This window comes from Microbacterium sp. 18062 (assembly GCF_902706225.1).
Classification (GTDB): domain Bacteria; phylum Actinomycetota; class Actinomycetes; order Actinomycetales; family Microbacteriaceae; genus Microbacterium.
Genome location: NZ_CACSKB010000018.1, coordinates 1 through 56,704 on the forward strand (window position 1 = coordinate 1; position 56,704 = coordinate 56,704).

The following is a 56,704-nucleotide window of genomic DNA, read 5'->3' on the forward strand; positions in this document are numbered from 1 at the left end:
GATCGGGGGCGGCGGCGGGGTCCGGCGCATCCCTCGAGGCCGCCATCCGCGCGGCATGCCCCGCCGACGGCACCGGATACCTGTGGGCCGCGGCCGAGAGCTCCGCACTGCTGCCGGTACGCCGGTTCGCGACGCGCGAGCGCGGCCTTCCGAAGTCGCACGTCAACATCACCGGCTACTGGCACGCGGAGCCGGATGACGCCGACGCGGCGGATCCGGCCGCAGGCCGCGATGGTGTGGCGGCGTCGACCGCGGCGGCAGCATCCGGCGCAGGAAGATCCGACGCAGCCGCGACGGCATCGACGGCATCGGAGGCGAGTGTGGCCGTCGCGGCGAGCGGTACTTCGGCCGCCGACGCGAACCCGCCGGCGCGGACCTCGCTCTCGGCGCCCGGCACGACCCGGACGGATACCGCCGTCCGCCCGCCGGCGTCGCCGCTGGCATGGTTCGTGGTGCGTGCGGCGCTGCGGATCGGGCTCGTCGACGCGCTGGCAGACGCGCCCGGTCGCCCGCTCGCGACGGTCGCCGGCGAGCTCGGGATCGCCTCCGATCGGCTCGCGCTTCTGCTGCCCGCGCTTCGCGGCAGCGGTGTGGTCGCAGGCGCCCCCGACGCACTCGAGCTCGCTCCGTTCGGTGACGAGCTGATCGACGACGAGCACGTGCGCGAGCAGTTCGACGGACACCACGCCGACGAGCTGCTCGCCCTCGAGGCGCTCGCGCCTGCGCTGCGTGGCGAAGGCGCGTCCGCGTGGGAGCTGCGCCACGGCGCGACCCTCGCCGAGCACGCCGCCGACGCCGATGTGGCCGCCGAGCTCGTCGAGCACGCGGAGGTGCTGAGCTATCTGCTGAGCGGACTCGTGACCGACCCCGGCTGGGAGCGGGTCGCGCGCTGCGCGCTCACCGGGCCGGGCGCCGCCGCCGTGCTCGACGCGCTCGTCGAGCACGGGCTCACGGCCGCTTTCGAGGTCGTGGCCGACACGGTGCTCCTCGAGGCGCTGCGCGAGAGCACTCTGCATCCGGGGGCGACGTCGTGGGCGACGGAGGCGTCCGGGCGCGCCGACCTCGCGGTCGCGGCCATGGCGCTCGATCACCGGACCGACGCGGAGGCGATGGCGCTGCTCACCCGGCTCCGCCGAGACGCGCGCCGGCTCGTCGTGATCGAGTCGTCGCGTCCCGACACGCTGAGCCCGGATGCGGCGGAGCACGCGCTCCACGCCTTCGCCACCACGGGTGCGCCCATGCGCGATGCGGACGAGCTCGGGCGGCTCGCCGCATCCGCCGGCTGGGCCGTCGACCGGGTGGTGCCGCTCGGCTGGGGTGTCGAGGCGGTCTGGCTGCGCTGAGCCTCGCGGCGAACCCTACGGAGCATACTCGCTCCGCTAATGGCGCCAGTTTCCTGCAATGGCTACCAAGATGCCGGGCGCCACCGCAGGATGATGGCGCCACCGGGGAGAACAGACGTCATCGCGCCGGAACATTCGCGCCGCCAGCATCTGCGATGCCCGATGCGAAAGCGAGGAGCGAAGCGACGAGACGAAGGGCCGCGACCGGGCTGTCGCCATCCCGCAGAACGCGCCGCAGGGGCGCTGAGCCTGACCCCAGGACGGATACGGCAGCCCGCGTGTCAGCGGTAGTAGCCCTCCAGCGGGGCGGCGGCGGCAGCGTGCAGCGCCGGGCCGTCGTAGACCACGGCGGCCGCGTCGGCGTTGATGTATCCGGGCGGCTTGAGGAGGGCGAGCTGCGCAGTCGAGAGCGCGAAGCTCACGCGCCCGATCTCCGCGCGGGCGATGGCGTTCGCGCACATCGGGCACGGCTCGCAGCTCGTGTGGAGGGTCAGCCCGCGGCGCGTCTGAAGGCTCAAGGCGCGCGCCGCCCACCGCGCGAGCTTCAGCTCGGGGTGGGCAGTGATGTCACCGGAGGTCACCACGGTGTTGCGCGCTCGGCGCAACACGACGCCGCCCGCGTCGACGAGGAGCGATCCGAACGGCGGGTCCCCCGCGCGCCGCGCCCGCGCAGCCAGCGCGATCGCCTGCAGCAGATACCGCTCGTCCGGCGAGGGCGCCGAGTCCCCCGCCGGTTCGTCGTGCCCCTGATCAGCGGCCCCGCGGGTCGCGCCGAGCCGCTCGCTCACGCGAGATCGCGCCGACGGGCGTGCACAACTCATGACGGACTCCACCCACAGCTGTCTCGCTCTGCAGAGATCCGCGGGTCGCGACAGCTCGATGCGTATGTCATGAGTTGTGCACGGCGGTCCCCGCCGACCGGCGCTCGCTCCCGGAGATCCCCGCTCACAGGAAGAGCGTCCCGTCCGCCACCATGAGGCCGGAGCCGCTCACCCGCACGTCGTCTCCGGCGACGGTGACGCGGATCCGGCTGGGCCGGCCCAGCGCGAAGCCCTGCTCGATGATCGCCGTGGCACCATCCGGAACGTGTCCGTGCGCGACCAGCAGTGCCGCGAGCGGGCCCGCGGCCGTGCCGGTGGCGGGGTCCTCGGAGATGCCCATGATCGGATTGACGAAACGCGCGTAGGCGACCGCATCCGGCGCCGCGGGATCGAGCGCATACAGGTAGCAGCCCTCGCCGCCCGCCTGTTCGAGGATGGCGGTCAGCTGCGCTGCATCGGGAGCCACGGCGTCGACCGCCTCCCGATCGACCAGCGGCACCAGGAGGTGCCCGGCTCCCGTCGACACCACCTGAGGCGCGAGGTCGGTGCGGAGAGCGCGCACGTCGAGGCCGAGGGCAGCCGCCAGACGGCGGCGATCCGCGACCTCCGCGCCGTACACGGGCGTGGACTGCGTCATCGACACGACCGCTCCCCCGTCCGCGCCTCGCCGCACGTCCACCGCAAGGAGGTCGTCACCGATCTGCTGCACGAAGCCCGTCGGCGGCGCGACGTCGCCGAGCCGGTTCTCGACGAGCCACAGCCAGGCCCCCAGCGCATTGTGTCCCGCGCCGAACACCTCGGAGCCGTTCGGCGTGAACGAGCGCAGTCGCACGGTCGCGGCTGCATCCGTCGGCGAGAGCACGAAGGTCGTCTCGGACTGGTTGAACTCTCGGGCGATCGCGCGCATCGTCTCGACGTCGAGCGCATCGGCGTCCTCGACCAGCGCGAGCGGGTTGCCGTGGAGCGGCGCGTCGGCGAACACGTCGACGAAATGGAACCGCACGGGGGTGGGCATCTCGGATGCATCCTCTCGGAACGGGTACGACCGCTCTCGGGGTGGGACCGGCGGTCGTCGGGCATGGAGCGGTCGTTGTCGGGCGCGCATCGGATTCCACCGCGCACGGCCGCTCGGATCGCGGATGCCGACACTCACGACGCTACGCAACGGCGCTGTCGAAGCGAAGCACGCTTCGACGCCATCCGAGGCCCGTGACCGCAGATCTTGCGGCATGCTCGTTGCATGACAGGTCCGCGCCACGCCTTCGCGATCGACGCCACGGATCGCCGCATCGTCGAGGCGATCCAGACGGACGGGCGGATGTCGCTCACCGCCCTCGCCTCCGCCGTGCACCTCGGCATCTCCGCGACGAGGGTGCGCCTGCAGGCGCTGGAGCAGCGGGGTGTCGTGTCGGGATACACCGCTCGGGTGGACGCGTCGGCCCTCGGGTACCCGCTGCGCGCGATCGCGCGCCTGAGCGTCGACGGATTCCAGGATGCGCGGGTGTTCGCCATCCTTGACGAGGAGCCCCGGATCGTGCGCTGCTCGCGCATCACGGGCGAGATCTGCTTCGTGTTCGAGATCGTCGCCGCCGACATGGCCGACCTCGAGCGGATCACCCTGCGCCTGGCCGAGCTCGGCACGATGACGACCGACCTCGTCTACGAGCTCCTCGTCGAGCGGGCGGTCCCGACGCGATAGTCGGTGCGACGGGCGCGATGGCCCAGCGCAGCGTGATGGCGCCTCGAACCTGGGGCGGCTATCGCTACTTCACCCGCCATCACAGGAAACAGGCGCCATCGCGCAGAGCAGACCGCATCCCCGGCCCGGACGCAGCGGTGCCCCGGAGACCGAGATCTCCGGGGCACCGTCGAGCGGGCGGCTTACTTGAACGCGTCCTTGACGTTCTCGCCGGCCTTCTTGAGGCTGGCTCGGGTCTGCTCGCCCTTGCCTTCGGCCTCGAGGCGCTCGTCGCCGGTGGCCTTGCCGGTGGCCTCCTTGGCCTTGCCGGAGACGTCTTCAGCGGTGTTCTTGATCTTGTCGTCGAGTCCCATGTCGGGCTCCCTTCTCAGTCGATCAACGGGGTCGTGACCCCCAGCGGTTCCTCCACGCTACGTCGCTTCGGCCGCACGCCGAGGGGGCTGGCGTTCTGCGCCGGATGGGTCTACGTCCGCGCCCGCGACGGTCGGTGTGTCCCCCCTGCAATGAGGCAAGGGGGTCCGATCGCGGGCGGGCCGACGCGATCGCGCTGTCCTTCGCAGGTTTCCTGCCGAAACCGCGCCGGGATAAAGCGAAGATCCGCGGATGCGGGCAGCATGGCGGAGTGCTCATCGACCTCAGCCACACCGTCCGCGCCGGCCTCGTCACGTACCCGGGGCTGCCCGCCCCGACGATCACGCCGCACCTGACACGCGAGGACTCCCGCCGCGTCTACGCACCAGGCACCGAGTTCGCGATGGACGTGATCACGATGATCGGCAACACCGGCACCTACCTCGACTCGCCGTTCCACCGCTACGGCGACGGCGGCGACCTCGCGAGCCTCGAACTCGCGACGCTCGTGGATCTTCCGACCGTCACGGTGCACCTGCGCGACCACGGCCCGAGGGCGATCGACGCCGCCGACCTGCCGACCGACGTCCCGGCCGGCCACGCGGTGCTGCTCGACACCGGCTGGGACCGCCGCTTCGGCACCGCGGCCTACGGACAGGGCGCACCGTTCCTCACCGAGGCCGGCGCCCGCGCGCTGATCGACCACGGCGTCGCGCTCGTCGGCATCGACTCGGTGAACATCGACGACACGAGCCCGGATGCGGCAGGCGCCCGCCCCGCGCACTCGCTGCTGCTGGGCGCGGGAATCCACGTCGTCGAGCACCTCACGGGCCTCGATGCGGTGCCCGCCCGCGGCGCGACCTTCACGGCCGTCCCTCCCAAGGTCGAGGGCTTCGGCACCTTCCCCGTGCGCGCGTTCGCCCACGTGCCCGACGCTCCGACCTGAGCTCGACGCGGCAGGCCTGAGCCCGGCACTCAGGCCTGAGTCCGGCACGCAGGCCTGAGTCCGGCACGCAGCGCCGACCTACGCCACTCGCAACACCGCCACCGCACGCGCCTTCGCACCCGCACGCCGGTCCTCGTCCGACGTGCGCCGGGCGGCAGCGCCCCCGCCTTCGCCCGAGGGGCCCGAGCCGGTCGGGGCGGCCGCCGTACGTTCGCCCGGGCCGCTCGACGAGGCGCCGACCGTGTCCGTGCCCGCGGGCCGCAGCCCCTCCACCGCCGTGAGGCGGACGACCACCGAGGTGCCGACCCCGACGGCGCTGTCGATGCTGACCGATCCGGACTGCTGCTCGAGCAACGCCTTGGCGCTGGCCAGGCCGATGCCCGTTCCACCGTCGTCGGGGTCCGAGAGCCGGCCGCGCTCGAGCGGATCGAAGATCGACCCCAGGTCTTCGGAGGCGATGCCCCGCCCGTGGTCGGTGATCGTGACGAGCGCGCCGTCGCCGTCGGCGTCGACCGAGATGTCGATGGCGTCAGCGCTGTACTTCGCCGCGTTGTCGATCAGGTTGGCGATCGCGCGGCGCAGCGAGACGGGCTCGGCCCACACGCTCAGGCTCGACGCCCCGTGGTATCGCAATCGCCCGTACGCGTCGCCCGGCAGCACGATCTCCGCGGCCTCCCGCACGACGTCGACGACGTCGACGACGGATGCGGACGCCGCCGGTGTGCTCGCGGCCAACCGGTTGGAGAGCCCCTCCATCATGGTCGACAGATGTTCGGTCACGGTCACGAGCCGCTCGAGCGCGTGGCCGGTGCCGAGCGTCGGGTCGAGGAGCAGGTCGACGTACCCGCGCAGCGCGGTGATCGGCGAGAGGAAGTCGTGAGCGAACGAGCGCAGGAACGCGAGCTCGCTGTCCTCCCGGCGCTTGGCCACGCTGAGGTCGGTGACGATCTTGACGTATCCGTCGATCTCGCCCTCATCGTCGTGCAGCGCGGTGATGATGACATGCGCCCAGAACTGCTCGCCGCTCGCGCGGACGCGCCATCCGGTGTCCTCGACGGATCCCCGGGCGGCGGCGATCGCAAGCAGCGCCGCGGGGAGCCCCCGTGTGCGTTCCTCGTCACGGTAGAACCGGGTGAACGACGTGCCGAGGACCTCTTCGGCGGAGTAGCCCTTCAGGCGCTCGGCGCCGGGGTTCCAGCGCGTGATGTTCCCGTCGACGTCGAGATGCACGATCGCGACGGCCGTGATCTGGCTCGTCCAGTCCGCATCCGCCGACCGGTCCCGGGGAGCAGGATCCGGGCTCGGATGCGGCGGAAGCGCCGCCATCCGACGCTTCGACACCGCGTCATCCGTCATGTTCTTCCCCCTCGGATCGGTTCCGTGCCCCTCGGCGACGGCCGAAGCGTGCCGATGTGCGCTCGTCGGCCGCGCCGACCCGTCCCCGCATGCGTCTGTCCAGGAGCAGCACCGCCGCGGACACGCATCGTCCGCGGCGCTCCGCGCCCAGGTCGTACACGTACCAGAATGCCCTGTGTTCCCATGAATGAGAAACCGCGTTCCCGCCGAGACGAGACCGCGTTCCCCGAAGGCGAGGCCGTGGAATGCCGACGAGACGCCTGCCGCGGGGGTCAACCGCCCGCGGCAGGCGCCCCGCGCGCGCCCGGAGCGCTCATCCCGCTGCCACCTCGACGGTGAAGCGCGTCGTGCCGCTGGTCGGACGGTCGATCATCACGTGGCCGTCGTGCGCCGCCACGACGTCACGCACCATGGTGAGACCGATGCCGAAGCCTTGGATCGCGTTCTCGTGCGCGTACGACGCGCGGTAGAAGCTGTCGAAGATGTGGCGCTGGTCGGCTCCGCCGATCTCGGGACCGACGTTCGTGACGCTCACCCGGCAGACGTGCGCGTCACCGCTCTGCCCGATGGTGATCGCCGAGTGCGCGTGGCCGAACTTGATCGCGTTGGTGAGCAGCTCGCGGATGGCCTGCCGCATCCGCCACGGGTCGACGTGCGCGTGCAGGGGCGTCGTGCCGACGCGCTCGATCGTCATGCCGCGTGCATCCGCCCGCTCGCGCACGTCGGCGATCGCACCGTCGACGAGGGTCGTCACATCGACGTGCTGCGGCGCGAGAGGCACCGAGCTGCGGGATGCCGCGCGCAGCTCCCGGATGCGGTCCATCAGCGCGTCGACGTTCCGCAGCACGATGGCGAGGTAGTCGTGACCGGTGCGATCCGCTGCGTCGAGACGTTCGGCGATGAGGTCGAGGTATCCGATGATGTTCGTCAGGGGTGTGCGCAGCTCATGCGACACGGTCTTCAGGAACTGCTCGCGCACCGAGAGGGCGACGGCGAGCTCGGTGACGTCGTGGGCGACGATCACCGTGCCGAGCCGCTCGCCCGTCTCGCGATGCACGCGCCGCGCGGAGGTGTTGAGGGCCAGCTGCCGGTCGGGCGGCCCCGCCCACTCGAGGCGCTCGGCGATGTTCTCCCCCCGCAGCGCCCGCGGGATGGCCTGCTCCTCGGGCGGCACCCGCGTGACGCGGTCGGCCGCGTAGATCTCGGCGCCTGTGTGCAGCGTCTCGTCGAGCGGGATGCCGACGGCGACCGACAGCTCGGTGGCGCGTCTGTTGGCGACGACCAGCCGGCCGTCGGGGTCGAAGAACATGACCGCGGCCTGCACCGTGTTGAGGATCGTGCCGGCGAGGATCTCGTTGTCGACCGCCCGGCGAAGGGCCGCCGACTCGGAGGCGTGGGCGACCAGCAGGCGCGACCGGCTGCGCCGCAGGTGGCCGGCGGCGACGCTCACCACGAGCGCCACGCCGATGATCAGCGTCGGCAGCATGATGATGTTGATCCACTCGGCGGCGGTCGAGGGCACTCGGCCCTGGTAGACGAAGGTGAACGAGGTGATGAACCCGGCGCCGGCGACGGCGGCGAGGATGGCCGGGCGGGGGAAGCCGTACGCGATCCAGAGGACGGGAAAGATCGAGAGCATGCCGACAGAGGGCATGACCGAGGTCAGCTCGGCCCGGAGGAAGGCGACGGCGACGATGTCGGCGATCGAGATGACGATCATCCACGTCGGGCGGAGGCTCTCCCACGGCACCAGGAGCGCGGCGAGGGAGGCGAGCACGGTGAGCGCGACGCCGACGATCACGATCGGGGCCGTCAGAGACGCGGGATGCCCGACCGCGACCATCGCCGTCACGAACAGCACGCCGAGCAGGAACGGGAGCTGCGCACGCAGGAACACGCATACGCGGGAGGCGCGGGTCGCCTCCAACTCGAACAGTGGCACTCCCTGAGTGTTCCCTACTTCTGACCCTCCTTCGTACGGCGGCGTATCGCAGGATGAGAGTTCCTTCGTCATCGTCGTCGTGACGCTCATCCGTGGGCGGTCCCACAAGGTGAAATCACGGGTGAACGAGCGCCCGCCGCCGAGGTGGCTCGTTCCGGCGCCCGCATGCTGGGATCGTGCATCCGAGCACGATGTTCACCGACATCCTCCTCGACCGGCCGCGCCTGCTCGAGGCCGCGGCCGGTGCACGAGTATGCGTGCTCCGGGCCGAGGCGGGGGCGGGGAAGACGATGCTCGCAACCCAGCTGGTGCGGTCCGTCCCGGATGCATCCGACCCCACGACGATCTGGATCGCGATCGACCCGGCCTGCACGACGAGCGCGTCCTTCTGGCATCGGGCGGTGACGAGCGCGGCGGCGGTGCTGCACGAGCGGCGCAGCGTCCTGCTGTCGTATCTGACGGGCGACGTGGCGCTGGCCGACCTGCCGGCGCTCATCGTCACCAAGTCGCAGCGGAGCGGCGGCCGCTTCCGGGTGGTCATCGACGACATGCATCTGCTGGACGAGGAGACGCAGGAGCAGATCTCCTGGGTGCTCGAGCGCTGCCCCATGATCTCGGCGGTGATCACCACCCGCGCGCCGATCCGCCTCGAGCGGGCGGATGTCGCAGCGCGGCTGTGCACCCGAACACTCGGGGCGGAGCACCTGCCCTTCGACGCCGACGAGCTCGCCGCTGTCGCCCGGCTCGTGTGTCCTGCGCGCACGTTGTCGCCGACGGAGTCCGCGGCGATCCTCGAGTACACCCGGGGCAACCCGCTCGCCTCGCGCATCGCCCTGGCCGCGACCGCGCGGCTCGCGCCCGCATCGGATGCGACGGCCGTTCGCACCGCACTGCAGCACACCGTTCGCAACGGCCGCGCGATGGATCCGCTGTTCCCCACGTTCGCCGACGAGTCCGAGCGCGCGGCCGCGATCAGGCTCGCGATCGTGCCCGAGGTCGACGACGCGCTGGCGCGGGCCCTCACCGGGCGCTCCGATGCGACGGACCTGCTGCATCGGTTCCAGCTCGAGGGCATCGGACGGATGCGGCTCCGCGAGCGCGCGGTGTTCGCGTTCCATCCGATCGTCGCCGAGCTGCTCGCGACGGAGGCGCACCAGGCGCTGCCCCCCGAGGAGCTGCAGCGACTGCGCCGGACCGCCGTGACGCAGCTCCGAGCCTGGGGCGACCCGGTCGAGGTGATGCGCCTGATGCTCGCCGCCCAGGACGATGCCGACCTCTGGCCGTTCTTCGCCCGGCACTTCTCCGAGCTGTCCGCGACTCGGCTGACCGAGGTCGCCGCGCTCTTCGACGGTCTCGAGCCGCCGATCGAGCAGCGCGACGGCACGCTCGCGCTCATCCATGCGATCGCCGAGTGGGAGCACGGTTACGGTCCGTCGTTGCGCAGCGGCCAGCTCGCCGCGCTGGCGGCGGGCGATCTGCTCTCCCGCCCGATGCCTTCCCGGCCCGGAGATCGTCTTCTGCACCATCTGGCGCTCATGGCGCTGCGTCGCACGAGCGGTCAGGCCGGCGCCGCAGCGCAGCACGCGCGCCGGCTCCTCGCCACCGCCGGCTCCATGCCCACATCCGAGCGCCGGAGCCTCGGCACCGCGTTCGAGGTGGGCGTCGTGCAGGCCCTGGTCGTCGAGGCGACCCTCGCTCACGACGATGCGGTGCTCGAAGGCACACGCCTCATCCACGACGACCCGCACGAGCGCCGGCGCCATCACCTCCTGTCGCTGACGGCGATGGCGCTCGCGCGACAGGGCGACATGCCGGCGACGCGCACAGCGATCGCGCGGCTCGAAGACGTCGAGCACCCCGAATGGCTGCTCTCGATCCGTGCAGCGGGAGTCCGGGCCGCGACCATCGTCGACCTCGTCGAGCGGGCTCGCCCCGATGAGGCGACGTCGTACTACCAGGCGACCCGGCACGCCGACACCGCCGAGTTCTGGCCCGTGGTGCTGTGGGCACGCGCTCTGGCACTGCTCGCCGGGGCGGACCCCGGCACGGCGTTCGACGAGATCACGCACGAGATCGACGCGTGGGCCGCCGCGCCCACGGGTCCGGCGCTGCGCGGCGACCTCGCGGCCGTCCAGGCCGATCTCGCCATCGCGGCCGGCGAGCTCGCAACGGCGGCGCGGCTGCTCGATCGTGCCCCGCAGACCACCGCGGTGGCGCTCAGCGGGGCACGGGTGGCCCTCGCCCGGCAGCAGCCGGACGCGGCATCCGATCTGGTGCGTGCGATCGCGACGACGGGCGGCCTCACCCCGCGCCGCAATGCCGAACGGCTGCTGATATCGGCCGTGGCCGGGCACCGCCTCGGCCGTCAGGGCGCGGCGGCCGTCGCGCGGCGTGCGGCCCGCATCCTGCGCGCGCACGAGCTCCGGACACCGCTGCTGTTCGTCTCCGCAGAGGAGCGGCCGGTGCTGCTGCCCGCCCTGAACGCCGAGGCGCTCCTCCCCAGCGCGACAGATCCCTTCCCCGTGCCGGTGTCCCGATCGATCCTCACCCCCCGCGAGATGACCGTCTGGCGCGCGCTCTGCGGCGACGAGTCTCTCGATCAGATCGCGGCGAAGCTGTTCGTCTCGGTGAACACCGTCAAGTCGCAGACGACCTCGATCTACCGCAAGCTCGGCGCGTCGACGCGCGCGGAGGCGGTCTCGGCGGGGCACGACCTCGGCCTCGACGAGCACGGGGCGGCGCCGATCTGACTCCCGGCCTCGGTTCTCGCGCGACACCCCGTGACTCCCGCAACCGGCCCGTAACAACGCCTGTGGCAGGATGAATGCCGATACCCCCTGAACTGAGAGGCATCATGGAGCTCAGCGATTACATCCGGGTTCTGCGGAAGAACTGGCTCATCATCGTCGTCGTGACGCTTGTTGGGCTTGGTGCCGCAGCCGGATACTCCCTCACGCGAACGCCTCTCTACGAGTCGCAGTCGACGGTCGCCGTGTCGACCCAGAGTGCGAACTCCATCCAGGAGCTGCAGCAGGGCAACACGTTCACCCAGGCGCGCGTCACGACGTATGTGAATCTCGTGACGAAGCCGATCGTCGTGAACCCCGTCATCGACGAGCTCGGCCTCGACATCACGGCCGGCCAGCTCGCGAGCAGCATCTCCGCGTCGAACACGTTGAACACGACGCTCATCACGATCGCGGTGCAGAACGCCGACCCGGTGCTCTCCGCCGACATCGCCAACGCGCTCGCGGCGAGCCTCACCGAGGCCGTCGAGACGATCGAGACGACGGATCCGGCGGCCGGAAGCCCGGTCAAGCTGACCCGCGCCGAGGACGCCCTGCCGACGAACGTGCCGGTGAGCCCCAACGTTCCGCTCAACCTCGCGCTCGGCGCGCTCGTCGGCCTCGCGCTCGGCATCGGCGTGGCGGTGCTGCGCACCGTGCTCGACACGAAGGTGCGCAACGCCCGCGACATCATGAACCTCACCGAGCGCCCGATCATCGGCGCCATCCCCTTCGACCCGAAGGCCGAGGAGCGCCCGCTCATCCTGCACGCCGACCCGTACAACCCGCGGTCAGAGGCCTTCCGTTCGCTGCGCACGAACCTGCAGTTCATCGAGATGGACGGCGGCCACACGTTCGTCGTGACCTCCAGCATCCCGAGCGAGGGCAAGTCGACCACGACCGCGAACCTCGCGATCGCATTGGCGGATGCGGGGCAGCGCGTCGCGCTCATCGACACCGACCTGCGCAAGCCCAAGCTCGCCGAGTACCTCGGCATCGAGGGCGGCGCAGGCCTCACCGACGTGCTGATCGGCCGCGCGAAGGTCGGCGACGTCATGCTCCCGTGGGGCAAGCGGCCGCTGTTCGTGCTGCCTGCGGGCAAGATCCCGCCGAACCCGAGCGAGCTGCTCGGGTCGAAGCAGATGTCCCAGCTGCTCGAGGCCATCAGCCGCGACTTCGACGTCGTGCTGCTGGATGCTCCCCCGCTCCTGCCGGTGACCGATGCCGCCGTCCTCGCCCGGTCGACGAGCGGCGCGCTCGTCGTCGTCGCCACCGGTCGCACGACCACGAGCCAGTTCCAGGGTGCGCTGACCACCCTCGAGACGGTCGGCGGAAAGGTGGCCGGTGTGATCCTCTCGATGGTCCCCACCCGCGGCGCCGACGCGTATGGCTATGGCTACGGCTACGGCTACGGGGGATACGGTGTCTACAGCGCCGCGTCTGCGGATGCCGTGGTTCCCGCTCAGCGCAAGCGGCGCGGGAAGGCGTCCGCCGCCGAGGAGCCCGACCGGCAGAACCCCGTCCCGAACGCCACCTGATCACGAGGAACCCCCACGGCGATGGCACGACGACCTCGCACCACGACCAACGCCCCCGGACGGATCCTGTCGGGGGTGCTCGTCGCCGTGCTGGCGATCGGTGTCATCCTTCTCGCCTACCTCGCGTTCCAGCACACCCGTAACGGTGAGGTCGAGGGCACGGCGCGCCCGGCGCCGACCTTCACGCACGGCGCCACCGCCACACCCGCCCCGACGCCCGCTCCCCCGGAGCCGACGACGGCGCCCGTCGTCGCACCGGGTCCCGCCGAGCGGCTGCTGGTCACCGGCTCGGGGGCGATCTGGCGGGCCACCGCGGGCTCCTGCGGCGAGGTCGAGCCGGTGCTCGAGCGGTCGACGGACGGCGGACAGACCTGGGCCGACGTCACCCCCCGCTACCTCGGCATCGGCCAGATCCTGGCCCTCGAGCCGCTGCAGTCCTCGGAGGCGCAGCTGGTCGCGCTCGTGGGCGGCGGCTGCGAGCTGCAGGCGCTTCGCACCTTCACGCAGGGAAGCTTCTGGGAGTCCTACCCCGACGCGCTCTCTGCGGCGACCTACCTCGACCCCACCGACCCGGGCGTGCTCGTGACGCCGAACGCCCGGATCGATGCCCCCTGCGCGACGGCATGGGGCGTGCGGACGGGCGGCGGCACGACGGCGCTGATCTGCGACGGCACGGCCTACCAGCTCACGGACGGCGCCTGGCTGCCGGTCGCGGACGACGCCCTGGCCGTGACCGCATCCGCCGCCGGGGTCGCGTCCGTGTCGACGGCGGCCGACTGCGCAGGGCTCGCCGTGACGACGACTGCGAGCGTGTGCGCCGCCGAGGCCTCACCCGAGGGCCCGGCCGCGATCGCCGCGTCGGACGGGAGCACGGTGATCTGGTCGGCCGACACCTGGGTCGTCGTCCCGACGCCCTGAGCATCAGCTCCGTTCCGACCGCAGTGGTCGTCCCGCTCGCGTCATCCGCGTCGGGGTGGCGGGCTTCCCGCCCGCGACGCGGCCCGGGCTCGGGCCGGACGCGCCGCGGCCCGCCCCGGCGCCGACTCGCGTCGAGCGAGAGGGGCGAGCGAGGGCGGGCCGCGATCCGTGCGCGCGCCGGGAGCGTCAGCTGCGGAGGGCGCGCTGCGGGTCGGCGGGCGCCCCGCTGCTCTGCACGTCGATCCTGCGGGGCTTCGCGCGCTCGCTGATCGGGATGATCACGCTGAGCACGCCGTTGTCGTAGGTGGCCGAGATGCCCGCGGTGTCGACGCCCTCGCCGATGCTGAACTGCCGCAAGAAGCTGCCGGCCGGACGCTCGCGCGTGAGCCACTTCGCGCCCTCCGCTCCGCCGGGCGTGCGCTGCGCGCGGATGGTGAGCAGCTGTCCGTCGACATCGACGTCGACCGAGCCGGGATCGATGCCGGGAAGATCGGCGCTGAGGACGTAGCGATCGGCGTCACGGTAGAGGTCGACGGGCATCACCCGCAGGCTCTCGCGCGACGGGAGCAGGCTCTGTGCCAGACGGTCCAGCTCCGTGAAAGGGTCAAAAGTCATAGGCATGATGAACAGATCTCCTTCCGAATCGAGAGTTGAGCCCCTGCGGCTCAACTACAGACAATTTAGCACTCGGCGGCATCGAGTGCTAACGGCTCTTTCCTGAAAATTTCCTTAGATCCGACCGAGTCCGGAGCGCAGACGCGATCGGGCGCAGAGCGGGAGCGGCGCCTGGCAGTGCGCTCGGAGAATGCCGGGCACGCCTCCTCCGGATGCTCAGCGATATATCGTTGAGCATCGTTCAGATGCAATGAGCGCAATCAGGAGGACACCATGAGTGGATCATTCCCGTCCGGTGGATTCGGCGGCTTCGGCCCGAACCTGAGCACCGACAGCCTCTGGCAGGGGCTCGACCAGCTGCGCACCGCCTTCGAGAAGCGCGTCACCCCGCGCATGGGCCGCGGCGACGTGCGGGCCGCGGTGCTCGCCCTGCTCGCCGAGCGCCCGATGCACGGCTACCAGATCATCCGCGAGATCGAGGAGCGCAGCGGCGGCAGCTGGAAGCCGAGCGCCGGCTCGGTCTATCCCACGCTGCAGCTGCTCGCCGACGAGGGCCTCATCAGTGCCGAGGAGTCGAACGGCCGCAAGACCTACGCCCTCACCGAGGCGGGCCGCGACGAGGCCGCTGAGAGGACGGCTCCGTGGGAGTCCGCCGAGACGCGCGACCGCCCCGGCTTCACGGCGCTGCCGAAGGCGGGCGTCGAGCTCGCGCAGGCGGCCACGCAGGTTCAGCGCACCGGCACGCCCGAGCAGGTCGACCAGGCGGTCGCCGTGCTCGACGAGGCCCGCCGACGCCTCTACGCGATCCTCGCGCAGGACTGACCGAGTGTCGGCGGAACGTCCCGAACCCCGAGATCCGCGGCGACGCACGAACCCGGCCCGGCCCGGCGCGGTGCCCGGCCCCCGAGCCGTGCAGGACGGCACACGGGCGCGGTATCGCCGCATCCTGAGGTTCGCCGGACGACACCTGGCGATCACGTGGTGGTTCGAGCTGTTGCTGCCGCGCATCGGGCTCGACCGGGTCGCGGCACGCGGCCGCGCCCGGCGGATGCAGCGCTTCGCGCAGCGGTTCCATGTGCTCGCGGTCGAGCTCGGCGGCCTGATGATCAAGGTGGGCCAGTTCATGTCGTCGCGGCTCGACGTGCTGCCGCCCGAGATCACGCGTGAGCTGGAGGGCCTGCAGGACGAGGTGCCCGCGGTGCCGTTCGCGGGGATCCGCGCACTCGCCGAGGCCGAGCTCGGCGTGCCCCTCGATCGCGCGTTCGCGTGGGTCGACGAGACACCGGTGGCCGCCGCATCCCTCGGCCAGGCCCATCGCGCCCGGCTCGCGCCGTTCGACGCGGAGGACACCGGCCTGGATGCGGTCGTGATCAAGGTGCAGCGGCCGGGCATCGATGCGATCGTCGACGTGGACCTCGCGGCGCTCCGCAAGGTCGCCGGCTGGCTCAGCCGGGTGCGGATCGTCTCCGAGCGGGTCGACATGCCCGCACTCGTCGAGGAGTTCGCGCTGACGAGCCTGGAGGAGATCGACTACCTGCACGAGGCGGCGAGCTCGGAGCGGTTTGCGGCGGACTTCGCGGGCGACGACCGCGTGGCGGTGCCCGAGGTCGTCTGGGAGCGCACCACCCGGCGGGTGCTCACCCTCGCCGACGTGACGGCGATCAAGATCACGGATGCGGCGGCGCTGCGGACGGCGGGCATCGACCCGGCCGCGGTCGCCCCCGTGTTCGCCGCGGTGATGTTCGACCAGCTGTTCACGAACGGGTTCTTCCACGCGGATCCGCATCCGGGCAACATCTTCGTGACCCCCGACGCGAGCGAACGCGGCTGGCGGCTGACGTTCATCGACTTCGGGATGATGGGCGAGGTGCCGGCCGGCATCCGTCGCGGGCTGCGGAAGCTCCTGATCGCGGCGGCGGCGCGCGACGGGAAGGGGCTCGTCGATGCGATCCGCGATGTGGGCGTGCTGCTCCCGTCGGCGGACACGGCCGAGCTCGAGCACGCGATGACTCAGCTGTTCGCCCGCTTCGGCGGCATGGGGCTCGCCGAGCTGCGCGACGTCGATCCGCGCGAGTTCCGCGACTTCGGGGTGGAGTTCGGCGACACGGTGCGCTCGCTGCCGTTCCAGCTGCCGGAAAACTTCCTGCTGATCGTGCGCGCCATGTCGCTCGTGTCGGGCGTGTGCAGCGCGCTCGATCCGGGCTTCAACCTGTGGGACTCGGTCGAGCCGTACGCGGCGCAGCTCGTGCGCGACGAGCGCGGCAACGTCGTGCAGGACGTCGCGCGGCAGGCGCTGTCGGTCGCCGGGATCGCGTGGCGGCTGCCGCAGCGGGTGGATGCGGTGCTCTCCCGCGTCGAGGACGGCACCGTGGCGGTGGGCTCCCCGCGCCTCGAGCGTCGTGTGGAACGGCTCGAGCGCGCGGCGCGCCGGGTGATCTCGGCGGTGCTTTTCGCGGGACTGCTGATCGCGGGGGCCGTGCTGCGGGCCGACGACGCGGTGTTCGGCACCGTGCTCATGGCGGTGTCGGCGCTGCCCGGGCTGCACGCGGTGTTCGCCGGCGGGCCGCGCAACTCCTCGTGAGGACGAGGAGTTGCCCCGATGCGACCGAGAAGCACCCCGCCGAACGAGTTGCGCTCCCCAGGACCCGTTCCGGGCGCCGCGCATCGAGCGCCGCCCCTGGACGGCGCATCGAGCGCCATCCCCGGCTGAGGAAACCCGTCTCGGCCCCGGAGCGAGGCGCACGCATCCCGAGACGAGGGCAATCGGCGGAGACGAGGACTTTCGCCGCGCAAACCTCCTCGTCCCGGCCGAACCCCCTCATCTCGGCCGACGGTCCGTGCTTCGCCGTGCCTTCGGCCCGCGGCTCCCCGGCCTCACTCCGTCGCGCGCGAGACAGGCAGCTCGAGCGTAAAGACCGTCCTCTCCTCCGGCGAGCGCTCGACGTGCACGCGCCCGGCATGCGCGTCGGCGACCTGCTTGACGAGCGTCAGTCCGATGCCGAAGCCCTGGATCGCGTTCTCCCGTGCGTACGCGGTGCGGTAGAAGCGGTCGAAGATGTGCCGCAGCTCACCGCGGGTGATGACGGGTCCGGCGTTGGACACGCTGATTGCGCACCGGTCGTCCGTGCGACGCCGGGCGACGGTCACGGCGGAGTGCGGGTCGGCGAACTTGATCGCGTTGGTGAGCAGCTCTCTCACGGCCTGCCGCACCATCGAGGGGTCGATGTCAGCCCACAACGACGACGGGCCTGCGTGCTCGAGGGTGATGCCGCGTCGCGCCGCCCTTTCACGCAGCTCGCCCAGCACCTCGTCCGTCAGCTCGACGAGGTCGGTGCGCCGGGGAGTGGGCGAGGCGGGCACGCTCGCCGCGGCGGAGAGCTCGCGGATCCGATCCATCAGGGCGTCGGCGTTGCGAAGGACCGTCGTCGCGTAGCCGTGCCCCGTGGCATCCGTCTCGGGGAGGCGTTCGTCGATGAGGTCGAGGTAGCCCATGATGTTGGTCATGGGCGTGCGGAGCTCGTGCGACACGGTGCGCAGGAACTGCTCGCGCACGTCCACCGCGACCATCAGCTCGGTGACGTCGTGAGCGACGACGACCGTGCCGATCCGCTCGCCGCCCTCCCGATGCACCCGGCGGGCGGATGAGCTGATGGCGCGTTGCAGGTCGGGCGGACCGACCCATTCGACCTGGTCGTCGACGTTCTCGCCGCGCAGCGCCCGCGGGATGATCTGCTCCTCGGCGGGGATGGCGGTGACGCGGTCTGCGGCCAGCACGTCCACGCCGAAGTACGGGGGCTGATCGAGGCGGATGCCCATGGCCGCCGACATCTCGCCGGCCAGCCGGTTGGCGACCACGAGCCGGCCGGACGCGTCGTAGAAGACCACGGCCGCGCGCACGGTGTTGAGGATGGTGCCGGCGAGGATCTCGTTGTCGAGAGCACGGCGCAGCGCCGCCGACTCGGCCTCGTGCGCGCGGACCAGATGGCGGCGGTTGCGTCTGAGCTGCTCCGCGGCGATGTTCACGACGATCGCGACGCAGATGATGAGGGTCGGCAGAGTGACGACGTTCACCCACTCGATCGGAGAGGACGGCATCGTGCCGTGGTACGCGAAGGTGAACGACGTGATGAAGCCGGAACCCACGACGGCGACGAGGATGGCGGAGCGGTGGAAGCCGTACGCGAGCCAGAGGATGGGAAAGATCGCGAGCATGCTCGCGGACGGGATGACCGCCAGCAGTTCGGCGCGGATGAAGGCGACCGCGACGATGTCGGCGATCGCGACGGTGAGCATCCAGGAGGAGGCGAGCCGTTCCCAGGGGACGACGAGCGCGGCGACGGAGGCGAGAACGGCGACGCCGAACCCGAGGAGCAGGATCGGCGCCCCGAAGGACGCCGGGCTCCCCACGGCGACGAACGCGACGACGAAGGCGACGCTCACGAGGAACGGGAGCTGCGCACGGACGAACACGCGCACCCGCGCGCCGCGGGTGGCCTCTGTCTCGAAAAGCAACGGCACGATGCCGAGTTTCCCCGATCCGCGAGCTATTTTGGACACCTGCCGTGGGGAGGATGTTTGTGCTAAGCGCGCGGGTGCGCGCTTCCTGCGGCGGTGGGGCGGGCGGCGCGGAGCCGGAAGGGACTCCGGGATGGTGACCGGCCGAGGTACTCCCGGTGCGGAGCGCCGCCCGCGCGCCCTCAGCGCCGCCCGGCGGCGAGGAAGGTGAGGCCGACGACGATCTGCGAGACGGTCGACGAGACGAGCGCAACGGTGACGGTCGCGAGGTCATCGGACACCGCAGCGACCAGACCGCTGCCGACGGCGACGACGGTGAGCGCGAGCAGCGCCCAGCGGGCGGCGCCCGTCGCGATGCCCGCCCGGACAACGGAGACGGACGCGGTGAGCAGCAGGGCGAACTGTGCGATGCCGAGAACGCCCGAGATCAGTGAGGCGCCCGAGTTGTCGCCGATCGGCGGCAGCGCGTAGGTCAGGACGAAGTAGAGGGTCTGATTCGTCAGGAACACCGCCCCGAAGGCGAGCAGCGCGAACCGGCCGACGACGCGGTCCCCGGCGATGCCGAGCTCGCGCCCGTCACCGACGGCGAGCGGGATCATCGCGACGGCGAGCACGACGATGCTCCCGAGGAAGAACATCGCGAAGGCGGAGAAGATCCCCGGGATGAGCTCGTCGCTCAGCGGAACCTCGAGCACGGTGGCGATGAGCAGCAGCGCGCCGCCGAGGAGGATCCCGGCGCCTCCCCATCGTGCCCAGACCGGCTGGTGGGTGTGCTGCGGCGCGCGGGACGGTGCCGAGAGGGGAACAGCGGTGTGGGTCATGAGGATGCCCTGTCTGAGTGGATCGGGGATGTCGGCACTGAACGGATGTCAGCGCTGAGCCAGGCGAGGCGACGGTGCTGGGCTGGGCTGGGCGACGGCACTGACCGAGGGCGACGGCACCGAGCCGGCCGGGGCGACGCTCGCGGGGCGACGGTTCCCACAGCCCCGCGCACGGAGAACCCGGCCTGCCCGCCGACCCCCAGATGAGCGGACAGGCCGGAGCAGAACGCCGCGACGACGATGCGTCCTGGCGGGAACGGGTGGACGACGGCGTCCGCGGCGAGGGTCGCACCGCGACGACGGCGTCGCTCGCGAAAGCGCCCGGACATCGCGCTCATCTCATTCACATGAGAACGATACCATTAACTAGATTAAGCATCTATTCAATTAGTTCGGCGCCCCTGCGGCGGCGTCATCCTGAGGCGGCGGCGTCATCGTGCGATGGCGCCTTCATCCCGCAAAGGCGCACGAAGCTTCTGCAGCCATCACAGGAAACTGGCGCCAGACGAGCGTGGCTGCGCCCGCAGCGGCCGAGGCACGCAACGCCCGCAGGGCGGGCACCCCGCCTCGGCTCAATCCCGCAGGGCGGCACCCCGCTCGGCCGAGGCGCGCAGGGCACCGCCCCACCGGTCGATCCACGGGTCGAGCGACTCGGGCTCGGCATAGGTGCGGTCGGACAGGTACAGCCCCTGCACCGGGACGACCGCGCCGAGCTCGACGAGCACCGGCTTCAGGAACACGTCGGGAGCGAGCGCGTGGGCGGGGCCCGCGCCGAGCATGAGCGGGATGGCGGTGACGCCGGCGAGCCCGGTGCCCGTCTCGAACTGGTCGAGGAAGAGCTTCAGCACCCCCGTGTAGGTCGCTTTGAAGGTGGGCGAGGCGACGACGATCAGGTCGCTCGCACGCGCCCGCTCGACGGCGGCCTTGACGCCCTCGTCGCCCCATCCGAGCAGCCCCGCTCCGAGGGTGATCACGTCGATCTCGGCCACCTCGGCAGGGTCGTCGACGAAACGCGACGCCACGATCCGTGCGGCTTCGAGAGTGCGCGAGCCCGGCTTCGGGTTGCCCGCGATGGCGGTCACGGTCAGTGCCATGTGCTGTCCTTCCGGTGGGATGCTGCATCCCACTCTGGAGCAGAGCACGCGGCCGAGTCCATGCCCGCGACGAGTACGGTAACAATCCTCCGCCGGCCGAGGGCGCGGAACGGTCGCACAGGCGAGGAGGGCACCGCGCCGTGTCTCTGGCGGATCCCGTCGCCCGGACCTCACCGCCGAGATGTCGCCCGCGCCGCTCTCACGACGCGAGGATGGCGTGCCACCTCCGCCAGATCGCTGTCAGGGGCGAGTGATGGGCTTGCGTGCCGAGCCAGCGAGCGAGCGAACCGGGGGCGTCGAGCTCCAGCACTGAGGATGAGCTCGGCGGCCTGAATCCGGCGGCGATGATCGAGTCGTGCACACGATGGTGACCGAGCACCCCGGCCACCGGCTCCGCGCCGTCGGCTTCCAGACGCTCGACCGAGATCGGCCGCCCTCCGATCCTGACGTCGGAGAACGATTCGACTCTTCCACCGCGCTCCGCGGAACGACCGAGGATGAGAGTGTCCCGCAGCAGCACGCGCGCACCGGTGCCGCCCCGCACGATGGTGGACCGTGCCACCGAGGCCCCTCCGCTCACGACGAAGGGCAGCGCGTCCCAGCACAGCGTGGAGCGCTCCCCCGCGGTGATCTCGCTGTGCCACGACGAGCGAAGGCCCGAGGCGGGATAGGCCACGGTCCCGCCTATGTCGACCAACTCGAGGTGGCAGTCGTCATCGATCCCGATCTTCACACGTACCTCGTCGCCGCCGAGCAGGAGGGCTCTGGCGGCGACGAGACCCATCCGCGCCCAGCCCTCGCCACGTGCGAGCACCATCGGCTTCAGGACCCCCGGGGACGAGCGCACCCGGACGCGACCGGGCGCCGCTTCGACGGCGATCGTGACGGTGCTCAAATCCGGTCAGCCCGCCCGCGGTGGAACGTGCGGAACCGAAGAACCGATGTGCTCGGCTCCGGGGACATGGAAGTGCTCATGCTCATGCTCATGCTCATGCTCATGGCCGTGCTCATGGCCGTGCTCATGGCCGTCTCCGGAGGCGTGGAAGTGGGGAGCCATCGGCCCCGGATCGATGGGGATGTGCTCTCCCCGCGCATGAGCGCGACGCATCCGCCGCACCCAGCCGGAGAGGCGGTCGACGGAATCCTGGTCATGGCGGGACAGCGCGAGCACCTCGGAGCCGCCGCGAGCGGCTTCGGCGTCGTGCACCATCTGCTCGACGTCGACGCCGACGTAAGCTGCCAGGTCGGTCTTGTTCACGACCAGAAGATCGGCGCGGCCGATTCCTGGTCCGCCCTTGCGCGCCACGTCGCCGCCCCCCGCCACGTCGAGCACGAAGATCTGGGCATCGATGAGGGCGGGCGAGAATGTGGCGGTGAGATTGTCTCCACCCGATTCCACCAGCACGACGTCCAAGGGGGCGAAATCGCGCTCGAGGTCTTCGACTGCCAGGAGGTTCACGGTGATGTCGTCGCGGATCGCGGTGTGAGGGCACGCTCCCGTCTCGACAGCGCGGATGCGCTCGGGGTCGAGCACTCCGGCCGACCTCAGAAAGCGGGCGTCTTCGTCGGTGTAGATGTCGTTCGTGATCACGCCCAAGCGCATCTGCGCGGAAAGCTCGCGGCAGATCAGCGCGATGATCGAGCTCTTCCCGGTGCCGACCGGACCCGCCACCCCCAGACGTAGTGCGCGCGCACGCGGTGGGACGTCGTCTTCAACCATTGAACAGCCTCTCTCTCGTTCGGGAGTGGGTCTCGGACCACTCGTCCATCTGGGGCGTAGCGGGCGCCGGGATCAGCGCGGGATCGGTGCAGACGTCGAGCTCGCCGATGCGGCTCTCCGCCGCGGCACAGGCATCGAGCACCCAGCGCGCCGAGCGCGCCGGGTCGGCCGGCTCCAGTTTCAGCATCGCCGCGGCCATCGCCTGCGCTTCGTCGTAGAACACCAGGCGCGCCGTGTCGGCGAAGCTCAGCCCCGCTATGGTGGCCACGACCCCCAGCACCACCGGGCGGCAGAGGGGTCTCTCGTCGGAGGTGCGCGCCCTGCAGGCGGCGATGGCGGCATGATCGGGGAAGAGAGATCCCGCCAGCCGCAGCAGACCGCGACCGAGCGATCTCGAGATCGCTCGGCTCGACGGGCTGGGAGTGCGCGCACACCACTGCGCGTCGACACTCCGGATCCTGTCGCCGGTGCCGGACGCTCCGGCCGGTCCGGGTCCCGCGCCACCGCCCGCGTGAGCGACAGCCGCCGCCGCGATCGCCGTCCCCGCGTCCACGAGCCCGACTGTCAGCAGCCGGGTCGTGATCAGAGCCGGCACCTCGCGGATGCCGAGACCGGCGTGCAGCGCGGGTTCGAGTCCCGCGGAGTACGCGTGTCCACCCGCCGGGAGCCGGGCGTCTGCGAGCAGCAGTGCGAGCGTGAGCGGGTGCGTATCGACCGGGGTGCGGGGCATCGGGGCTCAGAACATCGTGTAGAGCTGGGCGAGGGGAAGCCGGGCGGCGGGCGCCGGCACCACGACCTCACCGTCGATCGAGATCTCGAAGGTGTCGGGCCGGATGTCGATCGCCGGCAGTGCGGAGTTGTTCCGCATCTGCTCTTTGCCGACGTCGCGTGTGGGTCGCACGGCCTCCACGCGGCGCTCGAGTCCAAACCGATCGCGGATCCCGTCGTCGATCGCGGCCGGCGACACGAAGGAGACCGAGAGATCGGCACCGATCACGTCGCCGAAGGCCGGACGCATCATCACCGGCTGCGGGGTGGGGATCGAGGCGTTGGCGTCTCCGAGCGCCGCCCACGCGATCATGCCGCCCTTGATGACGACCGCGGGGCGGACCCCGAAGAACTTGGGCTCCCAGAGCACCAGGTCGGCGAGCTTGCCGGGTTCGATCGAGCCGACCTCGTGGTCGATCCCATGAGCGACAGCGGGATTGATGGTGTACTTCGCCACGTAGCGGCGGGCCCTCTCATTGTCGGCGGGCGATGTCTCGCCGAGCGATCCCCGACGGGCCTTCATCACATGGGCCACCTGCCAGGTTCGCGTGATCACCTCGCCGATCCGACCCATCGCCTGAGCGTCGGAGGAGGTGATCGAGAGAGCACCGAGGTCGTGCAGGATGTCCTCGGCCGCGATGGTCGTGCCCCGGATGCGCGACTCCGCGAACGCCAGATCCTCCGGATTCGACGGATTGAGGTGGTGGCACACCATCAGCATGTCGAGGTGCTCGGCGACGGTGTTGACGGTGTGGGGCAGGGTGGGGTTCGTCGAGCCCGGGATGATGTGGGGCAGTGCGGCGATGGTGAGGATGTCGGGCGCGTGGCCACCGCCGGCACCCTCGACGTGGAACGCGTGGATGCTCCGCCCACCGATCGCCGCGATCGTCGACTCGACGTAGCCCGCCTCGTTGAGGGAGTCGGAGTGCAGCGCCACCTGCAGACCGAACTCGTCGGCTGCGCGAAGCGACGCGTCGATCGCCGCGGGGCTCGCTCCCCAGTCCTCGTGCACTTTGTAGCCGGCGGCTCCGGCGAGCGCCTGTTCGCGCAGGCCCTCGGCCGACACGGTGTTGCCCTTTCCGAGCAGGAGGATGTTTATCGGCAGCCGGTCGAGGGATCGGTGCATCGATTGCAGGTGCCAGGCGCCGGGAGTGACCGTCGTGGCTTTCGATCCCTCGGATGGCCCCGTCCCGCCGCCGACGATCGTGGTGATCCCGGTGGCGAGCGCCTCGTGGATCTGCGATGGCGAGAGCAGATGAACGTGCGAGTCCATCGCGCCTGCGGTAAGGATGCGCCCCTCCCCCGAGATGACGTCGGTGGACGGCCCGATCTGCAGGCTCTCGTGCACGCCGTCGGCGATATCCCGGTTTCCGGAACGACCGAGCGCGACGATCCGCCCGTCACGGATGCCGACATCGGCTTTGACGATGCCCCACCAGTCGAGCACGATCGCGTTCGTGATGACGGTGTCGAGCGCTCCGCCGGCTCGGCTCAGCGCACTCTGCCCCATCGACTCGCGGATCGACTTGCCCCCGCCGAAGACCATCTCGTCTCCGCCGACGGTGCGGTCCTGCTCGATCTCGATCCAGAGGTCCGTATCGGCGAGCCTCACCTGGTCCCCCGTCGTCGGGCCGTAGAGCGAGGCGTACGTCCGTCGATCGATCTCAACCATCGAGGTCCCCTCCCCGCATCTTTCCGAGCCGGAGCCCGGGCACCCGCCGGTGTCCGCGGAGAGTCACGCAGTCGAGCCGGCGCGAGACCCCTGGCTCGAAGCGCTGCGACGTTCCGGAGGGGATGTCGAGGCGGAACCCGTGGGCGGCGCTGCGATCGAACTCGAGGGCAGCGTTCGCATCGGGCAGATGAAGGTGCGAGCCGATCTGGATGGGGCGGTCGCCGGTGTTGACGATGACCAGCGTCATGCGCTCGGCGGCGGTGCGGTCGGCGTTGAGCTCGATGGCGCCCGGCGTCACCCGCAGGGCGCCGGGGCCGTCGTGATCGAGTGTGCTCATCGTGCGCTCCGGCTCAGGCGATCGGGTCGTGGATGGTGACGAGCTTGCGGCCATCGGGAAAGGTGGCCTCGATCTGCACGTCGTGGATCATCTCGGCGACGCCCTCCATGACGTCGCTGCGCCCCAACACCTCGCGCCCCGTCACCATCAGCCGGTCGACCGCGACTCCCGCGCGCGCCTGCTCGATCACCCAGGTCGACAACAGGGCGATCGTCTCGGGCTGATTGAGCAGGATGCCCCGGGAGCGCCGCTCGCGGGCGACCATCCCGGCCACGGCGAGCAGGAGCTTCTCGGTCTCGGACGGGGTGAAGTGCATCAGGACTCCTCTCGGGCGATGGTCATCGCGCGGTCTCCGTACGAGAGCCGATCCGGCGAGACCGTCTGCTGAGGAGACCGGCGAGGTATATGGCGGCGGCGGATCCCGCGATGACGAAGCCGAAGACGCCGAGATCGAGGGAGGCGAGGGGCGCCAGCACGGGTTCTATGCCCGGCACCTGTTCCACGGCCACGGAGGCCAGCCCCACCGCCGCGACGAGAAGGGCCGACAGCACCGACATCGACAGCAGGGCGGTGTCGAACCGACGGCGCGACCGATCCTCGATTCCCCACGCGTAGATGCGGCTCATCCCGATGCCGTTGAGCCCGTCGCAGAGCGCCATCCCCGCCGTGAACAGCAGGGGGAACACCAGCGCGGCATACCAGGGCAGGGCGACGACGGCACCGCCGGCCAGCACGATCAAGGCGATCGTCGACGCCGTGTCGAAGCCGAGCCCGAACAGAAGCCCCACGACGTACATCTTCCACGGGCGGTCGAGCCGGATGCCCCGGCGGATCAGCGCGCGGCTCACCGGTCCCCCGGCGCTTTGCTCGCCCTCCGGCTGCGAGCGCGAGCGCACGAGGCTGCGGATGTTCAGGCCGGCGACGGCGATGAGGAAGGCGCTCGAGACCAGAGGCCCCCAGATGCCGGCGAACATGGCGAGTGGCGAGAAGTCCGACTGCAGCTGCGGTGCCAGCAGGCCGACGCCGACCACCAGCACGGTCACGGCGCCCACGACGATCGTCGAATGGCCGAGGGCGAACCACAGCCCGGCGGTGCCGGCCGGACGCTTCTCGGCCAGGAGCGTGCGGGTGGTGTTGTCGATCGCCGCGACGTGGTCGGCGTCGAAGGCGTGTCTGGCCCCCAGCGCGAAAGCGGTGAGGGCCAGACCGACGCCGAAGGTGCTCGTGCCGGCGGGGAGGTCGACCGGCAGCACGAGGGCGACGAAGCCACCCCACGCGATCAGCACGAGCGCGGCGACGGTGACGACCACCCGTCTCGTGTCAGAGGCCAACGATCATCCCTCCGTCGACGCGGAGTCTGCTGCCTGTGACGTAGGAGGCCTCGTCGCTGCAGAGGAAGCCCACCGCGGCCCCGAACTCCTCCGGCTCGCCGTAGCGGCCGAGCGGGATGTCGCGCAGCGAAGCGGTGCGGATCCGTTCGGCCGTCGTTCCGGTGCGTTCGGCACGTCCTGCGTCGAGCTGCCGCACCCGATCGGTGTCGATCCGGCCGGGAAGCACGCTGTTGACGGTGATACCGTCGGCGGCCACCTCGGCGGCGAGGGTCTTGAGATAGGCGGAGAGCGCCGATCTCCCGATGTTCGAGGTGGCAAGGCCTGCGATCGGCTGCTCGACGCCGCTGGATCCGATGGCGACGATACGGCCCCAGCCGTCGTCGAGCATTCCCGGGAGCACGGCTTCGACCACCGAGACCGGCGAGAGCAGAAGCGACTCGAGACTGTCGAGGAGCTCGCTCCGGCCGAGCTGCGCCGCGAGTGCCGGCCGGGGACCGCCGGAGTTCAGCACCACGGCGTCGACCGGCGTCCCGGCTCGGAGCTCGCCGCAGAAGACCGAGACGTCCGTGGGGGAGGTGAGGTCGACGCGGTGCACCGCGTGACCTTCGCCGGGGAGGAGCGCCGAGGCCTGCGCGGCCCGCTCCTGCGAGCTCGAGACGATTCTCACCCGGAAGCCGCGTGCGGCCAGGGAGAGAGCGGAGGCCAGGCCGAGGCCGGCCGATGCCCCGAGGACCAGTGCGGTGCGCCGTCCGGTCATGCGGAGGCCTCCAGCAGGCGGATCATGTCGCGGATTTCGTCGATCACCAGAGGATCGGCCGCGGGAGCGGGCGCCCGGACGGTGGAGTGGGCGATGATCCCGCGCTCGGCGAGGATCTGCTTGCGGATGCTGACGCCGCCGACGCCGAGCTGAGCCTCGTAGCGGATGATCGGCAGCCAGTGGTAAAAGCGCTCGCGCGCCGCGTCCCGATCGCCGGCGCGATGGAGCGCGACGACCTGCGCGAGCACGTCGGGATAGGCGAATCCGGTCATCACGCCCACCGCCCCCCGCTCGAGCTCCTCGAAGAGGTAGAGCCCGCCCAGTCCGCCGAAGCACAGCGCGCCCGGCTCCTCGGCGAGGATGTCGGAGACCTTCTTGGGACTCGGCACCTGCTCGACCTTGATGCTCAGAACGTTCTCGTGGCGCGAGAGCGCGGCGAGCGTGGCGGCCTGCATGACCACGCCCGTGGTGACCGGCTCGTCCTGCAGCACGAGCGGCACCGGGCTCTGGTCGGCGACGGCGGTGTAGTACTCGAGCTGCATCATGGGGGTCTGCGCGGCACGCGGTGGGGCCACCATGGCCGCGTCTGCACCGAGCCCGGCGGCGCGACGGATGCGTGCGAGAGCGAGGATCACCGAGTCTCCGGTGCATCCCGGGATGACCGAGGCGCGACCGGACGCGGCGGCGACGACGCGATCGACCACCTTGTCACGCTCTGCATCGGTGAGCTTGCTCGCCTCGCCCATGATCCCGAGAGGGATGACGCCCGACACCCCCGCCTCGACCGCCCAGGTCGCGGTGCGCTCGAGGCTGACGGTGTCGAGGGCACCGTCAGCCTCGAAAGGGGTGACCATGATGTTCACGGCGCCGGAAGTCGCAAGGGTCATCGTGTGCTGCCTCGTCGGGTTGTGTGCTGAATTGAATAGCGCTCACTGTAGTGCATAACGCAGTGTGTGACGCGGTACAGCGGACCCGCTCCTGTCGTCGAGTAGATTTGTCGCAGCAGCACACGCGCGACCGACCGCGGTCGACGACGGGGAGGATGGTCGGGTGACCAAGACAGGCTCGGCGAGATGGAATCTCGTCTACGACAATCTGCGGGAACGGATCCTCACGCTCGATCTGACCCCCGGGACGCGGCTGACCGAGTCGCTGCTCGCGAAGGAGTTCGACCTCAGCCCCACACCGGTGCGCGACGCTCTCGGACGGTTGTGCCAGGACGGCCTGGTGGAGGTCGCATCGGGCCGCGGCTACACCGTGGCGCCGCTCAGCGTCGCCGACATCGCCGACATCTGCGATCTGCGCTTCGTGATCGAGAGCGGGGCCATCCGCCTGGCCTGCGAGCGGGCGACGCCCGAAGGCCTCGAGCGTCTCCGCGAGCTCTCGGCCCTCACCGGCGATTCCGAGGCGTCTCCGCTCGAGCTGATCGCACGCAACCAGGACTTCCACGTGGCGATCGCGGCCCTCACCGGCCGCCGCCGGATCATCGAGGCACTCGAGCGGGTGATGGCCGACTCGACGAGGATCTTCCACCTCGGCCTCTCCACCTTCTCCTCGCACGGCATGCGGCCCACGCACGACGAGCTGATCGACGCGATCGCGTCGAACGACGTCGACCGGGCGGTGGAGCTCTGCCGGCAGGAGGCCTTCGGCACCAGCGAGCGGGTGCTCTCCCAGCTGCTGCGTTCGCCCGGCGCCGGGGTCAACCCGTTCCAGGTGGCCTCCGCGATCTGAGCGGAGCGACGAAGCCCGGCGGCGGGTAAAAAAGAGTGAACACTATAGTGAGCACGGTCGGGACGTCCCGACCGTGCCGCGCTGTCCGCGCGGCACGTGCTCACCGAAAGGCTCACCATGACCGAACCCCTTGACCCCCGCCCCGTGAGGGTGGGAATCATCACCACCGGCCAGGGCCCCCGCGACGAGTACGTGGCCTACCATACGAATCTGCTGCGTCTTCTCGGGCTGACGGGTGCGGTCGTCGACATCGAGCACGCGCTCGACGGCCTCACCGAGGAGCAGATCGACGCCGCGGCGGCGAAGGACGGGGACTGGTGGATCGGCTGCCACATCCAATCCCCGGGAAGCACCGGCGATCGGATGGGCGAAGGCCACCGCGAGGTCTTCGTCGACCGCGCCTTCATGATCCAGCGGGTGCAGCGAGCCCTCGACTCCCTCAACGACCGCGGGGTCGAGCTGGTGATCTTCTGCTGCGCAGAGGAGTACCCCGACGGGTCCTTCACCTCGAAGGCGCCGCTCGTGCTGCCGTTCCGCCTTCTCCTCGCCCAGGTCGGCGCCTTCATGGAGACCCGCGAGAGCGCACGGATCGGACTCATCGTGCCGAGCGTGCCGCACATCGCCCAGGACCTGGTGACCTGGAGCCGCGCGTCATGGGCGCAGCGGGTCGACTTCGTGGCCGCGGGATGGTCGTCCTCGGGCGCCGGGATGGCGCAGGAGCTGCTGTCGCAAGGCGCCGGCCTCGATCTCGTGGTGCTCTTCGGCTACGGCATGGGCATCGCCCCGGCCGATGACCCGAGGCTGCTCGACGAGATCTCGGCCGCCGTGGGGGTGCCGCTCATCACCGCGCACGGGGTCACGACGAGCGTGGCACGGGGTCTGCTCGCGCCCGGCATGCCCGACCGGACGCTCGCCGGGGTGGCCTGATCCGCGGCACGGCGATGTTACGTGTCGGTCAATTCCTTGTTTCGCACATGTGACGAGCTCCTCGGGCGACGGGGAGGAGATCGCGCCGGACGCCCGGGATCGTGCGGATCCACACGATCCCGGGCCGTCCAGGGCGTCCCTACCTCGGGCGACAAATCAAATAGCCACCACTACAGTGGTTACTCCAGCACCATTCGAAATGTAATTCTTCCCTCAGCAGGAGACATCGCATCATGAAATCCACTCGAACACTGATCGCCGCTCTCGCCCTGACCGCCGCCTGCGGCGTCGCCCTGGCCGGCTGCAGCGCCTCCCCCGACGACACCGCGTCGACCGATGGAACCGAGAGCAAGGGCACGCTGGTCTTCTCGGCCACGGGTGCGGCGGCGCCGTACTCCTACCTCGATGACGACGGCGTGATGGACGGCTACGACGTCGAGCTCTGCACGACCATCGCCGAGAGCCTCGGCTACGACGTCGAGTTCGAGTCGGTCGACTTCCAGGCCACGATCGCCGGCGTCACCGCGGGCCGCTTCGACGGCGTCTGCACCGGCACCACCGCGACCGAGGAGCGGATGAACTCGACCGACTTCATGCTCACCGACGTCACCAGCACCGACGGCCTGACCGCCCTGGTGCGCGCCGACGACACCGCGCACCAGACGCTCGAGTCGCTCGACGGCGCCCGGTGGGGCAAGACCGCCGGCGGCGTGGAGTCCGACAACCTCGCGGCCTACCTCGGCATCACCGTCGACGCGACCGAGTACCCCGGATTCGCACAGGCCATCATCGACCTGAAGAACGACCGGATCGACGCCATCCCCAACAGTGCGGGCGTGGCCGGCTACTTCGCCACCGACGACTCCGAGCTCGCGGTCATCACACCGGCGGTCGCCGAGTTCAACAACGCGATCATCCTGAAGAACGACGAGGAGCTCCGCACCGCGTTCAACGAGAAGATCGCCGAGATGCGCGCCGACGGCTCTCTGGACGCCCTGCAGGAGAAGTGGTTCGGAGTGGCGACCGCGCCCGTCGAGGGCGACAGCTCGCACTGACGCTCCCCCGCCGCTGATCAGAACGAAGGGAAACCGTGGACCTCGGCATCATCCTCCGTTTTCTCCCCGACTTCTGGCAGGGCGTGGTCGTCACCGTTCAGCTGAGCGTGACGACGATCGTCATCGCCTCCGTGCTGGGCGCGCTCCTGAGCGCGCTCAGCTGGTCAGGTGGCGTCGTCGTCCGCTCGGCGTTGAACGCCTTCAGCTGGGCGATGCGCTGCATCCCCGCGCTGATCATCCTCTTCCTCGCCTACTACGGGCTGCCGCAGCTCGGAGTACGCCTCGACGGCTTCACCGCCGCCGTGGCCGGACTCTCGGTGCAGGGGGCGGCCTACATGATGGAGATCTTCAAGAGCGGCATCCTCGGGGTGCCGCCCGGGCAGTTCGACGCGGCTCGGGCCCTCGGGATCCCGCGGGCCCGAGCCTGGATCCAGCTGGTCGGACCGCAAGCGCTCCGCATCGCCATGCCGGCGTACGCCTCCGACGCGATCAAGATCCTCAAGGGCACCTCGATCGCCTCGACCATCACGGTGTTCGAGCTCACGGCCGCAGCCAACCAGGCCATCTCGATCACCTACAAGGCCATCGAGGTGCTGCTACCGGTCGCAGTGGTCTATGCGCTCCTGAGCTCGATCATCATCCTCCTGCAGCATCTCGCGGAGCGCGCGCTTGACCCGGGCGAACGGCGACGGAACCGTCGCGAACGCGACGCGGCCGCCGTCGTCGCGACGCCCGTCGACGTGCTCTGACCCCCATCGACCCCGCTGACGAACCCGCACCACCGAAGGAGCACCACCCCCATGCGACGCACCGCACCCGCCCGCCTCGGCATCATCACCACCGGCGGCGGACCACGCCCCGAGTACGAGTCGTTCCACGCTCGCCTGCTGGCCGGGATCGGTCTTCCCGGTGTCGAGGTCGTCAGCCGCCATGCGCTCGACGGGCTGGACGACGTCGGGCTCCGGGCGATCGAGCCCCGCGACGGCCACCCCGCCGTGCACGCGAACGTGCGCTCCGACGCACCGGGGGCGCGCACGAGCCTCGGCGACGGCTGGCGCGACGTCTGGATCGACCGCAGTCGCTTCCTCGACCTCGTGCAGCGCTGCATCGACGAGCTGGTCGCGGAATCGGTCGACGCGATCATCGTGTGCATCGCCGAGGAGCTGCCGGGCCACGTGCTCGTGAGCCCCGTGCCCGTGATCATCCCCGAGCTGGCCGTCGCGGCCGCCGTCGAGTCGTTCGTGCGCACCCGCCGCAACACCCGCATCGCCGTCTTCTGCTACAGCGATCGCCAGCGCGCGCAGCAGCTCGCCACCTGGTCGCGTCAGCCGTGGATGGAATCGGCGTCGGTCGCCTTCTACGAGCTCGGCGAGGGCTGGGACGTCGCCGCCGAGAAGGCCGCGGCGGGCGAGCCGCACATCGGTCTGCTCTGGGGGTACGGACAGGGACTCATCGGCGGCACGGGCCGCGAGGTCGCCGAGATGCGCGAGGCGCTCGGCGTGCCGGTGCTCGCCCCGCACGTGCTCGCCGGCCTCTCGGCGCGGAGCTTCCTGCCTCCGCAGATCGAGCCCCAGGGCTTCCTCGCATGAGCGCCGTCCTGCTCTGCGGCGTCGGAGGGGTCGGCGCCTACGCCGCCGAGTTCCTCGCCCGCACCCCGGGGATCACACGGCTGGTGTGCGTCGACGCGGACGGCGGACGCGGGTCCGCCGTGGCGTTGCGCGCCGCGGCGGGGGCCGCGTTGGAGGGCTATGACGCCGGCGTGGAGTTCCGCGCACTCGACCTGCGCGACGTCGCGGCCACCGCTCGGGTGCTGGAGGAGGTGAGGCCGGTCGCGATCTTGCACTGCGCCACCCTGCTGCCGATCAAGTCGATGGCGGCGCGCATCCGGCCGGATGTCTTCGCACGGCTCCGCACGGCGGGGTTCGGCACCTGGCTGCCGGTGAACGCGCTCCTGTCCATCCGTCTGCTCCAGGCCGTGCACGCCTCGGGGATCGACACCGACGTCATCGATGTCCCGTTCCCCGACTTCATCAACCCGCTCCTGGCCGGCATGGGCCATCCGGCCTTGGCGGGCTGCGGGAACGTCGACAACATCGCGGCCCAGCTGCGGATCGGCGCCGCCCGCGAGCTGAGCGCCCCGGTGTCGTCGATCTCGGTCTCGATGGTGGCTCCGCACGCCGTGGCCGAGTCCTTCCAGCGCACCTACTCCTCCCAGGGGATGGACTACCGCGCCGTCGTCACCCGCGACGGCGACGACGTCACCGAGTCGCTCGATGTCGAAGGGATTCTCGCCCAGACCTCGCGCACCATCCACGCGGCGGATCTGGACGCCCGGGTGGCCTCGTCCGGCGTGGCCATGGTGGCGGCGCTCGCACGGGACGAGGTGCTGCGCACGCATGCCGCGGGCCCCGCCGGCAGGACCGGGGGCTATCCGGTGGAGCTGCGCCGGGGCGCGGCGACGATCGCCCTCCCGCCGGGCGTCGACGACGGATGGGCGCGCACGGCCAACGAGGCCGGCCTCCGCCACGGCGGCATCGAGAGCATCTCGGCCGACGGCTCGATCCGGCTCCGAGACGACTCCGCGGCGACGATGCAGGAGCTCTTCGGCGTGGACGTCACCGAGATCACCCCCCGGACGGTGGAGGAGCAGGCCGACGAGATCCTGGCCGCCTATCGCCGAGTCCTCCCGTCGATCGGAGTCTCATGACAGACACGCAGCCCGTGGTGCAGCTCACCGGCATCCGCAAGTCGTTCGGCAAGAAGCTGGTGCTCGACGGCGTCGACCTCTCGGTCGCCGAGGGCGAGGCCGTCGCCGTCATCGGTCCCAGCGGATCCGGCAAGACCACTCTGCTGCGATGCGTCAACGGGCTCGAGCTGCCGGAGGAGGGCCGGGTGCGCGTGGGAGCGGACTCCATCGACTACGCGCAGCGGCAGCGGCACGGCGCCCGCGAGGCCCGCCTGCGCACGTTGCGCCTGGAATGCGGGATGGTGTTCCAGCACTTCAACCTCTTCCCGCACATGACCGCGGTCGAGAACGTGGCCTATGCGCCCCGGGTCAACCGCGGCATCGGCAAGGCCGAGGCCCGCGAGCAGGCGATGGCGATGCTCGAATCCGTCGGCCTCGCCGATCAGGCCGGCTCCTACCCGGCGAAGCTCTCCGGCGGGCAGCAGCAGCGCGTCGCCATCGCCCGCGCGCTGGCGATGAGACCTCAGGTGATGCTGTTCGACGAGGCGACCTCCGCACTCGACCCGGAGGTCGTCGGAGACATCCTGGGCGTCATGCGCGGGCTCGTCGACGCGGGGATGACGATGCTCGTGGTCACCCACGAGATGGCGTTCGCACGCGACAGCTGCGACCGCGTCGTCTTCATGGACCAGGGCCGGATCGTCGAGCAGGGGTCGACGAAGGCCGTCTTCTCCCACCCCGAGCATCAGCGCACCAGGGACTTCCTCGGCCGTTTCGAGCAGTCGGGTCATCTCTGACCCATGGACGTCATCGGAATCCTCTTCCAGGCATCCGTCAACACGATCGTGCTGACGGCGCTGACGTTGGCGATCTCCACGGCGCTCGCCGCGATGATCGCTCCGCTGGCCACCAGCCGGTTCCGGATCGTGCGGGTGGTGATCGTCGTCTACACCTGGCTCGGCCGCTCCATACCGGAGCTGATCTTCGTCTACTTCGCGTTCTACGGCCTGTTCCAGATCGGAATCGATCTGCCCCCTCTGCCGTCGGTGCTGCTGGCGTTCGTGACGTTCTCGACCGCGTTCAACCTCGAGATCTTCCGCGGCGGGCTGAAGGGCGTGCCCGCCGGCCAGTACGACGCCGTGAAGGCGCTGGGCCTGCCCCGGGTGCGGGCGTACTTCGGCGTCGTCCTCCCCCAGATGGTGCGCATCGTGATGCCGTCGTACCTCACGAACGCGACCTCGATCCTGAAGGCGACGTCTCTCGCCTCCCTCGTGACCGTCACCGAGGTGTCGGCGCTCGCCGGCAGGCTCGTGGGCGGCAATCCCCAGTTCGCGCTCGAGATCCTGCTGCAGGCCGCCCTCGTCTACCTCGTGCTGTGCAGCGTGCTGCTCACCGTTCAGGCGGTGCTGGCCCGGCGCTGGAGCGCCGGGCGCCGGCACGCCATCCTCTGAAAGGCCCGCCCACGTGGAATCGCTCATCATCGGCAGGTCCGTCGTCATCGGCGTGGCCGACGGGATCCCGGACGTCCGCCAGAACACCGCCCTGCGCCAGGTCGACGGCGTCATCGTGGAGATCGGCGACGCCGACGAGCAGCGACGGGCCCATCCCTCGGCCGAGATCGTCGGGAGCGACCGGCATCTGGTGACCCCCGGATTCGTCGACAGCCACCACCACGTGGGGCTGACCCCCCTTCAGCTCGGCGTCGAATCCGAGAGCCTCGAGCTCTGGAGCCTGATGCGGATGGTCGCCCCGAACGTCGATCCCTATCTGGACACGCTGGTCTCGGGCATCGAGCTGCTGAAGTCGGGGGTCACGACCGTTCAGCACCTGCACGGACGGCTCCGCGCCGACCCGCGCACGATGACCGGCACCGACGCCAAGATCCTCTCCGCGTACGAGCACATCGGCCTGCGCGCGAGCTACTCGGTGGGCGTCACCGATCAGAACCGCCTGTTCGCCACGGACGAGGACGCCCTGGTGGCAGGGCTGCCCACGCCGCTGGACAGCGAGATGGCCGAGTGGCTCCGGGTGCGCCGCATCCCGGCGGCCGCTCAGCTGGAGAACGGCTACACGCGCCTGCGCGAGCAATGGCACGGGCGCGCCGGCGGGCGCATCGCCATCCAGCTCGCTCCCTCGAATCTGCACTGGTGCAGCGACGAGGCTCTCGAGCTGATCGGCGAGCTGTCCGAACGAGACGGCGTGCCGATGCACATCCACCTGCTCGAGACGCCGTACCAGAAGAGCTACGGCCGGCTTCGATCGCCCCGGGGAGCGGTCGGGCACCTCGACTCGCTCGGCCTGCTCAACGAGCGGATGACCCTCGGCCACGCGGTGCACGCGACTCCGACGGATGTCGCCATGATCGCCGGATCCGGCGCGTCGGTGTGCCACAACCCCAGCTCCAACCTGAGGCTGAAAAGCGGCGTCGCGCCCGTCGTGCGCTATCTCGAAGCTGGTGTGCCCGTCGCTCTCGGCATCGACGAGGCCGGGCTCTCGGACGATCGCGACATGCTGCTGGAGATGAAGCTCGCCTACAACCTGCACCGTGCGCCGGGGATCGGGAGCCGGGTGCCCACGGTCGAGGAGGTCTTCGAGATGGCGACGTCGAACGGCGCGGCGACCACCCCGTTCGCGGGCACGATCGGCACGCTGGAGGTCGGGATGGCCGCCGACCTGGTGGTCTTCGACGCCGCCTCGATCGCGGGGGCCTGGGCGCATCCGTCGTTGTCGCCGCTCCAGCTGGTCGCGCATCGGGGCAGGCCCGCCGACGTCGACACCGTGATGGTCGCCGGACACGTGGTAGTGCGCGGCGGCCGTGTCACGACGCTCGACGAGGCCGACCTCGCCCGGGAGGTCGCCGCATCGGTCCGCATCGACGAGCAGGCCGCCGCGTCGACCCGCGTCGTGAGCGAGGCCCTGATCCGTCTCGCCCGGGAGCACTACGCCGGCTGGCTGACCGACTGAGGCCGGAGCCGGCCCGGGCGGTCAGCGCTCGTCGCCCGAGGCGAGCAGGAGGGCGATGGCGCTGGTGAGGCGCGCGGCGGCATCCAGGTCGACGAACTCGTCCGGCCCGTGCGGGCTGCTCTCCGAGGTCACGACCCCGAGCGGAAGGATCGGCGTGGCCGGGAACCGCGCCGCGAGCATGCCGAGGACGGGGATCGTGGCGCCTCCCCCGCAGCGGGCGGGGGGAACGCCGTAGACCGTGCGGCCCGCCCGCTCGAGGTCGAGCTCGAGGCCCTCGGGCACGGAGACGAGCCATCCGGGCTCCGCCGCGACGACATCGAGCGACACGGTCGCCCCCGCCGGTGGCGCGCTCTCGAGGGCGGACCTCAGGGCGTCGACCGCTCGTGCCATGTCGACGAGCGGGGGCACCCGGATCGACAGCCGGACGGTGGTCTCCGGGCGGATGACGCTGCCCGCCTCGCCGGTGGGCGGCATGCCGGAGACGCCTGTGTAGGCGATGCTCGGCGTCCAGCACTGGATGACGAGTTGCTCGAGCGCGGTCGCACCGGTGGCGCGCACGCCGGGCAGCAGCGGCAGGCTCTCCGAGATCGCGGGCGTGAGGCGGGCCTGGGTCGCGAGATGAGCGCGCTGATCGTCGGGCATCGCCGTCTGCAGCTCGGGCACGAGCACCTCGCCCGTCTCGACGTTCTCGATGCGGTCCAGGAGCGCGCGAAGGATGCGGAAGCTCGAGGGGGCGATCCCGCCGGCGAGGCCGCTGTGCACGCCCTCGGCGACGACCGCGACACGAAGGTCCGCCACGATGATGCCGCGCATCGAGGTGCTGAGCCACAACCGCTCGCCGTCGGGCACGAAGGCGTCGAGGCAGAGGACCAGCGACGGAGTGCCGATGATCCGGCCGGCCAGCTCGAGCGTCTCCGGCAGGTCGACGCTGCTGCTCTCCTCGGAGGTCTCCAGGAGCACGACGATCCGGGGATGCGCGCGGCCCGCCTCGATCAGTGCTTCGACCGCGGAGACGGCCACGAGCGCCGAGAACTTGTCGTCGGAGGTCCCCCGGCCGTAGAGCCGCCGGCCGACGAGCCGAGGCTCGAACGCGCCGGAGAGGCTCCAGCCCTCACCGGGGGGCTGGACATCCAGATGGCCGTAGATCAGCACCGGACCGTCGGAGACGCCGGTGCGGCCGGAGTTCCCGGCCGAGGCGGGGATGTCGATCAGCAGTGAGCTCGTGCCGTCGGGCACCTCGATCAGCTCCGTTGACAGCGACACCGATCGAGATGCCGCCCACGACGACACGGCCTCGACGACGAGGGACAGCGCGCCGTGGTCACGCCAGTCCGGGTCGAAGGCGGGAGAGATGCTGGGGATGGCGACCATGCGGGCGAGTTCTGCGGGGAGACGCCGCGCCCAGGCCTCCTCCACCCCGCGCTGCAGGCGGTCCGTCCATGTGCCGGAGTTCACCACTCGGGTTCGGTCCTCTCTACGGGGCGGGCATCCCGCAGCTCGTGGTCGACGCCGTCGACGACGGCATCCGAGCCTCGGCGGATGACGCGCCGGATCGATCCTGCCAGTCTGCGGCCGCCGTACGGGCTCGCCGCGGTCGCCGGACCGGGGGGATGCTCCCGGAGCTCGCCTCGACCGCGGGGATCGACCACCACGAGGTCGGCGTCGAAGCCTTCCAGGATGCGACCCTTGCCGATCAGGCCGAAGGCCTCGGCGGGGCCGCGGGAGGTGAGCCGGACCAGGTCGGCGGCCATGAGCCAGCCCCCCGCGATGACCGCGTCGATGAGGATCGGCGCCATCGAGTCGATGCCCGGTAGCCCGTTGCCCGCGAGCGCGAAGTCCGTGTGCTCCTTCTCCTCGGCGCTGTATCCGCAGTGATCGCTCGCGATGACGTCGATCCCCGAGTCGGAGTCGGCGGCGAGCTCGCGCATCCTGGCCATCGAATCCGGTCCGCGCAACGGCGGAGTGACCCGGCCGAGAGCGCCGAGGGTGCGTCCCGAGTCGAGGTCGAAGTAGTGCGTGCAGCTCTCGCCCCGCACGCGGGTGCCCCAGGCGCGGGCGCGCGCCACCGCATCGACGGCCCGGTCGGACGAGAGGTGCGCCACGTAGAGGCGGGCGTCGACGGCGCGGGCCGTGGCGGCGGCGAGCGCGACGGCGGCCGCCTCGAGATCGGCGCTGCGGCGGCGGTCGTGCTCCCCGAGCGACTCAGGGGTTCCGTAGCGGCCGTCGAGGACCGTGATCACCTCCCCCGGCTCGGCGTGCACGATGACCGGGATGCCGGTCTCGGCGCCGGCGAGGAGTATCTCGGTGAGACCGGCCAAGGTGCTCCGCACCCGGTCGTCGGCGTGGGACAGGAACGCCTTCACCGCGACGACCCCGCCGACGGTGAGCGCTTCGATTATCTGAGCCGACAGGAGTGCTGAGCGGTGGCCGGGAGCGCCGGCCATGTCGATCCGGTCAGGGGTGATCCGCAGGTGGTAGCCGAAGTCGGACGCCGCGTCGCGACTGTCGGCCGCGTTGCGGCGAACGGCTTCGGCGAGCGTCTCGTCGGGCGTCGGATACAGGTGGTTCAGCACCGTGGTGACCCCGCCGAGCACACCCTCGCGGCCGACGCTGCTCATCGACTCCGAGTGGATCGGATGCACATGGGCATCGATGAATCCGGGCAGCACCCACATCCCGTCCAGCGGCAGCAGGGAATCGCCGTCGCTCAGGGCGATGCTGCCGGCAGGACCGAGCCCGGCGATGCGGCCGTCGTCCACGAGGATGTCGACGGTGCCGAGCTCTGGGCGGTCGGGGAGAACGCCTCCGCGCAGGATCCGTCTGCTCATGCGACGTCCGTCCCTGACGGGGCGGAGGTGAAGCGATCCGGACGGAGCGGGCTGAGATCGATCGTGCCCCACGATCCGGTGGAGACCACGGCCGTGACCGCTTCGCCCGTGGACAGCCCGTGCATGAAGCCGTGACCGCCCAGTCCCACCGCGTGGAAGACGCCCGCCATGTGGGGGTCCGCGCCGACGATCGCGCGGTCGTCCGGCGTGATCGGGTAGCACCCGACCCAGCCGTCGGTGATCGGGAGGTCCGCGACCGCCGGCCAGCGGTGCCCGAGCGTGGCGCGCAGCGAGTCGGTCAGCGGCCACGTGACGTCGGTGTCGGTGCGATGATCCTCGTCTGCCGACGAGGTGCTGAGCAGGAATCCCCCTCCTTCGCCCCGGAGGTAGAGGCGTCGCGACCGTTCCATCACGTTCGGGACCTTCGACGGCTCGATGCCCGCGGATTCGCCGGTGAAGAACTGGTGCTGGCGTCGGGGCCCGACCGGGAGGGCGGTGCCGAGCATCCGCCCCACCGTGGCGGCGCCGAGACCCGAGGCATTGACGACGATCTCGGCGCCCAGCCGCTCGCCGTCGGCGAGCGCGACCCCGGAGGCCTGTCCGATGCCGTCGCTCTCGATGTCGACGACGCTCGCCTCCTCGCGCAGCACCACGCCTTCGTCGACCGCGAGCTGCATCAGCAGCCGGGTCACGTGCTGGGGTCGGGCATAGCCGTCGGCCGGGGTGAACCGTGTCGCCAGGAGGTCGTCGGTGGCGATGCCCGGCACGAGGGCCCGGAGCTCGGCGCCGTCGAGGTCTCGGATGTCGAGTCCGAGATCGCTCTGGAACCCCCGTCGTGCGTTCAGCTCGGCCGCGGCGGCCTCATCGGAGGCGAGAAGCACGAAGCCGACCCGCCGGAATCCGAAGTCGACGCCGGAGCGGGCCTGGATCTCGTCGCGGATCTCGTGTGACCGCATCGTGAGGAGGGTCTCCTCGGGATGGGCGAACTGGCTGCGGAAGGCGCCGGCAGCGAGGCGGGTCGCACGATGCCCGACGGTGCCCGCTTCGACGACCGTCACCTCATACCCGGATCGGTTCAGGTGCAGCGCACACGAGGCGCCCACGATCCCGCCCCCGATCACGATGACCGGAATCCTCTGAGTCACTGCTGACCTCTGCTCTTGCTCGACGTGCGTCCGGGCTTCCCGACCGACGATGTAGTGTCCACTGTAGTACTCAACATTTGCAAGGATGACCAAGGAGCGACGAGTGCCGGCCATACGCACCGCAGAACGACTCGACGCCGAGACGGGTTCGGCCACGATGGAGTTCTCGGCCGCGCTGGCTCGAATCCGTGCTCGAGGGGTCGACGTGGTCGACCTCGCCGGTGGGGATCCGGACTTCGACACCCCGGTGCACGTCGTCGAGGAGGCCGTGCGATCGCTCCGAGCCGGTCGCACCCACTATGGGCCGGCGGCCGGCGTGCCCGCGCTCCGGGAGGCGATAGCGCGATCGGAAGCGGGTCCGGACCGCAAGCCGGACGATGTGCTCGTCACCGCATCCGCGAAGTACGCGCTCTTCGTCGCTCTCCAGGCCGTGCTCGATCCGGGCGACGAGGTGATCGTGCTCACGCCGGGCTGGGTGAGCTATGGCGCGATGGTGCGCCTGCACGGCGCGGTGCCCGTCGAGGTGCCGCTGGACGCGTCGTCGGGGTATCGGATCGACATCGAGCAGCTGCGGTACGCGATCACCCCTCGCACGAAGGCCGTCATCCTGAACACCCCGAGCAATCCCACGGGACGGGTCTGCACCGCCGACGAGCTCGCCCGGCTCTGCGAACTGGCCCGGCAGTTCGATCTCGTCCTCGTCAGCGACGAGGTCTACGCACGGCTCGTGTTCCAGGGAGAGCACGTCTCGCCCGCCGCCATCGCGCCCGAGCGCACGATCGTGATCAACGGACTCTCCAAGTCCCATGCGATGACGGGCTGGCGCCTCGGCTGGCTGGCGGGTCCGCCGGCGATCGTGAGGAAGGCCACGATCGTCTACCAGCACACCATGTCGTGCACCCCCACCTTCGTGCAGGATGCAGCCGTGGCAGCGCTCACGGGCCCGCAGTCCTGCGTGACCGAGATGACCGAACGCTACCGGCTGCGCCGTGATCGCGTCTGCGCTGCGCTGCAGGGACTGCCGGATCTCTCGTTCGCACGGCCGCAGGGCGCCTTCTATGTCCTGCTCGACGTCGATGCGACGGGCCGGAGCGGAGCGGCTGTGAGCGCCGCACTCATCGAGCAGGCCGGGGTCGCGCTTCTTCCCGGCGGCGGGTTCGGGCACGGCTGGGAGAATCATCTCCGTCTCTCGTTCGCGACCCCGGACGACCGGCTGGATGCGGGCATCGAGCGCTTGTCGGATGCGTGGGGGCGGATCTCGTCCACGTAGTGCCCGTCCCGCGCTCGCCGCACCCTCGCCCCTGATGGCGCCTGTATCCTGCGACGGCGCGCGGGACTTCGGCAGCCATCGCAGGAAACCGGCGCCACGCGGAGACTAGAGACCCCATGGGGGACCGGTGAGCACGACGCGATGGATGCCGTCGGCAAGGCCTCCGAGCACGATCGCCGTCGCGCGTCCCACCGCGTCGGCGGCCACGAGACCGGGGCAGATCGGCATCGAGAAGAAGCAGACGTCGTAAGAGGCGCGATGCGCGAGACCGAGCTCCGTCGAATCGGCACGTCCTCGGCTTCACGGCGCGCAGATCGGCGGATTCGACGGAGTTGTGCGCGTGCGCCCGGCGGATCACCCCGCCGCCGCTCGAGGCCGAGCACGCCATGTGCCCTACCGATCCCCGCACATTTGACACCGGCACGCGCACGTTTCGCCGCTGTTTCGTGACGGTAAAAAATCAGACCAAAACAGATCAAGACGATCATAAAAAAGTATCGTCATGATCATCAACAGATCGATCGCGATCCCTCCCGACCTCAGGAGATCCCCGTGACGCTCACCTCCGACGACATCCGCACCTCGGTGCTCGCCGCTGTCGCGAACCGCTTCGACGCCTCGGTGCAGCTGCTGCGCGACATGGTCGACCTGCCGAGCGTGGGGCCGTGGTTCGGCGAGGCGCCCGAGGTCACCGGCGAGGGAGCCGTCCAGGCGTTCCTCCGTCGACGTCTCGAGCACCTCGGCGCCGACGTCGACCAGTGGGAGCCGTCCGCCGAGGCCCTGGCCCATCACGCCGGCGGGCCGGGCTACTTCGCCGACCGCGACTTCACGGGACGCCCCGACCTCGTCGGGACCTTCGCCCCCACGGTCGAGGGAGCCGACCCCGACGCGCCCGTGCTGATGTTCCTCGGCCACTGCGACGTCGTGCCGGGCGGCGGCGGGTGGACCATCGGCGCCCCGTTCGCCAGCACCCTCACGGACGACCGGGTCTACGGCCGCGGCACCTGCGACATGAAGGGCGGGATGGCGGCGGCGCTGGCTGCGATCGAGGCTGTGCGGACGGCCGGCGTGCCCCTCGTCAACCGCGTCGCGTACGCGTCGGTCACCGAGGAGGAGACCGGCGGCATGGGGACGCTCGCCCTCGTCGACCGCGGCTATCGTCCGGGCATCGGCATCGTCATCCCCGAGCCGACCAGCCTGAAGGTCGCGCCCCTGTGCCGGGGAATCCTGTGGGGCGAGATCACGATCGCGGGCAGAAGCGGCCACATCGAGATCGAGCAGCCCTCCTGGGAGGACGGCGGAGCGGTCGACGCCATCGCGTACGGCCGCCGGCTCATGGACGCGATCGATCGGCTCAACGCGACCTGGCGCACCCTCCCCGAGAAGAACCACCGCCACATGCCCCTGCCGTGCCAGATCAACCTGGCCGTCATCGACGCGGGGACCTATCCCAGCGCGTGGGCCGACTCCTTCACGGTGCGCTTCGACATCCAGTACCTGCCCGCGGAGCTCGACGAGCGCGGCGGGGGCGGCGTGGTGCGCGCGCAGATCGAGCGGATGCTCGCCGAGTTCGTCGGCGACGACGCCTGGCTGATCGCGAACCCGCCGGTGCTGACCTGGCTCGTCGACGCCGACTGCGGCGAGACCGACGACACCGAGCCGATCGTCACCGCTCCGCTCGCCGTGATGCGCTCGCTCGGCATGGACCCCGTCGTCGAGGGCGTGACCGCGCACACCGACATGGGCCTGCCGATCAAGGCGGGCGTCCCCGCGGTCACCTTCGGCCCCGGCTTCCTCAGCGTCGCCCACCAGCCCGACGAGTTCCTCGATCTCGACGAGTACCGCAGGGCGATCGAGATCATGGCGCTGACGATCGTCGATCTGTGCGGAGTCCCCGACGGTGCGACGGATGCCTGAGGCCGCCGTGATCGCTCGCCTCGACGCCCGGGATCCCGACGAGACGAGCGTGCTCCTCGCGCACTGGAACGTGCGCGGGATCACCGAGGTCCGCGACACCGCGAGCGAGGCGGACCGCACGACGCTGGTCTTCGCCCGGTCGGGCGATGTCGTGCTCAAGTCCTTCCCCGACGGCAGCGACGCGGCGCACATGCAGGTGGCCCTGCTCGCTGCGGCGGCGCGCGCGGCGACGCCGCTGCCCGTTCCGGCGCTGCTGATCGACGAGCGCACCGGATCGCCGCTCGACCCCGCGGGCACCACGTTCGTCGCGACCCTGCGTCCCGGCATCCCCCTCGAGGACGCCGAGCTCACCGCCTCCCTCGTCGACGCCATCGCCGCCGCGCAGGCCGCGCTCCTGGACGCGCTCCGCGGTGTCGACGCGTCCGCTGCCCGCGTGCCCGACACGAACGACTGGTCGCTCGACGCCGTGCTGCGCCACGCGCCGCTCGTCGACGTCCACCTCGACGCCGAGCTGAGCCGCATCGCGCACCTCGTGATCTCCGACTACCGCGATCGGGTCTCGCCGATCCTCGCGGGGATGCCGCGGCAGGTGCTGCACGCGGACTTCAACCTCTCGAACCTGCTCGTCACCGACGGCGCGCTGACGGGGATCATCGACTTCGGCGACGCGGTGCGCGCCCCGCGCGTGTTCGACGTCGCCGTGACCGCCGCCTATCTCTCGATGCGCCTGAGCGCGACCGACCACCCGCTCGTCGAGCGCTACCTCGCCCGCATGACCGGGCGGTGCGCCCTCGACGACGCCGAGCTCGCGGTGCTGCCGACGCTGATGCTGTGCCGGGTGGTCATGGCGCTCGTGCTCGGCCGCGAGACCGCGCAGAGCTCTCCCGAGCGCGCCGCGTATCAGCTGCGCTACGACGCGCTCGCGACGCGCCTGCTCGCGCACGCCGCCCTCCCCCCGACCGACGACCACCCGCACGGGAAGAAGCACCAGTGACAACGACCACGCCCGCCGGCGGCCAGATGATCAACAAGTTCGATCCGGCCTCCGCCGACGCCCTCTCCACCGCCGACCGGGCCCTGCTCGCCCGCCGACGCGCGACGCTCGGCGACATCTATCCGCTGTTCTACGAGAGGCCCGTGCACGTCGTGCGCGGAAGCGGCGTACGCCTCCTCGACGCCGACGGCGTCGAGTACCTGGACGCCTACAACAACGTGCCCGCCGTGGGCCACGCCAATCCGCGCGTGGCCGAGGCGGTGCACCGTCAGCTCACACGGATGAACACGCACACGCGCTACCTGCAGGACGGCGTCGTCGACTACGCCGAGCGCTTCCTCGCGACCTACCCGGCACCCCTCGACCACGTGATCTTCACGAACTCCGGATCGGAGGCGAACGACCTCGCGCTCACGATCGCGGCGTGGCGCACCGGCCGACGGGGAGTGATCGTCACCCGCATGGCCTACCACGGCACCACCGCGCTGCTCGCCGGCGTCTCCCCCGAGAACGGGCCGTCGATGCCGCTCGCGCCGTACGTGCGCGTCGTCGACGCACCCGACACCCATCTGCACGGCGAGCACGCCGCCGAGGTCTTCGCCGACGGCGTATCGGCCGCGATCGCCGACCTGCAGGCGTCCGAGTTCGGCGTCTCGGCGATGCTGATCGACACGATCCTGTCGACGGACGGCATCTACCCGGGCGAGCGCGGCCTTCTCGCCGAGGCGTTCCGCCGCGTGCAGGCCGCGGGCGGGCTCGTGATCGCGGACGAGGTGCAGCCGGGGATGGGACGCCTGGGCGAGCACATGTGGGGGTTCCAGCGCCACACGGACGCGGTCGACATGGTGACCTCGGGCAAACCGCTCGCGGGCGGGATGCCGATCGGGAGCCTGGTGCTCTCGTCCGACCTCTCGGACGGCTACGCCCGGGACCACCGCTACTTCAACACCTTCGGCGGCAACCCTGCCTCGATCGCGGCGGCCACCGCCGTGCTCGACGAGATCGAGGACCGCGGTCTCGTGGCCGGCTCGCTCGAGGTCGGCACGCTGCTGCGGGAAGGCATCCGCGCCGCGAGCGCCGGCAGCGCGCTCGTCGGCGACGTGCGGGGGTCGGGGCTGTTCGTCGGCGTCGAGATGCTCGGCGCCGACGGGCAGACCCCGCGCGACACCGCCCGCCTCATGGTCAACGGCCTGCGGGATCGGCACGTGCTGATCTCGGCCGTCGGCCTGACCGGGCAGGTGCTGAAGGTGCGGCCCCCGCTCGTGTTCACGGCGGAGGACACCGCCGAGTTCCTGTCGGTCTACGGCGACGTCCTGGCGGACGTCGAGAAGGAAGGAGCCGGATCTTGAGCGAGGAAGTGCTCACCATCACCGACGTCGGCAAGAGCTTCGGCGCGGTCACCGCGCTGCGCGACGTCAACCTGTCGGTGCGCGCCGGGGAGATCGTGGCGCTGCTCGGCGACAACGGCGCGGGGAAGTCCACGCTGATGAACATCATCTGCGGCTCGCACGCCGCCGACGTCGGCTCGGTGAAGGTCAAGGGCGAGAGCCTCTCCTCGCTCGCCGACGCCAGACACCTCGGGGTCGGCGTCGTCTACCAGGACCTCGCGCTCGCCCCGGATCTCAGCGTCACCGAGAACCTCTTCCTCGGCAACGAGCTCGTACACCGGTTCGGGCCGTTCGCCTTCGTCGACCGTCCCCGGATGCGCCGTGAGGCCACGCGCGCGATCGAGCATCTCGGCATCTCCACGCTGCGCGACGTACGCCTGCCCGTCGTCAGCCTCTCCGGAGGTCAGCGCCAGGTGCTCGCGGTGGCCCGCGCGATGAAGTGGGCGAAGCACATCATCCTGCTCGACGAGCCGACGGCCGCCCTCGGCCCGAAGCAGGTCGGCATCGTGCTCGACTCCATCAAGCGTGCCGCCGACCAGGGCCTCGGGGTCGTGCTCGTCTCGCACGACATCCCGAGCGTGCTCAAGCTCGCCGATCGGGTCGTCGTGCTGCGTCACGGCACGATCGCGGCCGATCTTCCGCCCGCCGGGCTCACCGTCTCCGAGGTCGTCACCGTCATGGTGGGAGAGGACTGATCATGACCGAGTCATCGACGTCCGTGCTCGACGCCGCGGACTCCACGTCCCCCCGCGGCTCGACGACCAAGCACGGGATCGCCCGCGTGCTCTCCAACCGCGCGGTCCAGATCATCCTGGTCGAGATCGTGCTGATCGCGATCTTCCAGGCGCTCTCGCCCGGTGGTGCGTTCCTCAGCGAGGCGAACATCCGCGGCATGGCGCTGACCGCGTCGCAGGTGCTCCTGCTCGCGATCGGCCAGGCGGTCCTGATGTCGGCCGGCCAGATCGACATCTCGCAGGGTGCTGCGGTGATCCTGTCCTCCGTGTTGTCGGGCCAGCTGATGATCGCACTCTCGGGCACGCTCCCGGTGCCCGTGGTGCTCGTGGTGGGACTGCTCATGGCGATCCTGATCGGGGCGGTCATCGGCGCCGTCAACGGCGTGATGGTCGGCATCGTGGGAGTCAACGCGCTCGTCGCGACCCTGGGCATGCTCTCGGTCGCGACCGGGATCGCACAGGTGATCACCGGGGGAGTGAACCTGTTCGGCATGCCCCGCGAGCTGCAGACCTGGTTCGGCGCCATCTCGTTCGGCGCCCTGCCGCTGCCCATGCTCCTGAGCCTGGTCACGATCGGCGTCATCTGGATCTGCTACCGCTTCACCCCGTGGGGCACGCACACCCTCGCGATGGGCTCGAACAAGCTCGCCGCCCGCCGCGTGGGCATCAAGACGCTGCGCAACACGATCTTCATCTTCGTGCTGTCGTCGGGCCTCGCCGGACTCGCGGGCTTCATCGACCTGGCCCGCTACTCGACCACCAACATCTCGGGTCACCTCAACGACTCGATGGCGGCCATCGCGGCGGCCCTCATCGGCGGGACGGCCCTCACCGGGGGCCGGATCAGCTTCCTCGGCGCGATCTTCGGCGCGTTCCTCGCCATCATCCTGCAGTCGGGGCTGGTCATCGTGAACCTCTCGCCCTTCTACCAGACCATCGCGATCGGAGCCATGCTCCTCGTCGCGGTCAGCTTGGACCGCAGCAGCCGCAGGGCTGCCAAGCAGGGCGGCTAGTCCGCCCGGATCCGAGCATCGAGCACCACCCGCCACACCCACCGCGCAACACCCACCCTCGCAACGTCCATCAAGGAGAAGAAATGACTCACAGCGTGCGCACCCGTCGTAGCTGGCTGCTCGGTTCCGGAGCGGTCCTGGCCGTCCCCCTGCTGCTCGCAGGCTGCTCGTCCACCGCCGATCCCGGATCGTCGGAGAGCGGCGACACGAGCGACATCACGATCGCCATGGTCACCCCCGAGAGCACCGGCGAGTTCTACGGCGCCATGTACTGCGGCGCCCAGGCGGCCGCCGAGGAGCAGGGCGTGACCCTGAACATCCAGGGCACGCCGGGCACCTCGAACGAGGAGCTCATGCAGGTCCTGCAGTCCGTGCTCGCCACCGACCCCGACGGGATGCTGCTCACCGTCTGGGACAACAACGCCTTCAACGCCACGATGGAGCCCTACACGGCGGAGGGCCATCCGCTCGTCATGCCGGACTCGTTCCTCTCGGACGACAACTACATCCAGAGCATCCGCACCGACAACTACCAGTCGTCGTACGACGCGGCCGTGCAGTCGCTGACCGACTTCGACGTGACGGAGGGCAAGGTGCTGATCGTGACGGATGCACCGGGCAATGCGGTGCAGTCCGCCCGCGCCGAGGGCTTCCGCGACGCGATCGAGGAGGAGTCCGACCTCGAGGTCCTCGAGTTCCAGTACGTCGGCGGGGACGCCGCCGAGGCGTCGCAGGCGGTGTCGTCGGCGCTCGCAGCCAACCCGGACCTGAGCCTGGTGTTCTCCACGAACATCGGCGCCGGCACCGGTGCCGCCAACGGCATCCGCACCGCGGGATCCGAGGCCGTGCACGTCGGCTTCGACACCGCGTCGGCGCAGGTCGAGGAGCTCCGCGAGGGCTCGTACGACGCGCTGATCGCCCAGAGCCCCTACCAGCAGGGCTACGAGGCGACCGCGCTGATCTCACAGATCCTGAAGGGCGAGGTCGACGCCGACTCCATCACGGAGCAGGTCGTCTGGTCGCCGTGGGCCCTCGTGACGGCCGACAACGTCGACACCGACGAGATCGCGCCGTTCCTCTACACGGCCGAGTGCAGCTGACCGACCGGACGGACCGGTGCTCGGCGGGACGCGAACCCGCCGAGCACCGCCCACCCCTCTTCCTCCTCATCCCCCGCGTCATCCGTGAAGGCATCCATGAGCCGTGACACCGCCGACGGGCCCGAGACCGCCGCCCCCCTCGCGATGCCGTCGATCGCAGAGACCCGCGCCCGGCTCGGATCCGGCGCGACCACCTCCGCCGCCCTGGCCGAGTCCGTGCTTGCCCGCCTCACGCTGATCGACGACCGTCGCCCCGGCGGACCGTCGCTCGGCGCGGTCCCCGTGCGGGATCCGCGTCTCCTCGCCCACGCGCGGACCCTCGACGACGAGCGCGCGTCGGGCCGTGTGCGCGGCCCCCTGCACGGGGTGCCGTACACCGTGAAGGACAGCTTCGCCGTCGAGGGGCTCCCCCTCGCCGCGGGCTCGCCCGCCTTCGCCGACCTCGTCGCCCGTCGCGACGCGATCGTCGTCGAGCGGCTCAGGGCCGCCGGGGCGCTGCTCGTCGGCAAGACGAACATGCCGCCCATGGCGATCGGCGGGGGCCAGGCCGGCCTCCACGGCCGCACCCGGAGCCCCTATAATCCCGACTGGCTCGCCGCCGCCTGGCACTCCGGATCCTCGATCGGCTCCGCGGTCGCGGTCGCGGCGGGGCTGTGCTCCTTCGGCATCGGCGAGGAGACGGTCTCGTCGGGCCGCTCTCCCGCCTCGAACAATGCGCTCGTCGCCTACACGCCGTCCTGGGGCGTCATCCCGAGCGCGGGCAACTGGCCGCTGCATCCGCACCGCGACGTGGTCGTGCCGCACACGGTGTCGGTCGCCGACATGCTCGACGTGCTGGCGGCGATCGCGGGTCCCGATCCCCGCGATCACTGGCAGCGGCAGGACGCGGTCGACGTGTCGGCCGCCGCCGACGCCGCGGCCGCGCTGACCTCGCACGCCGTGACCGGCGGGGGCGCGGACGAGCTGGCCGGCCTGCGCATCGGCGTTCCCCGCCTGTATCTCGGCGAGGACTCGGGCGACGTGGCGGGGATCCCGCTGCGGCCGTCGATCCGCGCGCTGTGGGAACGCGCCGGGGCGGTGCTCCGGGCGTCCGGCGCAATCCTGGTCCCCGTCGACTTCCCGCTCGTCGAGGCGTACGAGGGCCGGTCGGCGTCACGAGCCACCCTCGAGCAGGAGGGGCTGCTCTCCCCCTCGTGGACCCGGTTCGAGCTCGGCGACCTGCTGACCGCCGCCTGGCAGGAGCATCTCGACGTGTTCGGCGACGGGCGCACACTCTCCTCGGTCGACCCGGCGCTCGTGCGCCCGACCCCGCCGGGGGCCCTCGACGACGCGGCCGGCGATCCGCATCCGGGCCGTGACCGCTTCGACTTCGCCCGCATCCTCGCCGCTGATCCCCCGTCGCCGGAGCGCATCGCCGAGGTCGCCGATCCGGCGCTGCGAGGCCTCGTCACCGCCCGCGAACGCCATTTCGACGATTGGATGCGGGAACAGCGCCTCGACCTCGTCGCCTTCCCCGCCAACTCCGACGTCGGGCGCTGGAACACCGACGTCGACGGCGACTCCGCCGCGGCCTCGTGGGCCGACGGGACGATCTTCTCCACGATGAACCACGCGATGCGGCGCGTCGGGCTGCCGAGCGTCACCCTGCCGATGGGCGTGATGACCGACATCGGCATGCCCGTCGGCCTGACCCTGCTCGCCCGCGCCTACGAGGACGTCGAGCTGCTGCGGCGGGCCGGCGCGGTCGAGGCGGCCCTCCCCGCACGCGTCGCCCCGGTCGCGCTCGTCCCGCCCCGGACCACCCTCCGCGATACCTGATGCCCTGCCCGCCGCCCGCCACCGACCGCTCCGCGCACCGGGAGACACCATGACACCGGGAGACACCATGACCGAGACCGCCGCCGAGCCGCCCCTCTACTTCTGGACCGCCACGAGGCTGCGCGACGCCATCCGCGACGGAGAGCTGAGCGCTGTCGAGGTGATGACCGCGTTCCTCGACCGGACCGACGCCACGAACGACGCCGTCAACGTCATGGTGCACCGCCTGCCCCGGGAGGAGGCCCTCGCCCTCGCCGCCGAGGCCGACCGCGCGCGCGAGGCCGGCGAGGCCCTCGGCCCCCTGCACGGGCTGCCGATCGCGATCAAGGATCTGGTGGACGTCGCGGGCATGCCGACCTCGCGGGGATCCCGCGCGTTCGCCGGCCGCGGCCCCGCGGACGCCGACGTGCCGCACGTCGCGAAGCTGCGGAAGGCCGGCGCGCTCGTCATCGGCAAGACGAACGCGCCCGAGTTCGGCGTCGGCACGGTCACCTGGAACGACGTCTTCGGCATCACCCGCAACCCGTTCGACCTCGACCGGCACGCGGGCGGCTCCACCGGCGGCGTCGCCGCGGTCGCGGCCGGCATGCTGCCCTTCTGCGACGGCTCCGACTCCGGCGGCAGTCTGCGCTACCCCGCCTCGTTCTGCAACGCGGTGGGGCTGCGCACCACACCGGGCGTCGTCCCGGCCGTCGCGGGCGGCGGCTCCTGGTCGCCCCACTCGGTCAACGGACCCGTCGCCCGCACCTGCCGCGACGCCGCGCTCCTGCTGACGGGCATGTCGGGCTCCGACGAACTGAGCCCGCTGTCCGCCCGCACCCGGCCGACCGCCGAGCTCGGCGCTCCCCGCACCGCGCCCCTGCGCGTGGCCTGGAGCGAGGACCTCGGCGAGCTGCCGATCTCGGCGCAGGTGCGGACGGTGTTCGCCCAGACCCGCGCCAGGCTGGAGGACGCCGGGGTCGAGATCGTCGACGCCGACGTCGACTTCTCCGGCGTCGGACGCGCGTGGGAGATCATCGAGCTCGTCGGCTGGTTCTCGCTGCTCGGCCGGGACCCGATCGACCACCCCGAGAAGTACCGCGACGACTTCGCCCGCAACGTGTCCGAGGCATCCGGGTTCTCGACCGCCGAGCTCATCGCGGCCGAGGATCGCAGGTATCGCCTGTTCGCCGCGTTCGCCGAGCTGCTGCGGAGCTTCGACGCGTTCGTCTGCCCCGGCGCTCCGGTGGTCGCGCCACCCGCCGAGCTGCCGTGGGTGCCGCAGATCGAGGACGAGCACTTCGACCGCTACTTCCAGTGGCAGCGGCTCGCGTGCCACCTCGTGATGACCGGGCATCCGGTGCTCGCGATGCCCGCGGGCTTCACGTCCGAGGGGCTGCCGGTCGGGATCCAGGTCGTCGGCCGCTACGGCGACGACGTCGAGCTGCTGGCCGTCGGCGAGCAGCTCGAGCTGATCCTCGACGTCGTCGACGTGCATCCCGAGCTGGGCTGACCGTGGGGCACATTCCCACACCGGATACTGTTCGTCAGGAGATATGCGCGATGCCGCATCGGAAGGGATCTCTGCGTGGGTGACAAGAAGCAGCGCCAGCAGCGCATCATCGAGCTTCTGGAGCAGGGCGGCAAGGCCGAGACGGCGGCCCTCGCCGTGCAGCTGGGCGTGACCGAGCTGACCATCCGCCGCGACATCGACCAGCTCGACCAGCAGGGGATCGTGCGCCGCGTCTACGGCGGAGCGGTGCTCAACTCGGGCCGGAGCTTCGAGCCGCCGTTCGCGATACGGATGAAGTCGAACGTCGAGGGCAAGAAGGCGATCGCGGCCGCGGCCGTCGACCTCATCCCCCGCGGGGCGAACATCGGGATCGACTTCGGCACCAAGGCGTACTACGTCGCGCTCGAGATGCGACGCCGGCACCTGCAGGTGCTCGCCGCCCCCACGAGCGTGCAGGTGATGGAGGTGCTCGGGCGGGACTCCGACATCCGCGTGCTCGCGCCGGGCGGCGAGCTCAAGCCCGGAGAGCTGAGTCTGCGCGGTTCGGCGGCCGAGCAGTTCTTCCGCGAGCACCGGTGGGACGTCGCGCTCGTGGGCGTGGCCGGCATCAACGCCGAGGCGAACGTGATGTCGGACTACGACGAGACCGACGCGCGGCTGAAGGCGGCGATGGCCTCGACCGCCGACCGGGTGATCGTGCTCGCCGAGAGCCGGCACCTCGGCGTGATGTCGTTCGCGCCGGTCGGTCCGCTCGACGACGTCTCGGTCGTGATCACCGACGCCCGGGGCGAGAACGAGACGCTCACCGCGCTCGAGCAGCGCGGCATCGAGGTCATCCGCGCCCTGGGGGACGACGAAGCGCGCGCGTAGGCCCCGCCTACAGGATCCCCGGGCGCGCGAAGCGGTCCGCACGCGGCAGGGTGTCGACGAGGCGGCGGGCGAGTCCGACCGTCCACGCGACGTTGCCCGCGATGCCCTCGTTGGGAAGGTCGTCGGGCTGGTGCAGCCGGTGCAGGTCGTTGAACGTCAGGAAGGCGCTCGGCACGCCCGCCCGGTAGAACGACGCGTCGTCGGTGCCGGTGGTCGGCGGAAAGCGCGAGACGACCGTGAGATCCGGCCGGGATGCCGCGGCGTGCTCCACGATGCTCTCGTGCAGTGCCGTGTCGAAGGTCTCGGGCGAGGCGAACGCCTCCAGGAACGATCCGCGTCCGAGGCCGTCGATGTTGAGCACGAAGTCGAGGTCGGCGATGCCGTCGGGCGACCCGGGGGCCAGGGCGTCCGCCGCATCCGCCTGCGCCACGTAGTGACGCGAGCCGCCGAGGTGCCATTCCTCGGCGGTGAAGAACACCACCCGCACCGAGCGCACGGGCGGTGTGCGGGTCCACTCGCGCAGCAGCTGGAGGAGGGCGATCGTCCCGCTGCCGTTGTCGTAGGCCCCGACCGTGTTGAAGAACGTGTCGTAGTGACCGCACAGGAGCGCACGGCCGTCGCCCGTCCCGGACACGTCGACGATGAGGTTGTCGCCCACCGCGTCGCCCCCGCGGTGGGCGTCGCACGCGACCTCGACGCTCGGATGCCGGTCGTCGCGGATCCACTCGGTGAGCTGCCGTGCGTCGAGGTGCCCGATGGCCAGGTGCGGCAGCTGCGCATCCGATCCCGCGGGCAGCGGCTGCGGAGACGCCGGACCGTCGTCGCGACCGTGCAGGTAGGCCACCGCACGGCCGTCGCCTCCGAGCACGACGAAGCGCTGCCAGGTCTGCGAGTCGCCCCACAGCCCCTGCGGTCCGAGCTGCTTCACCCGGCCGCCCACGGTGCCCTCCGCGCCTCCGCTGCCGAGCATCGGCCACGCCGGCAGCGTCCGGATCAGGGGGTCGACGACCGTGACCTGCGAGACCGTTCCGGGCCGCCATCCCGGCAGCCGGACGGACTGCCGCGCGAGCGCGAGCCCCGCCGCGACGAGCTCCGACTCGAGCCAGTCGGCCGCCGCCCGGATGCCGGGGTCGCCGTGGAAGCGCGGACCGTACGAGACGAGCTGCTGGAGGTCGGCGAGCGCACGGGCGGGCGAGGTCATGACGCCACCACGGCCGGAGGACGGACAGCGTCGGGGTCCACGTGCACGAGCTGCCGCGCGATGTCGTGCACGGCGGCGCGCGGACCGCGGAACCACCAGCTGGAGAAGCGGTCGCACACCGGCCGGCCCGTGCCGTCCGCCGTGCGGACGGCCGCCACGGGCGTTCCGCGCGCCTCCATCTCGGCGAAGCCGCCGAGTCCGCCGTCGTCGTTGTAGATATGCAGGGCGTCGCCGCGGTGACCTCGTCGGGCGTCGGGCTCCTCCGCGTAGTCGAGCCCCGGATGCACCGGGCCCGAGCGTATGAAGAGCACCGCACGACCGTCGCCGACGTCGCGAAGATACCCCAGCCGGCCCGAGACGTGCGCGGCGGCGAAGCCGATCTTGAAGCGATCGGCGCCGGTGGCCTGCACCGCGCTGCCGCCGGGGGCGTCGCGCAGCAGAGCGCCCACGGGCTCGTAGTAGTCGGTGACGCGCATGCCGGGCGCCCCCGCCACGAGCGCGGTGCCGCCCGCGATGACCTGCAGCAGCATCCACGACTCGGCGGGCAGCGGCGCGGCGGCCAGCTGCGAGAGGGTGATCTCGGTCGCATAGCCGGCGAACTCGACTCCGGCGGCCGAGGCGTCGGTCAGCTGTCGCAGCGGATGCGGGGTCGCCCGCACCCGGATCGTCATGTCGAACGAGGCGTGCGCGCCGCCGCTCGCGTGCGCCGCGAGCCGCGCGTGCCGGTGCATCGTCGGCTCGCCGTCGTCGCCGAAGAGCACGTGCTCGCCGGGGTCGAGCGAGCGGGGCATCGTGTAGGTCTCCCAGTAGCGGTCGCGATCCGGGATCATGTACTCGATCTCGGGGCCGATCCACACCCGGTCGCCGCCGACGTTCCATGCGCCGCCGTCGTGCAGCGCGGCGAAGGCGTCGGCGTCCGCGAAGGCCTCCGGCAGCCAGGACTCGGAGGCGCCGGCGCCGAAGAACGGCCCGTACACCCGCGCGCCGTACGACGACACCACGATCGAGGCGTCCGCCCCGACGGAGAGACGGCGGAACGGGATGCCGCGCTCGGTGAGGCGCGCCTCGACGGTCACGAGATCCGGCACGCGCGGATGCTCCGGGGCGCGGGGCACGGCGGACGACTCAGCGCCGGTCAGCTCGGCGGTCATGCGGCATCCTCTTCATCGGTTCCGGAGGCGTCATCGGCTTCGGCGGCGGCGTGGAAGGCGTTCTCGGCGGCGAGCATGCCGGCGAACCAGGCGTCGAGCTCGGCGTCGCCGACCTCGTCCTCGGGGATGCGGTCGACGAGCGACCGCCAGAAGGCGGCCTGCTCCGCGAATCGCGCGGTGGCGTGCAGGTCGATCCAGCCCTGCAGCGCCGCGGGACGGATCGCGTCTCGAGCGGCGGCCGCCGCGCACCACCTCGCGTAGAGGGTCTCGGCGGCGGCGAGGCAGACCGTCACCGCCGGTGCACCGTGCGCGTCGGCGAGCGCGAGGGTGTGACGGGAGAGCACATCGTGGGCAGCCGGAGGTGCGCCGAGAACGCTCGCCGTGCCGGCTCGGGCCGCCGCGAGGTGCGCGCGCTGCGCTCCCTCGAGATCGGCGCGGGTCTCCGCCAGCCGCCGCGCCGCCGCCGCATCCGTCTCCGCCACCGCCACGACCTCGACCAGGCGCGCCGCGGTGTCGACGAACCCCTCCTCGAGCACGAGGTAGCGCGCGAAGACGGCCGGCGGCACGGTGCCGTCGGACATCGCCCGCAGCAGCGGATGGTCGGCCGCGAGCGCGAGGGCGGCGGCGCAGCGCTCGAGGAGGGACGACGATCGGGTCATGGCCGCTCCGTCACCCACCGGACGATGCCGTTGAACAGCTGCGCATAGCCCGGCCACTCGTCGCAGAAGGCGGGCGGTGCCCAGTGCGGCGAGCAGTCGCTCGTGAAGACCGCGGATCTGCCCTCGCCGTATTCCCCCACCGCGACGAGCGGGTCGCCGCCCATCGTCGCGAGCACATCGGCCCCGTCCTTCGGGATCGTGCGGTTGTAGCCGAGCAGCGCCGGCCACTCCGAGCCGGCGCCGCCGATGGCGGGGTGCTCGACGTCGAGCACCGTGGGCACGACGCCGGCGGGGCGCTCGACCCGGTCGTCGCCCGGGAGCAGCTCGACGGGCAGCACGGCGGCGAGGTCGGTCTCGCGGTACGCCGCGAGCGCCTGGAAGCCGGTGAACGAGAGGTAGCCGCCGATCATGACGAGCGCCCCGCCGCC

General features: G+C 71.2%; 53 protein-coding genes (1 of these 53 cut by a window edge). 27 read left to right on the forward strand and 26 right to left on the reverse strand.

The annotated features are described in order from the left end of the window. Positions 1–1,343 (forward strand): SIP domain-containing protein (locus tag GVL03_RS22025; RefSeq protein ID WP_200847112.1); only part of this gene is annotated, 1,343 nt, incomplete at its 5' end. Between the two features lie 281 nt (positions 1,344–1,624). On the opposite strand, the gene GVL03_RS08505 is transcribed toward GVL03_RS22025, so the two are convergent. Both GVL03_RS08505 and GVL03_RS08510 read right to left on the reverse strand, forming a co-directional pair. Next, a complete protein-coding gene (locus tag GVL03_RS08505) occupies positions 1,625–2,131 on the reverse strand; it encodes a nucleoside deaminase (RefSeq protein WP_200847113.1) in 507 nt (168 codons plus the stop codon). Between the two features lie 157 nt (positions 2,132–2,288). Continuing rightward, positions 2,289–3,179 (reverse strand): PhzF family phenazine biosynthesis protein, encoded by an 891-nt coding sequence (locus GVL03_RS08510; protein ID WP_159500565.1) that lies wholly within the window; start codon positions 3,177–3,179, stop codon positions 2,289–2,291. 225 nt (positions 3,180–3,404) lie between these two features. Here GVL03_RS08510 and GVL03_RS08515 point away from each other — a divergent pair, with 225 nt between their 5' ends. Next, on the forward strand, positions 3,405–3,863 hold the full coding sequence (locus GVL03_RS08515; protein ID WP_159500566.1) for an Lrp/AsnC family transcriptional regulator: 459 nt from the start codon (positions 3,405–3,407) through the stop codon (positions 3,861–3,863). 182 nt (positions 3,864–4,045) lie between these two features. Here the strand turns inward: GVL03_RS08515 and GVL03_RS08520 are convergent, their stop codons facing one another. Next, positions 4,046–4,216 carry a CsbD family protein gene (locus GVL03_RS08520; RefSeq protein ID WP_159500567.1) on the reverse strand — a complete coding sequence of 57 codons (171 nt, stop codon included), beginning with the start codon at positions 4,214–4,216 and terminating at the stop codon, positions 4,046–4,048. Positions 4,217–4,485: 269 nt separating this feature from the next. Between GVL03_RS08520 and GVL03_RS08525 the strand changes: the two genes are divergently transcribed. Continuing rightward, positions 4,486–5,160 carry a cyclase family protein gene (locus GVL03_RS08525; protein ID WP_235038079.1) on the forward strand — a complete coding sequence of 225 codons (675 nt, stop codon included), beginning with the start codon at positions 4,486–4,488 and terminating at the stop codon, positions 5,158–5,160. A gap of 78 nt (positions 5,161–5,238) precedes the next feature. Here the strand turns inward: GVL03_RS08525 and GVL03_RS08530 are convergent, their stop codons facing one another. After that, the gene (locus tag GVL03_RS08530) at positions 5,239–6,516 is read right to left on the reverse strand and encodes a PAS domain-containing sensor histidine kinase (protein WP_159500569.1); all 1,278 of its coding nucleotides are present in this window, start codon (positions 6,514–6,516) and stop codon (positions 5,239–5,241) included. A gap of 313 nt (positions 6,517–6,829) precedes the next feature. Then, on the reverse strand, positions 6,830–8,458 hold the full coding sequence (locus tag GVL03_RS08535) for a PAS domain-containing sensor histidine kinase (protein WP_159500570.1): 1,629 nt from the start codon (positions 8,456–8,458) through the stop codon (positions 6,830–6,832). 176 nt (positions 8,459–8,634) lie between these two features. Here GVL03_RS08535 and GVL03_RS08540 point away from each other — a divergent pair, with 176 nt between their 5' ends. The 3 genes from GVL03_RS08540 to GVL03_RS08550 all read left to right on the forward strand — a co-directional run bounded on the left by GVL03_RS08540 (position 8,635) and on the right by GVL03_RS08550 (position 13,700). Next, the gene (locus GVL03_RS08540; RefSeq protein WP_159500571.1) at positions 8,635–11,208 is read left to right on the forward strand and encodes a LuxR C-terminal-related transcriptional regulator; all 2,574 of its coding nucleotides are present in this window, start codon (positions 8,635–8,637) and stop codon (positions 11,206–11,208) included. 104 nt (positions 11,209–11,312) lie between these two features. Then, positions 11,313–12,782, forward strand: coding sequence for a polysaccharide biosynthesis tyrosine autokinase (locus tag GVL03_RS08545; protein ID WP_159500572.1), 1,470 nt, complete (start codon positions 11,313–11,315; stop codon positions 12,780–12,782). A 21-nt stretch (positions 12,783–12,803) separates the two neighbouring features. Continuing rightward, complete coding sequence (locus tag GVL03_RS08550) at positions 12,804–13,700, forward strand: hypothetical protein (protein ID WP_159500573.1); 897 nt, start codon at positions 12,804–12,806, stop codon at positions 13,698–13,700. A gap of 186 nt (positions 13,701–13,886) precedes the next feature. On the opposite strand, the gene GVL03_RS08555 is transcribed toward GVL03_RS08550, so the two are convergent. Further along, complete coding sequence (locus GVL03_RS08555; RefSeq protein ID WP_159500574.1) at positions 13,887–14,321, reverse strand: Hsp20/alpha crystallin family protein; 435 nt, start codon at positions 14,319–14,321, stop codon at positions 13,887–13,889. Positions 14,322–14,588: 267 nt separating this feature from the next. On the opposite strand from GVL03_RS08555, the gene GVL03_RS08560 reads away from it, so the two are divergent. After that, positions 14,589–15,137 carry a PadR family transcriptional regulator gene (locus tag GVL03_RS08560; RefSeq protein WP_159500575.1) on the forward strand — a complete coding sequence of 183 codons (549 nt, stop codon included), beginning with the start codon at positions 14,589–14,591 and terminating at the stop codon, positions 15,135–15,137. 70 nt (positions 15,138–15,207) lie between these two features. Next, positions 15,208–16,896, forward strand: a complete 1,689-nt coding sequence (locus tag GVL03_RS08565) for an AarF/ABC1/UbiB kinase family protein (protein WP_159500576.1) — start codon at positions 15,208–15,210, stop codon at positions 16,894–16,896. A gap of 293 nt (positions 16,897–17,189) precedes the next feature. Here the strand turns inward: GVL03_RS08565 and GVL03_RS08570 are convergent, their stop codons facing one another. From GVL03_RS08570 to GVL03_RS08625, 12 genes are all read right to left on the reverse strand, one after another. Then, positions 17,190–18,833, reverse strand: a complete 1,644-nt coding sequence (locus tag GVL03_RS08570; protein WP_159500577.1) for a PAS domain-containing sensor histidine kinase — start codon at positions 18,831–18,833, stop codon at positions 17,190–17,192. Between the two features lie 179 nt (positions 18,834–19,012). Further along, positions 19,013–19,651, reverse strand: a complete 639-nt coding sequence (locus tag GVL03_RS08575) for a hypothetical protein (protein WP_159500578.1) — start codon at positions 19,649–19,651, stop codon at positions 19,013–19,015. 572 nt (positions 19,652–20,223) lie between these two features. Continuing rightward, a complete protein-coding gene (locus tag GVL03_RS08580; protein WP_200847114.1) occupies positions 20,224–20,745 on the reverse strand; it encodes an NADPH-dependent FMN reductase in 522 nt (173 codons plus the stop codon). A gap of 199 nt (positions 20,746–20,944) precedes the next feature. Then, the gene (locus tag GVL03_RS08585; protein ID WP_159500579.1) at positions 20,945–21,640 is read right to left on the reverse strand and encodes an urease accessory protein UreD; all 696 of its coding nucleotides are present in this window, start codon (positions 21,638–21,640) and stop codon (positions 20,945–20,947) included. Positions 21,641–21,646: 6 nt separating this feature from the next. Continuing rightward, on the reverse strand, positions 21,647–22,465 hold the full coding sequence (gene ureG, locus GVL03_RS08590) for an urease accessory protein UreG (protein ID WP_159500580.1): 819 nt from the start codon (positions 22,463–22,465) through the stop codon (positions 21,647–21,649). Next, positions 22,458–23,195, reverse strand: coding sequence for an urease accessory protein UreF (locus GVL03_RS08595; protein WP_159500581.1), 738 nt, complete (start codon positions 23,193–23,195; stop codon positions 22,458–22,460). Before GVL03_RS08595 ends, ureG begins: the two co-directional genes overlap by 8 nt. A 6-nt stretch (positions 23,196–23,201) precedes the next feature. Next, positions 23,202–24,905: an urease subunit alpha gene (locus GVL03_RS08600; RefSeq protein ID WP_159500582.1), complete on the reverse strand. Its 1,704-nt coding sequence runs from the start codon at positions 24,903–24,905 to the stop codon at positions 23,202–23,204. Beyond that, complete coding sequence (gene ureB / locus GVL03_RS08605) at positions 24,898–25,242, reverse strand: urease subunit beta (RefSeq protein ID WP_159500583.1); 345 nt, start codon at positions 25,240–25,242, stop codon at positions 24,898–24,900. The genes GVL03_RS08600 and ureB overlap by 8 nt, the downstream gene beginning before the upstream one ends. 13 nt (positions 25,243–25,255) lie before the next feature. Further along, positions 25,256–25,558, reverse strand: a complete 303-nt coding sequence (locus GVL03_RS08610; protein WP_159500584.1) for an urease subunit gamma — start codon at positions 25,556–25,558, stop codon at positions 25,256–25,258. 22 nt (positions 25,559–25,580) lie between these two features. After that, positions 25,581–26,573 carry a HoxN/HupN/NixA family nickel/cobalt transporter gene (locus GVL03_RS08615; protein ID WP_159500585.1) on the reverse strand — a complete coding sequence of 331 codons (993 nt, stop codon included), beginning with the start codon at positions 26,571–26,573 and terminating at the stop codon, positions 25,581–25,583. Continuing rightward, entirely contained in the window at positions 26,563–27,330 is a 768-nt protein-coding gene (locus GVL03_RS08620) for an SDR family oxidoreductase (protein WP_159500586.1), read from the reverse strand. The genes GVL03_RS08615 and GVL03_RS08620 overlap by 11 nt, the downstream gene beginning before the upstream one ends. Beyond that, complete coding sequence (locus GVL03_RS08625) at positions 27,327–28,217, reverse strand: dihydrodipicolinate synthase family protein (protein WP_159500587.1); 891 nt, start codon at positions 28,215–28,217, stop codon at positions 27,327–27,329. The genes GVL03_RS08620 and GVL03_RS08625 overlap by 4 nt, the downstream gene beginning before the upstream one ends. 163 nt (positions 28,218–28,380) lie before the next feature. Here GVL03_RS08625 and GVL03_RS08630 point away from each other — a divergent pair, with 163 nt between their 5' ends. From GVL03_RS08630 to GVL03_RS08670, 9 genes are all read left to right on the forward strand, one after another. Beyond that, on the forward strand, positions 28,381–29,064 hold the full coding sequence (locus GVL03_RS08630; RefSeq protein WP_159500588.1) for a GntR family transcriptional regulator: 684 nt from the start codon (positions 28,381–28,383) through the stop codon (positions 29,062–29,064). A 117-nt stretch (positions 29,065–29,181) separates the two neighbouring features. Next, positions 29,182–29,991 carry an AroM family protein gene (locus GVL03_RS08635; protein ID WP_159500589.1) on the forward strand — a complete coding sequence of 270 codons (810 nt, stop codon included), beginning with the start codon at positions 29,182–29,184 and terminating at the stop codon, positions 29,989–29,991. A gap of 233 nt (positions 29,992–30,224) precedes the next feature. Next, positions 30,225–31,046 (forward strand): ABC transporter substrate-binding protein, encoded by an 822-nt coding sequence (locus GVL03_RS08640; protein ID WP_159500590.1) that lies wholly within the window; start codon positions 30,225–30,227, stop codon positions 31,044–31,046. Between the two features lie 35 nt (positions 31,047–31,081). Then, positions 31,082–31,795 (forward strand): amino acid ABC transporter permease, encoded by a 714-nt coding sequence (locus GVL03_RS08645; RefSeq protein ID WP_159500591.1) that lies wholly within the window; start codon positions 31,082–31,084, stop codon positions 31,793–31,795. A gap of 51 nt (positions 31,796–31,846) precedes the next feature. Continuing rightward, positions 31,847–32,635 (forward strand): AroM family protein, encoded by a 789-nt coding sequence (locus tag GVL03_RS08650; protein ID WP_159500592.1) that lies wholly within the window; start codon positions 31,847–31,849, stop codon positions 32,633–32,635. Continuing rightward, complete coding sequence (locus tag GVL03_RS08655; protein ID WP_159500593.1) at positions 32,632–33,753, forward strand: hypothetical protein; 1,122 nt, start codon at positions 32,632–32,634, stop codon at positions 33,751–33,753. The genes GVL03_RS08650 and GVL03_RS08655 overlap by 4 nt, the downstream gene beginning before the upstream one ends. After that, positions 33,750–34,529 (forward strand): amino acid ABC transporter ATP-binding protein, encoded by a 780-nt coding sequence (locus tag GVL03_RS08660; RefSeq protein WP_306770322.1) that lies wholly within the window; start codon positions 33,750–33,752, stop codon positions 34,527–34,529. The genes GVL03_RS08655 and GVL03_RS08660 overlap by 4 nt, the downstream gene beginning before the upstream one ends. Before the next feature lie 3 nt (positions 34,530–34,532). After that, positions 34,533–35,183, forward strand: coding sequence for an amino acid ABC transporter permease (locus GVL03_RS08665; protein WP_159500594.1), 651 nt, complete (start codon positions 34,533–34,535; stop codon positions 35,181–35,183). A 13-nt stretch (positions 35,184–35,196) separates the two neighbouring features. Then, positions 35,197–36,696, forward strand: a complete 1,500-nt coding sequence (locus tag GVL03_RS08670; RefSeq protein WP_159500595.1) for an amidohydrolase family protein — start codon at positions 35,197–35,199, stop codon at positions 36,694–36,696. Between the two features lie 21 nt (positions 36,697–36,717). On the opposite strand, the gene GVL03_RS08675 is transcribed toward GVL03_RS08670, so the two are convergent. From GVL03_RS08675 to GVL03_RS08685, 3 genes are read right to left on the reverse strand one after another with little or no spacing between them, the layout of a single operon-like run. Further along, positions 36,718–38,151, reverse strand: coding sequence for a M20/M25/M40 family metallo-hydrolase (locus tag GVL03_RS08675; RefSeq protein ID WP_159500596.1), 1,434 nt, complete (start codon positions 38,149–38,151; stop codon positions 36,718–36,720). After that, positions 38,148–39,524, reverse strand: a complete 1,377-nt coding sequence (locus GVL03_RS08680) for a dihydroorotase family protein (RefSeq protein ID WP_159500597.1) — start codon at positions 39,522–39,524, stop codon at positions 38,148–38,150. Before GVL03_RS08680 ends, GVL03_RS08675 begins: the two co-directional genes overlap by 4 nt. Further along, complete coding sequence (locus tag GVL03_RS08685) at positions 39,521–40,669, reverse strand: FAD-binding oxidoreductase (protein ID WP_159500598.1); 1,149 nt, start codon at positions 40,667–40,669, stop codon at positions 39,521–39,523. The genes GVL03_RS08680 and GVL03_RS08685 overlap by 4 nt, the downstream gene beginning before the upstream one ends. Positions 40,670–40,772: 103 nt before the next feature. Between GVL03_RS08685 and GVL03_RS08690 the strand changes: the two genes are divergently transcribed. Then, entirely contained in the window at positions 40,773–41,939 is a 1,167-nt protein-coding gene (locus GVL03_RS08690) for a pyridoxal phosphate-dependent aminotransferase (protein ID WP_159500599.1), read from the forward strand. 105 nt (positions 41,940–42,044) lie between these two features. Here the strand turns inward: GVL03_RS08690 and GVL03_RS22615 are convergent, their stop codons facing one another. Next, positions 42,045–42,167, reverse strand: a complete 123-nt coding sequence (locus GVL03_RS22615; RefSeq protein ID WP_306770323.1) for a hypothetical protein — start codon at positions 42,165–42,167, stop codon at positions 42,045–42,047. Positions 42,168–42,491: 324 nt separating this feature from the next. Between GVL03_RS22615 and GVL03_RS08695 the strand changes: the two genes are divergently transcribed. The 9 genes from GVL03_RS08695 (at position 42,492) to GVL03_RS08735 (ending at position 53,265) form a co-directional block, all read left to right on the forward strand. Next, a complete protein-coding gene (locus tag GVL03_RS08695; RefSeq protein WP_159500600.1) occupies positions 42,492–43,856 on the forward strand; it encodes a M20/M25/M40 family metallo-hydrolase in 1,365 nt (454 codons plus the stop codon). Next, on the forward strand, positions 43,849–44,850 hold the full coding sequence (locus GVL03_RS08700; RefSeq protein WP_159500601.1) for a phosphotransferase: 1,002 nt from the start codon (positions 43,849–43,851) through the stop codon (positions 44,848–44,850). The genes GVL03_RS08695 and GVL03_RS08700 overlap by 8 nt, the downstream gene beginning before the upstream one ends. Further along, positions 44,847–46,199: an aspartate aminotransferase family protein gene (locus GVL03_RS08705; RefSeq protein ID WP_235038080.1), complete on the forward strand. Its 1,353-nt coding sequence runs from the start codon at positions 44,847–44,849 to the stop codon at positions 46,197–46,199. The genes GVL03_RS08700 and GVL03_RS08705 overlap by 4 nt, the downstream gene beginning before the upstream one ends. Further along, positions 46,196–46,933 carry an ATP-binding cassette domain-containing protein gene (locus tag GVL03_RS08710; protein WP_200847115.1) on the forward strand — a complete coding sequence of 246 codons (738 nt, stop codon included), beginning with the start codon at positions 46,196–46,198 and terminating at the stop codon, positions 46,931–46,933. Before GVL03_RS08705 ends, GVL03_RS08710 begins: the two co-directional genes overlap by 4 nt. Before the next feature lie 2 nt (positions 46,934–46,935). Continuing rightward, a complete protein-coding gene (locus GVL03_RS08715; RefSeq protein WP_159500602.1) occupies positions 46,936–47,985 on the forward strand; it encodes an ABC transporter permease in 1,050 nt (349 codons plus the stop codon). 83 nt (positions 47,986–48,068) lie between these two features. After that, positions 48,069–49,085, forward strand: coding sequence for a substrate-binding domain-containing protein (locus GVL03_RS08720; RefSeq protein ID WP_159500603.1), 1,017 nt, complete (start codon positions 48,069–48,071; stop codon positions 49,083–49,085). A gap of 96 nt (positions 49,086–49,181) precedes the next feature. After that, entirely contained in the window at positions 49,182–50,903 is a 1,722-nt protein-coding gene (locus tag GVL03_RS08725) for an amidase family protein (RefSeq protein ID WP_235038081.1), read from the forward strand. A 67-nt stretch (positions 50,904–50,970) separates the two neighbouring features. Next, positions 50,971–52,395: an amidase gene (locus GVL03_RS08730; protein ID WP_159500604.1), complete on the forward strand. Its 1,425-nt coding sequence runs from the start codon at positions 50,971–50,973 to the stop codon at positions 52,393–52,395. A gap of 75 nt (positions 52,396–52,470) precedes the next feature. Then, positions 52,471–53,265 carry a DeoR/GlpR family DNA-binding transcription regulator gene (locus tag GVL03_RS08735; RefSeq protein WP_159500605.1) on the forward strand — a complete coding sequence of 265 codons (795 nt, stop codon included), beginning with the start codon at positions 52,471–52,473 and terminating at the stop codon, positions 53,263–53,265. 7 nt (positions 53,266–53,272) lie between these two features. Here GVL03_RS08735 and GVL03_RS08740 read toward each other — a convergent pair whose 3' ends face one another. The 4 genes in view from GVL03_RS08740 to GVL03_RS08755 are tightly spaced (each overlapping or abutting the next) and all read right to left on the reverse strand, a layout consistent with a single transcriptional unit that may run on beyond the window. Next, the gene (locus tag GVL03_RS08740; protein WP_159500606.1) at positions 53,273–54,466 is read right to left on the reverse strand and encodes a M20/M25/M40 family metallo-hydrolase; all 1,194 of its coding nucleotides are present in this window, start codon (positions 54,464–54,466) and stop codon (positions 53,273–53,275) included. After that, complete coding sequence (locus GVL03_RS08745; protein WP_159500607.1) at positions 54,463–55,617, reverse strand: hypothetical protein; 1,155 nt, start codon at positions 55,615–55,617, stop codon at positions 54,463–54,465. The genes GVL03_RS08740 and GVL03_RS08745 overlap by 4 nt, the downstream gene beginning before the upstream one ends. Continuing rightward, positions 55,614–56,276 (reverse strand): transcriptional regulator, encoded by a 663-nt coding sequence (locus tag GVL03_RS08750; protein ID WP_159500608.1) that lies wholly within the window; start codon positions 56,274–56,276, stop codon positions 55,614–55,616. The genes GVL03_RS08745 and GVL03_RS08750 overlap by 4 nt, the downstream gene beginning before the upstream one ends. Next, on the reverse strand, positions 56,273–56,704 hold the 3' portion of the coding sequence (locus tag GVL03_RS08755) for a glutamine amidotransferase (protein WP_159500609.1). 321 nt of this gene lie beyond the right edge of the window; the window shows 432 of its 753 coding nt (coding positions 322–753); the start codon falls outside the window, past its right edge; its stop codon occupies positions 56,273–56,275. Before GVL03_RS08755 ends, GVL03_RS08750 begins: the two co-directional genes overlap by 4 nt.

What these genes read in the sequence shown, in the direction of transcription:
- GVL03_RS08665 (WP_159500594.1), top strand. Translation starts at nt 34,533, where the DNA reads ATGGACGTCATCGGAATCCTCTTCCAGGCATCCGTCAACACGATCGTG.
- GVL03_RS08650 (WP_159500592.1), top strand. Translation starts at nt 31,847, where the DNA reads ATGCGACGCACCGCACCCGCCCGCCTCGGCATCATCACCACCGGCGGC.
- GVL03_RS08740 (WP_159500606.1), bottom strand. Translation starts at nt 54,466, where the DNA reads ATGACCTCGCCCGCCCGTGCGCTCGCCGACCTCCAGCAGCTCGTCTCG.
- GVL03_RS08635 (WP_159500589.1), top strand. Translation starts at nt 29,182, where the DNA reads ATGACCGAACCCCTTGACCCCCGCCCCGTGAGGGTGGGAATCATCACC.
- GVL03_RS08640 (WP_159500590.1), top strand. Translation starts at nt 30,225, where the DNA reads ATGAAATCCACTCGAACACTGATCGCCGCTCTCGCCCTGACCGCCGCC.
- GVL03_RS08600 (WP_159500582.1), bottom strand. Translation starts at nt 24,905, where the DNA reads ATGGTTGAGATCGATCGACGGACGTACGCCTCGCTCTACGGCCCGACG.
- GVL03_RS08530 (WP_159500569.1), bottom strand. Translation starts at nt 6,516, where the DNA reads ATGACGGATGACGCGGTGTCGAAGCGTCGGATGGCGGCGCTTCCGCCG.
- GVL03_RS08745 (WP_159500607.1), bottom strand. Translation starts at nt 55,617, where the DNA reads ATGACCGCCGAGCTGACCGGCGCTGAGTCGTCCGCCGTGCCCCGCGCC.
- ureG (WP_159500580.1), bottom strand. Translation starts at nt 22,465, where the DNA reads ATGGTTGAAGACGACGTCCCACCGCGTGCGCGCGCACTACGTCTGGGG.
- GVL03_RS08555 (WP_159500574.1), bottom strand. Translation starts at nt 14,321, where the DNA reads ATGCCTATGACTTTTGACCCTTTCACGGAGCTGGACCGTCTGGCACAG.
- GVL03_RS08715 (WP_159500602.1), top strand. Translation starts at nt 46,936, where the DNA reads ATGACCGAGTCATCGACGTCCGTGCTCGACGCCGCGGACTCCACGTCC.
- GVL03_RS08510 (WP_159500565.1), bottom strand. Translation starts at nt 3,179, where the DNA reads ATGCCCACCCCCGTGCGGTTCCATTTCGTCGACGTGTTCGCCGACGCG.
- ureB (WP_159500583.1), bottom strand. Translation starts at nt 25,242, where the DNA reads ATGAGCACACTCGATCACGACGGCCCCGGCGCCCTGCGGGTGACGCCG.
- GVL03_RS08720 (WP_159500603.1), top strand. Translation starts at nt 48,069, where the DNA reads ATGACTCACAGCGTGCGCACCCGTCGTAGCTGGCTGCTCGGTTCCGGA.
- GVL03_RS08680 (WP_159500597.1), bottom strand. Translation starts at nt 39,524, where the DNA reads ATGAGCAGACGGATCCTGCGCGGAGGCGTTCTCCCCGACCGCCCAGAG.
- GVL03_RS08620 (WP_159500586.1), bottom strand. Translation starts at nt 27,330, where the DNA reads ATGACCGGACGGCGCACCGCACTGGTCCTCGGGGCATCGGCCGGCCTC.
- GVL03_RS08660 (WP_306770322.1), top strand. Translation starts at nt 33,750, where the DNA reads ATGACAGACACGCAGCCCGTGGTGCAGCTCACCGGCATCCGCAAGTCG.
- GVL03_RS08655 (WP_159500593.1), top strand. Translation starts at nt 32,632, where the DNA reads ATGAGCGCCGTCCTGCTCTGCGGCGTCGGAGGGGTCGGCGCCTACGCC.
- GVL03_RS08575 (WP_159500578.1), bottom strand. Translation starts at nt 19,651, where the DNA reads ATGACCCACACCGCTGTTCCCCTCTCGGCACCGTCCCGCGCGCCGCAG.
- GVL03_RS08625 (WP_159500587.1), bottom strand. Translation starts at nt 28,217, where the DNA reads ATGACCCTTGCGACTTCCGGCGCCGTGAACATCATGGTCACCCCTTTC.
- GVL03_RS08595 (WP_159500581.1), bottom strand. Translation starts at nt 23,195, where the DNA reads ATGCCCCGCACCCCGGTCGATACGCACCCGCTCACGCTCGCACTGCTG.
- GVL03_RS08545 (WP_159500572.1), top strand. Translation starts at nt 11,313, where the DNA reads ATGGAGCTCAGCGATTACATCCGGGTTCTGCGGAAGAACTGGCTCATC.
- GVL03_RS08550 (WP_159500573.1), top strand. Translation starts at nt 12,804, where the DNA reads ATGGCACGACGACCTCGCACCACGACCAACGCCCCCGGACGGATCCTG.
- GVL03_RS08515 (WP_159500566.1), top strand. Translation starts at nt 3,405, where the DNA reads ATGACAGGTCCGCGCCACGCCTTCGCGATCGACGCCACGGATCGCCGC.
- GVL03_RS08700 (WP_159500601.1), top strand. Translation starts at nt 43,849, where the DNA reads ATGCCTGAGGCCGCCGTGATCGCTCGCCTCGACGCCCGGGATCCCGAC.
- GVL03_RS08610 (WP_159500584.1), bottom strand. Translation starts at nt 25,558, where the DNA reads ATGCACTTCACCCCGTCCGAGACCGAGAAGCTCCTGCTCGCCGTGGCC.
- GVL03_RS08520 (WP_159500567.1), bottom strand. Translation starts at nt 4,216, where the DNA reads ATGGGACTCGACGACAAGATCAAGAACACCGCTGAAGACGTCTCCGGC.
- GVL03_RS08560 (WP_159500575.1), top strand. Translation starts at nt 14,589, where the DNA reads ATGAGTGGATCATTCCCGTCCGGTGGATTCGGCGGCTTCGGCCCGAAC.
- GVL03_RS08580 (WP_200847114.1), bottom strand. Translation starts at nt 20,745, where the DNA reads ATGGCACTGACCGTGACCGCCATCGCGGGCAACCCGAAGCCGGGCTCG.
- GVL03_RS08730 (WP_159500604.1), top strand. Translation starts at nt 50,971, where the DNA reads ATGACCGAGACCGCCGCCGAGCCGCCCCTCTACTTCTGGACCGCCACG.
- GVL03_RS08725 (WP_235038081.1), top strand. Translation starts at nt 49,182, where the DNA reads ATGAGCCGTGACACCGCCGACGGGCCCGAGACCGCCGCCCCCCTCGCG.
- GVL03_RS22615 (WP_306770323.1), bottom strand. Translation starts at nt 42,167, where the DNA reads ATGCCGATCTGCCCCGGTCTCGTGGCCGCCGACGCGGTGGGACGCGCG.
- GVL03_RS08750 (WP_159500608.1), bottom strand. Translation starts at nt 56,276, where the DNA reads ATGACCCGATCGTCGTCCCTCCTCGAGCGCTGCGCCGCCGCCCTCGCG.